Source organism: Brevundimonas sp. (assembly GCF_046295595.1).
Classification (GTDB): Bacteria; Pseudomonadota; Alphaproteobacteria; order Caulobacterales; family Caulobacteraceae; genus Brevundimonas.
In genome coordinates, this window is record NZ_JBKBMX010000010.1 from 1 (window position 1) to 54,483 (window position 54,483).

General features: G+C 68.6%; 59 protein-coding genes, 1 tRNA gene and 2 pseudogenes. 37 read left to right on the plus strand and 25 right to left on the minus strand.

From position 1 onward, the window contains the following. The 18 genes and pseudogenes from tuf to ACK4JY_RS08420 form a co-directional block, all read left to right on the plus strand. Positions 1-128, plus strand: a pseudogene (tuf, locus tag ACK4JY_RS08335) (elongation factor Tu); the annotation flags it as partial. 298 nt (positions 129-426) lie between these two features. Further along, positions 427-555: a hypothetical protein gene (locus ACK4JY_RS08340; protein ID WP_409604610.1), complete on the plus strand. Its 129-nt coding sequence runs from the start codon at positions 427-429 to the stop codon at positions 553-555. A gap of 94 nt (positions 556-649) precedes the next feature. Beyond that, the gene (locus ACK4JY_RS08345; RefSeq protein ID WP_409604612.1) at positions 650-1,984 is read left to right on the plus strand and encodes a hemolysin family protein; all 1,335 of its coding nucleotides are present in this window, start codon (positions 650-652) and stop codon (positions 1,982-1,984) included. 90 nt (positions 1,985-2,074) lie between these two features. Next, a tRNA-Trp gene (locus ACK4JY_RS08350) sits at positions 2,075-2,150 on the plus strand. Between the two features lie 70 nt (positions 2,151-2,220). Further along, positions 2,221-2,505: a preprotein translocase subunit SecE gene (gene secE, locus ACK4JY_RS08355; RefSeq protein ID WP_409604614.1), complete on the plus strand. Its 285-nt coding sequence runs from the start codon at positions 2,221-2,223 to the stop codon at positions 2,503-2,505. Positions 2,506-2,515: 10 nt separating this feature from the next. Further along, positions 2,516-3,094, plus strand: coding sequence for a transcription termination/antitermination protein NusG (nusG, locus tag ACK4JY_RS08360; protein ID WP_409604616.1), 579 nt, complete (start codon positions 2,516-2,518; stop codon positions 3,092-3,094). A gap of 266 nt (positions 3,095-3,360) precedes the next feature. Beyond that, positions 3,361-3,792, plus strand: a complete 432-nt coding sequence (gene rplK, locus ACK4JY_RS08365; protein WP_409604618.1) for a 50S ribosomal protein L11 — start codon at positions 3,361-3,363, stop codon at positions 3,790-3,792. A gap of 4 nt (positions 3,793-3,796) precedes the next feature. After that, positions 3,797-4,486 (plus strand): 50S ribosomal protein L1, encoded by a 690-nt coding sequence (gene rplA, locus ACK4JY_RS08370; protein WP_409604619.1) that lies wholly within the window; start codon positions 3,797-3,799, stop codon positions 4,484-4,486. A 140-nt stretch (positions 4,487-4,626) separates the two neighbouring features. Then, the gene (locus ACK4JY_RS08375; protein ID WP_409604621.1) at positions 4,627-5,199 is read left to right on the plus strand and encodes a DUF2059 domain-containing protein; all 573 of its coding nucleotides are present in this window, start codon (positions 4,627-4,629) and stop codon (positions 5,197-5,199) included. 142 nt (positions 5,200-5,341) lie between these two features. Then, positions 5,342-5,776, plus strand: coding sequence for an NUDIX hydrolase (locus ACK4JY_RS08380; protein WP_409604623.1), 435 nt, complete (start codon positions 5,342-5,344; stop codon positions 5,774-5,776). Between the two features lie 73 nt (positions 5,777-5,849). Further along, positions 5,850-7,652 (plus strand): M3 family oligoendopeptidase, encoded by a 1,803-nt coding sequence (locus tag ACK4JY_RS08385; protein WP_409604625.1) that lies wholly within the window; start codon positions 5,850-5,852, stop codon positions 7,650-7,652. Between the two features lie 58 nt (positions 7,653-7,710). Continuing rightward, positions 7,711-7,983: an aa3-type cytochrome c oxidase subunit IV gene (locus tag ACK4JY_RS08390; RefSeq protein WP_409604627.1), complete on the plus strand. Its 273-nt coding sequence runs from the start codon at positions 7,711-7,713 to the stop codon at positions 7,981-7,983. A 102-nt stretch (positions 7,984-8,085) separates the two neighbouring features. Then, on the plus strand, positions 8,086-9,219 hold the full coding sequence (locus tag ACK4JY_RS08395; RefSeq protein ID WP_409604629.1) for a Re/Si-specific NAD(P)(+) transhydrogenase subunit alpha: 1,134 nt from the start codon (positions 8,086-8,088) through the stop codon (positions 9,217-9,219). Beyond that, positions 9,219-9,527 carry a proton-translocating transhydrogenase family protein gene (locus ACK4JY_RS08400; RefSeq protein WP_409604631.1) on the plus strand — a complete coding sequence of 103 codons (309 nt, stop codon included), beginning with the start codon at positions 9,219-9,221 and terminating at the stop codon, positions 9,525-9,527. Before ACK4JY_RS08395 ends, ACK4JY_RS08400 begins: the two co-directional genes overlap by 1 nt. Further along, a complete protein-coding gene (locus ACK4JY_RS08405) occupies positions 9,524-9,826 on the plus strand; it encodes a hypothetical protein (protein ID WP_409604633.1) in 303 nt (100 codons plus the stop codon). The genes ACK4JY_RS08400 and ACK4JY_RS08405 overlap by 4 nt, the downstream gene beginning before the upstream one ends. Beyond that, positions 9,823-10,113: a hypothetical protein gene (locus ACK4JY_RS08410; protein WP_409604635.1), complete on the plus strand. Its 291-nt coding sequence runs from the start codon at positions 9,823-9,825 to the stop codon at positions 10,111-10,113. Before ACK4JY_RS08405 ends, ACK4JY_RS08410 begins: the two co-directional genes overlap by 4 nt. A 25-nt stretch (positions 10,114-10,138) precedes the next feature. Continuing rightward, entirely contained in the window at positions 10,139-11,554 is a 1,416-nt protein-coding gene (locus ACK4JY_RS08415; RefSeq protein ID WP_409604637.1) for an NAD(P)(+) transhydrogenase (Re/Si-specific) subunit beta, read from the plus strand. 27 nt (positions 11,555-11,581) lie between these two features. After that, positions 11,582-12,004, plus strand: a complete 423-nt coding sequence (locus tag ACK4JY_RS08420; RefSeq protein WP_409604639.1) for a DUF1801 domain-containing protein — start codon at positions 11,582-11,584, stop codon at positions 12,002-12,004. Here the strand turns inward: ACK4JY_RS08420 and ACK4JY_RS08425 are convergent. Continuing rightward, positions 12,001-12,231, minus strand: coding sequence for a hypothetical protein (locus tag ACK4JY_RS08425; protein ID WP_409604640.1), 231 nt, complete (start codon positions 12,229-12,231; stop codon positions 12,001-12,003). The genes ACK4JY_RS08420 and ACK4JY_RS08425 overlap by 4 nt on opposite strands. Before the next feature lie 88 nt (positions 12,232-12,319). Between ACK4JY_RS08425 and ACK4JY_RS08430 the strand changes: the two genes are divergently transcribed. The 3 genes from ACK4JY_RS08430 (at position 12,320) to ACK4JY_RS08440 (ending at position 15,280) form a co-directional block, all read left to right on the plus strand. Beyond that, on the plus strand, positions 12,320-13,309 hold the full coding sequence (locus ACK4JY_RS08430; protein ID WP_409604642.1) for a helix-turn-helix transcriptional regulator: 990 nt from the start codon (positions 12,320-12,322) through the stop codon (positions 13,307-13,309). 276 nt (positions 13,310-13,585) lie between these two features. Further along, complete coding sequence (locus tag ACK4JY_RS08435; protein ID WP_409604644.1) at positions 13,586-14,809, plus strand: hypothetical protein; 1,224 nt, start codon at positions 13,586-13,588, stop codon at positions 14,807-14,809. A 132-nt stretch (positions 14,810-14,941) separates the two neighbouring features. Next, the gene (locus tag ACK4JY_RS08440; protein WP_409604645.1) at positions 14,942-15,280 is read left to right on the plus strand and encodes a hypothetical protein; all 339 of its coding nucleotides are present in this window, start codon (positions 14,942-14,944) and stop codon (positions 15,278-15,280) included. 58 nt (positions 15,281-15,338) lie between these two features. Here ACK4JY_RS08440 and ACK4JY_RS08445 read toward each other — a convergent pair whose 3' ends face one another. Continuing rightward, positions 15,339-16,766 (minus strand): short-chain fatty acyl-CoA regulator family protein, encoded by a 1,428-nt coding sequence (locus tag ACK4JY_RS08445; RefSeq protein WP_409604647.1) that lies wholly within the window; start codon positions 16,764-16,766, stop codon positions 15,339-15,341. 154 nt (positions 16,767-16,920) lie between these two features. Between ACK4JY_RS08445 and aceA the strand changes: the two genes are divergently transcribed. Next, entirely contained in the window at positions 16,921-18,213 is a 1,293-nt protein-coding gene (gene aceA, locus ACK4JY_RS08450) for an isocitrate lyase (RefSeq protein WP_409604649.1), read from the plus strand. Between the two features lie 11 nt (positions 18,214-18,224). Beyond that, a complete protein-coding gene (locus ACK4JY_RS08455; protein WP_409604651.1) occupies positions 18,225-18,434 on the plus strand; it encodes a hypothetical protein in 210 nt (69 codons plus the stop codon). Positions 18,435-18,441: 7 nt separating this feature from the next. On the opposite strand, the gene ACK4JY_RS08460 is transcribed toward ACK4JY_RS08455, so the two are convergent. From ACK4JY_RS08460 to ACK4JY_RS08485, 6 genes and pseudogenes are all read right to left on the minus strand, one after another. Next, a complete protein-coding gene (locus ACK4JY_RS08460; protein ID WP_409604652.1) occupies positions 18,442-20,742 on the minus strand; it encodes a response regulator in 2,301 nt (766 codons plus the stop codon). 107 nt (positions 20,743-20,849) lie between these two features. Then, the gene (locus tag ACK4JY_RS08465; protein WP_409604654.1) at positions 20,850-21,509 is read right to left on the minus strand and encodes a M23 family metallopeptidase; all 660 of its coding nucleotides are present in this window, start codon (positions 21,507-21,509) and stop codon (positions 20,850-20,852) included. A 257-nt stretch (positions 21,510-21,766) separates the two neighbouring features. Further along, positions 21,767-23,608, minus strand: a complete 1,842-nt coding sequence (locus ACK4JY_RS08470) for an autotransporter domain-containing protein (RefSeq protein WP_409604656.1) — start codon at positions 23,606-23,608, stop codon at positions 21,767-21,769. A 90-nt stretch (positions 23,609-23,698) separates the two neighbouring features. Further along, complete coding sequence (serA, locus tag ACK4JY_RS08475; protein WP_409604791.1) at positions 23,699-24,928, minus strand: phosphoglycerate dehydrogenase; 1,230 nt, start codon at positions 24,926-24,928, stop codon at positions 23,699-23,701. A 135-nt stretch (positions 24,929-25,063) separates the two neighbouring features. After that, a pseudogene (locus tag ACK4JY_RS08480) lies at positions 25,064-25,588 on the minus strand (HAD family hydrolase); the annotation flags it as partial. Positions 25,589-25,768: 180 nt separating this feature from the next. Continuing rightward, positions 25,769-27,175, minus strand: coding sequence for an SDR family oxidoreductase (locus ACK4JY_RS08485; RefSeq protein WP_409604658.1), 1,407 nt, complete (start codon positions 27,173-27,175; stop codon positions 25,769-25,771). Between the two features lie 147 nt (positions 27,176-27,322). Between ACK4JY_RS08485 and ACK4JY_RS08490 the strand changes: the two genes are divergently transcribed. After that, complete coding sequence (locus tag ACK4JY_RS08490; RefSeq protein ID WP_409604660.1) at positions 27,323-28,240, plus strand: Hsp33 family molecular chaperone; 918 nt, start codon at positions 27,323-27,325, stop codon at positions 28,238-28,240. A gap of 71 nt (positions 28,241-28,311) precedes the next feature. On the opposite strand, the gene ACK4JY_RS08495 is transcribed toward ACK4JY_RS08490, so the two are convergent. Further along, a complete protein-coding gene (locus ACK4JY_RS08495) occupies positions 28,312-29,040 on the minus strand; it encodes a hypothetical protein (RefSeq protein WP_409604662.1) in 729 nt (242 codons plus the stop codon). Between the two features lie 619 nt (positions 29,041-29,659). Between ACK4JY_RS08495 and ACK4JY_RS08500 the strand changes: the two genes are divergently transcribed. Further along, positions 29,660-30,439, plus strand: coding sequence for a hypothetical protein (locus ACK4JY_RS08500; protein WP_409604664.1), 780 nt, complete (start codon positions 29,660-29,662; stop codon positions 30,437-30,439). A 76-nt stretch (positions 30,440-30,515) separates the two neighbouring features. Here the strand turns inward: ACK4JY_RS08500 and phoB are convergent, their stop codons facing one another. The 6 genes from phoB to ACK4JY_RS08530 all read right to left on the minus strand — a co-directional run bounded on the left by phoB (position 30,516) and on the right by ACK4JY_RS08530 (position 36,923). Next, the gene (phoB, locus tag ACK4JY_RS08505) at positions 30,516-31,205 is read right to left on the minus strand and encodes a phosphate regulon transcriptional regulator PhoB (protein WP_409604666.1); all 690 of its coding nucleotides are present in this window, start codon (positions 31,203-31,205) and stop codon (positions 30,516-30,518) included. Between the two features lie 17 nt (positions 31,206-31,222). After that, positions 31,223-31,945 (minus strand): phosphate signaling complex protein PhoU, encoded by a 723-nt coding sequence (phoU, locus tag ACK4JY_RS08510; RefSeq protein WP_409604667.1) that lies wholly within the window; start codon positions 31,943-31,945, stop codon positions 31,223-31,225. Between the two features lie 10 nt (positions 31,946-31,955). Then, positions 31,956-32,753 carry a phosphate ABC transporter ATP-binding protein PstB gene (gene pstB / locus ACK4JY_RS08515; protein WP_409604793.1) on the minus strand — a complete coding sequence of 266 codons (798 nt, stop codon included), beginning with the start codon at positions 32,751-32,753 and terminating at the stop codon, positions 31,956-31,958. A 70-nt stretch (positions 32,754-32,823) separates the two neighbouring features. Beyond that, a complete protein-coding gene (gene pstA / locus ACK4JY_RS08520) occupies positions 32,824-34,134 on the minus strand; it encodes a phosphate ABC transporter permease PstA (RefSeq protein ID WP_409604669.1) in 1,311 nt (436 codons plus the stop codon). Then, entirely contained in the window at positions 34,127-35,371 is a 1,245-nt protein-coding gene (pstC, locus tag ACK4JY_RS08525) for a phosphate ABC transporter permease subunit PstC (RefSeq protein WP_409604671.1), read from the minus strand. Before pstC ends, pstA begins: the two co-directional genes overlap by 8 nt. 106 nt (positions 35,372-35,477) lie before the next feature. Beyond that, positions 35,478-36,923 (minus strand): ATP-binding protein, encoded by a 1,446-nt coding sequence (locus ACK4JY_RS08530; RefSeq protein ID WP_409604673.1) that lies wholly within the window; start codon positions 36,921-36,923, stop codon positions 35,478-35,480. Between the two features lie 145 nt (positions 36,924-37,068). Between ACK4JY_RS08530 and ACK4JY_RS08535 the strand changes: the two genes are divergently transcribed. Together ACK4JY_RS08535 and ACK4JY_RS08540 are read left to right on the plus strand one after the other, a co-directional pair. After that, a complete protein-coding gene (locus tag ACK4JY_RS08535) occupies positions 37,069-38,025 on the plus strand; it encodes an ABC transporter ATP-binding protein (protein ID WP_409604675.1) in 957 nt (318 codons plus the stop codon). After that, complete coding sequence (locus ACK4JY_RS08540) at positions 38,022-39,410, plus strand: ABC transporter permease (RefSeq protein ID WP_409604677.1); 1,389 nt, start codon at positions 38,022-38,024, stop codon at positions 39,408-39,410. The genes ACK4JY_RS08535 and ACK4JY_RS08540 overlap by 4 nt, the downstream gene beginning before the upstream one ends. A 245-nt stretch (positions 39,411-39,655) precedes the next feature. Here ACK4JY_RS08540 and rpsU read toward each other — a convergent pair whose 3' ends face one another. Beyond that, positions 39,656-39,910 (minus strand): 30S ribosomal protein S21, encoded by a 255-nt coding sequence (rpsU, locus tag ACK4JY_RS08545; RefSeq protein WP_168049186.1) that lies wholly within the window; start codon positions 39,908-39,910, stop codon positions 39,656-39,658. A gap of 188 nt (positions 39,911-40,098) precedes the next feature. On the opposite strand from rpsU, the gene ACK4JY_RS08550 reads away from it, so the two are divergent. Further along, positions 40,099-40,794 (plus strand): COQ9 family protein, encoded by a 696-nt coding sequence (locus ACK4JY_RS08550; protein ID WP_409604679.1) that lies wholly within the window; start codon positions 40,099-40,101, stop codon positions 40,792-40,794. A gap of 505 nt (positions 40,795-41,299) precedes the next feature. Here ACK4JY_RS08550 and ACK4JY_RS08555 read toward each other — a convergent pair. Beyond that, positions 41,300-42,382, minus strand: a complete 1,083-nt coding sequence (locus tag ACK4JY_RS08555; protein WP_409604681.1) for a 5-(carboxyamino)imidazole ribonucleotide synthase — start codon at positions 42,380-42,382, stop codon at positions 41,300-41,302. After that, on the minus strand, positions 42,383-42,874 hold the full coding sequence (gene purE, locus ACK4JY_RS08560) for a 5-(carboxyamino)imidazole ribonucleotide mutase (protein ID WP_409604683.1): 492 nt from the start codon (positions 42,872-42,874) through the stop codon (positions 42,383-42,385). 124 nt (positions 42,875-42,998) lie between these two features. On the opposite strand from purE, the gene ACK4JY_RS08565 reads away from it, so the two are divergent. Beyond that, the gene (locus ACK4JY_RS08565) at positions 42,999-43,562 is read left to right on the plus strand and encodes a GGDEF domain-containing protein (RefSeq protein WP_409604685.1); all 564 of its coding nucleotides are present in this window, start codon (positions 42,999-43,001) and stop codon (positions 43,560-43,562) included. Positions 43,563-43,565: 3 nt separating this feature from the next. Here ACK4JY_RS08565 and ACK4JY_RS08570 read toward each other — a convergent pair whose 3' ends face one another. Genes ACK4JY_RS08570 through ACK4JY_RS08580 form a run of 3 tightly spaced genes read right to left on the minus strand, consistent with a single transcriptional unit; the run spans position 43,566 to position 44,875 of the window. Further along, positions 43,566-43,790 (minus strand): YdcH family protein, encoded by a 225-nt coding sequence (locus ACK4JY_RS08570; RefSeq protein ID WP_409604687.1) that lies wholly within the window; start codon positions 43,788-43,790, stop codon positions 43,566-43,568. A gap of 39 nt (positions 43,791-43,829) precedes the next feature. After that, on the minus strand, positions 43,830-44,297 hold the full coding sequence (locus tag ACK4JY_RS08575; RefSeq protein ID WP_409604688.1) for a TIGR02444 family protein: 468 nt from the start codon (positions 44,295-44,297) through the stop codon (positions 43,830-43,832). Next, a complete protein-coding gene (locus ACK4JY_RS08580) occupies positions 44,294-44,875 on the minus strand; it encodes a UbiX family flavin prenyltransferase (protein WP_409604690.1) in 582 nt (193 codons plus the stop codon). The genes ACK4JY_RS08575 and ACK4JY_RS08580 overlap by 4 nt, the downstream gene beginning before the upstream one ends. A 161-nt stretch (positions 44,876-45,036) precedes the next feature. Here ACK4JY_RS08580 and ACK4JY_RS08585 point away from each other — a divergent pair, with 161 nt between their 5' ends. Then, positions 45,037-45,210 (plus strand): YdcH family protein, encoded by a 174-nt coding sequence (locus ACK4JY_RS08585; RefSeq protein ID WP_409604692.1) that lies wholly within the window; start codon positions 45,037-45,039, stop codon positions 45,208-45,210. A 58-nt stretch (positions 45,211-45,268) separates the two neighbouring features. Here ACK4JY_RS08585 and ACK4JY_RS08590 read toward each other — a convergent pair whose 3' ends face one another. Further along, positions 45,269-45,937: a DUF1013 domain-containing protein gene (locus tag ACK4JY_RS08590; RefSeq protein WP_409604694.1), complete on the minus strand. Its 669-nt coding sequence runs from the start codon at positions 45,935-45,937 to the stop codon at positions 45,269-45,271. A gap of 121 nt (positions 45,938-46,058) precedes the next feature. Beyond that, positions 46,059-47,030: an NAD(P)H-quinone oxidoreductase gene (locus ACK4JY_RS08595; protein WP_409604696.1), complete on the minus strand. Its 972-nt coding sequence runs from the start codon at positions 47,028-47,030 to the stop codon at positions 46,059-46,061. A gap of 81 nt (positions 47,031-47,111) precedes the next feature. On the opposite strand from ACK4JY_RS08595, the gene ACK4JY_RS08600 reads away from it, so the two are divergent. Beyond that, positions 47,112-47,315, plus strand: coding sequence for a DUF1192 domain-containing protein (locus ACK4JY_RS08600; protein ID WP_409604698.1), 204 nt, complete (start codon positions 47,112-47,114; stop codon positions 47,313-47,315). A 94-nt stretch (positions 47,316-47,409) separates the two neighbouring features. Next, on the plus strand, positions 47,410-47,943 hold the full coding sequence (locus tag ACK4JY_RS08605; protein WP_409604700.1) for a DUF1465 family protein: 534 nt from the start codon (positions 47,410-47,412) through the stop codon (positions 47,941-47,943). 2 nt (positions 47,944-47,945) lie between these two features. Here ACK4JY_RS08605 and ACK4JY_RS08610 read toward each other — a convergent pair whose 3' ends face one another. Both ACK4JY_RS08610 and rpmE read right to left on the minus strand, forming a co-directional pair. Next, positions 47,946-49,508, minus strand: coding sequence for a murein L,D-transpeptidase (locus ACK4JY_RS08610; RefSeq protein WP_409604702.1), 1,563 nt, complete (start codon positions 49,506-49,508; stop codon positions 47,946-47,948). A 163-nt stretch (positions 49,509-49,671) separates the two neighbouring features. Then, the gene (gene rpmE / locus ACK4JY_RS08615; protein WP_409604704.1) at positions 49,672-49,896 is read right to left on the minus strand and encodes a 50S ribosomal protein L31; all 225 of its coding nucleotides are present in this window, start codon (positions 49,894-49,896) and stop codon (positions 49,672-49,674) included. Positions 49,897-50,029: 133 nt separating this feature from the next. Here rpmE and ACK4JY_RS08620 point away from each other — a divergent pair, with 133 nt between their 5' ends. From ACK4JY_RS08620 to ACK4JY_RS08640, 5 genes are all read left to right on the plus strand, one after another. Beyond that, positions 50,030-51,880 carry an ABC transporter transmembrane domain-containing protein gene (locus ACK4JY_RS08620; RefSeq protein ID WP_409604705.1) on the plus strand — a complete coding sequence of 617 codons (1,851 nt, stop codon included), beginning with the start codon at positions 50,030-50,032 and terminating at the stop codon, positions 51,878-51,880. A gap of 448 nt (positions 51,881-52,328) precedes the next feature. Then, a complete protein-coding gene (locus ACK4JY_RS08625; protein ID WP_409604707.1) occupies positions 52,329-52,805 on the plus strand; it encodes a hypothetical protein in 477 nt (158 codons plus the stop codon). 342 nt (positions 52,806-53,147) lie between these two features. Next, positions 53,148-53,381 (plus strand): hypothetical protein, encoded by a 234-nt coding sequence (locus ACK4JY_RS08630; RefSeq protein ID WP_409604709.1) that lies wholly within the window; start codon positions 53,148-53,150, stop codon positions 53,379-53,381. A gap of 136 nt (positions 53,382-53,517) precedes the next feature. Beyond that, the gene (locus tag ACK4JY_RS08635) at positions 53,518-53,913 is read left to right on the plus strand and encodes a hypothetical protein (RefSeq protein WP_409604711.1); all 396 of its coding nucleotides are present in this window, start codon (positions 53,518-53,520) and stop codon (positions 53,911-53,913) included. Positions 53,914-53,967: 54 nt separating this feature from the next. After that, positions 53,968-54,186, plus strand: coding sequence for a hypothetical protein (locus ACK4JY_RS08640; protein ID WP_409604713.1), 219 nt, complete (start codon positions 53,968-53,970; stop codon positions 54,184-54,186). The last annotated feature ends 297 nt before the right edge of the window (positions 54,187-54,483 follow it).

Sequence of the window (54,483 nt, forward strand, 5' to 3'; positions counted from 1 at the left end):
CCGGCGACAACGCCGAGCTGAACGTCGAGCTGATCACCCCGATCGCCATGGACCAGGGCCTGCGCTTCGCCATCCGCGAAGGCGGCCGCACCGTCGGCGCCGGCGTGGTCTCCAAGATCACGGAATAGCTAGCACGCTAACGCTCGCCCCCGGGTCCGATCTTCGATCGGCCCGAGGACAGGCTCTGCGGTCGCTCGCTCCTTGAGCGCGATCGCTGCAGGCAAACAACAGAACGGCCCCCGGAGCGATCCGGGGGCCGTTTTGCTATGGCGCGCCGAGGCCGCGGGCCGGGGAAGGGCGGCGAGGGCCGCATTCGCCTGACCGGAGTCGAGCGCGGTTAATCCGCAACCGGCGGGAGCGGGGTCTTGCGCGGAACCCGGAACGGGTCCCTACGTTCGCAGATCGAATGTTAGGGATTTGTTAATCATGCGGCGCGCGCTTCGGACCGGGCTGTTCATTGGCGTCCTGATCGGGATGTCCGCCTGCGCCACGGCGCCGGAGAACGGGGCCTCGCAGGGGGCCTATGGCTCGGTCGATATCGGCCGTACGCGCTGATCGCGAAGGAATTCGTGGCGGCGGGGGCAAATCCCCCCTATCATTGGCCCTGCGGACGCCGACTGTCGCGCCGCGTCGGTCCCGCTCCTGCTAGATGTTAGCCATCGCCATCGCCGTCGTACTGCTGCTCGTGGTGCTGAACGGCCTGTTCGCCATGACCGAGCTCGCGGTCGTGTCCTCCCGCAAATCCAAGCTGCAAAGCCGGGCCGAACGCGGTGACCGGGGGGCCCGCAAGGCGCTGAGGCTGGCCGAGGACCCGACCCATTTCCTGTCGGCGGTCCAGGTCGGCATCACCCTGATTGGCATCGCCGCCGGCGCCTATGGCCAGGCGGCCATCGCCGGCGAGCTGAACCTGATTCTCGAGGCGGCCTTCCCCGGCCTCGCCGCCTATACCGAGGTGTTCTCGACCGTCCTGGTCATCGTCTTCATCACCTATGTGTCGGTGATCGTCGGCGAACTCGTGCCCAAGCGGCTGGCGCTGATCTTCCCTGAATCGATCGCCTCCAAGATGGCGGCGCCGATCTCGACCGTGGCCATCGTGCTGAAGCCGTTCGTGGTGGTGCTGACCGCCTCGACCTCGGCCATCCTCAAGGTCATGGGCGTCAAGGATCGCGACGGTTCGGACGTGACCCAGGAAGAGGTCGAGACGATGATCGCCGAGGGCACGGCCTCCGGTCTGATCGAGCCCGAAGAGCAGGAGATGATCGAGGAAATCCTGCGCCTCGGCGACCGGCCCATCCGCGTGGCCATGACGCCGCGCCACGAGGTGTTCTGGATCGCCTTGGACGACACCGAGGAACAGCTGCGTCAGGAGGTTCGCACCTGCCCCTATTCGCGCATCGTCGTGGCGCGCGAGAACGATGTCGATAATCCGCTGGGGGTGGTTCACAAGAAGGACCTGCTGGACAGCCTGCTGGACAATGGCGAGTTCAATGTCGAGCGGCTGGTGCAGACGCCGGCCTTCATTCCGCAGTCGACCTCGGTGCTGAAGGCGCTGGGGATCATGAAGGCCTCGCGGGTGCATATGGCCTTCCTCGTGGACGAATACGGCGCCTTCGAAGGCGTGGTGACGGCGACCGACCTGCTGGAAATGATCGCCGGCAATTTCGACGAGAGCCACGACGAGGACGAGGCCTATATCCGTCAGCGTGAGGACGGCAGCTGGCTGGTCGACGGCCAGGCCGACATCGAGGAACTGGCCGACGCCCTGGGCGAGGATTTCGGCGAGGCCGAGGGCTTCCACACCGTCGCCGGCCTGGTCCTGCACCAGCTGTCGCGGGTGCCGGACGAGGGCGAGATCCTGCAGGTCGGGCGGTTCGAGGTCGAGGTCATCGATATGGACGACCGTCGCATCGACAAGCTGTTGTTCAAACAGGTGGTCAAGCGCGAGGACGAGGCCAGCGCCGTGGCGGCGCACCACGACGATTGACCCTTCCGCCCTTGAAAACCCGCACGGCGTCGGGCATACGCCCCGGTCTGGCGATCATATGCGTCCTTCGGGGCGCGCCGTGATCACTCCAGGAGTTTAGCTCAGCTGGTAGAGCACCGGTCTCCAAAACCGGGGGTCGTGGGTTCGAGTCCCCCAACTCCTGCCATTTCCCCTGTCGCCGCCGGATAGGGCTTCCTATCTGGGGGCGGCAGGATCAATTCTTTGACGGAATAACGATGGCCAAGGCCAAGACCCCGGGGCGCCGCCCCCAGACCGCCCAGCCCGCCATCGCGGGCGCCGCCGTGGCGGCCGACGCGCCGAAGAAGCCGCGGGTCACGATTCCGCAGTTCATCAGCCAGGTCCGCGCCGAAGGGCGCAAGATCGTCTGGCCGAGCCGCAAGGAGACCTGGATCACCTCGGTGATGGTCTTCATCATGGTCACGATCGCCGCCATCTTCTTCTTCCTGGTGGACACCGGCCTGGCCTTCGCCTCGCGCAACATCCTGGCTATCGGCCAGTAAGAGACCGCCCATGACCGACGCCGCCCCCGCCGCCAAGCCCGCCAATCCGCGCCACAAGTGGTACATCGTCCACGCCTACTCGAACTTCGAGAAGAAGGTGGCGCAGCACCTGACGGACCAGGCGCGCCAGCAGGGGCTGGAAGACTGCTTCTCGGAAATCCTCGTGCCGACCGAGGACGTCGTCGAGATCCGCCGCGGCCGCAAGGTCAACTCCGAGCGCAAATTCTTCCCCGGCTATGTGCTGGTGAAGATGGAGATGACCGACGAGGCCTACCACCTGGTCAAGAACACCCCGAAGGTGACGGGCTTCCTCGGCGCCGCCGGCGGCACCAAGCCGCTGCCGGTCTCCGAGCGTGAGGTGCAGAACATCATCGGCGCGGTGGAAGAGGGCGTCGAGCGTCCGAAGCCCACCATCCGCTTCGACATCGGCGAGACCGTCAAGGTCATCGACGGGCCCTTCGCCAGCTTCGACGGCCAGGTCGAGAGCGTCGACGAAGACGCGGCGCGCCTGCGGGTCGCGGTGTCCATCTTCGGCCGCCCGACCCCGGTCGATCTGGAGTACAGCCAGGTCGAGAAGGTCGCCTCCTAGAGCGAATCCCGGCCGGGACAATTCGCGCGGGACATCCGCGACACCGTCGTCCGGGACAGGGGCCACATACCGGACATCGGAGACATCCCTGAAACGGCGGCCCTGGCGGGCCGCCGTTTGCTTTTCGGCCCCGCATCCGCTACACGCGCGCCTCGCTCCGCAGGGGGCGGTGCGGGTTCGCCCGCATAAATCCGTGGGAGGCAGCCATGCCACGACCACGGCTCACCGGTCCTGATTGAGTTCAGGGCCACAGTCAGGAGAGACCAATGGCCAAGAAGATTCTCGGCTACATCAAGCTGCAGGTGCCGGCCGGCAACGCCACGCCGTCGCCCCCGATCGGCCCCGCCCTCGGTCAGCGCGGCGTCAACATCATGGGCTTCGTCAAGGAGTTCAACGCGCGCACCGAGAAGGAAGTGAAGGGCACGCCCCTGCCGACGGTGATCACCGTCTATCAGGACAAGAGCTTCACCTTCGTCACCAAGACCCCGCCCGCGACCCACTACATCAAGCAGGCCGCCGGGATCACCTCGGGTTCGAAGATGACCGGCCGCGAAGTGGCCGGCAAGATTTCGCGCAGCCAGCTGCGTGAGATCGCCGAAAAGAAGATGAAGGATCTGAACGCGAACGACCTGGACGCCGCGACCAAGATCATCGAAGGCTCGGCTCGCGCCATGGGCCTCAACGTCGTGGAGGGCTAAGCACATGGCCAAGCAAACCAAGCGCGTCAAAGCCCGCACCGGCGACACCGTCGCCCCGATGGGCTTCGCCGAGGCGATCGCCGCCGTCAAATCCAACGCCACCGCCAAGTTCGACGAGTCGATCGAGATCGCCGTCAACCTGGGCGTCGACCCGCGTCACGCCGACCAGCAGGTCCGCGGCGTGGTGAACCTGCCGTCGGGCACCGGCCGTGACGTCCGCGTCGCCGTCTTCGCCAAGGACGCCAAGGCGGCTGAAGCGACCGCCGCCGGCGCCGACATCGTGGGCGCCGAGGATCTGTACGAGAAGATCAACGGCGGCTTCATGGACTTCGACCGCGTCATCGCGTCGCCGGACATGATGGCCCTGGTCGGTCGTCTGGGTAAGGTGCTGGGCCCGCGCGGCCTGATGCCGAACCCGAAGGTCGGCACCGTGACTCCGAACGTCGCGCAAGCGGTCAAGGACGCCAAGGGCGGCGCCGTCGAGTTCCGCGTCGAGAAGGCCGGCATCGCCCACGGCGGCATCGGCAAGGCCTCCTTCACCCAGGAAGCCCTCGAAGCCAACGTGAAGGCCTATGTGGACGCGCTGAGCCGCGCCCGCCCGGCCGGCGCCAAGGGCACCTACATCAAGCGCATCACCCTGTCCTCGACGATGGGACCGGGCTTCAAGGTCGATCCGGCCTCGCTGGGCGCCTGATCGGTCCAGACGGACGTGATGAATGAGGGCGGCGGCCGCAGGGTCGCCGCCCTTTTCATTGCGCGGTTGTGGCTTTCCCGACCTTGCGCGTGCGGCCGCGAGCCGAAACTGTGTTCCCCGGAGACAAACGGAGGGGTGCGATGCGTATCTGGACTGTCACGGCCGCGGCCCTGGTGTTGTTCGCCGCGGGAACGGGTGAAGCCCATGCGGCCCAGGCCAAGCCGCAGTCGCCGGCCGCCGTGGGCCAGCCGTCGGCGCGTCAGCTGTCGCTGAGCCGGCGCTATATCGAACTGATGCAGAGCGACCAGCTGTCGGTGATGATCCGGTCGGCCATCGAGATGACGGCCGGTTCGGAATTCGACGCCGCCGAGCTTCCGACCGAGGATCGCGAGTTCATGCTCGACCTCGTGACGGAGCTGACCACCGACATGATGCCGCAAATGTTCGATCGCATGGTGCCGGTGTATGCGCGCACCTTTTCCGAAGAGGAACTTCTGGCCTTGATCGCCTTCTATGACAGCGATCTGGGCCGTTCGATCCTGCAGAAGACCTATGCGAGCATGCCGGAGGCGAACGCGGCCATGATGGAGGTGATGCCGCAGATGTTCGAGAAGATGGCGGCGCGGATGTGCGTTCGCTACGGCTGCGACACGGCCGAGGTGCTGGGGGAGATGGGCGTCGGTGGCGATACGACGGCGCCGCGACGCAAGTAGCCGCTCCTGAAGAACCGTCCGCATGCTGACGGGTTGATTTTGTCTCCCGGACGCGGGAAGACGTCGTGCGCCGCCCGGCGTCGACGATGCCGGGCGCATTGGTCGGCGACCGCCGCATCGCTGGCGGAGCCGTTCTGAGCCGATGACCCGAAATCCCGCCACCAGAACGCCCGCCGAGCGGTTGCAGGTCGCGGCCCTGCCGTGGCGGCGCGGCCGCGCCGGGGTCGAGATCCTGCTGGTCACCTCGCGCGAGACGCGGCGGTGGGTCACGCCCAAGGGCGGCCGTATGACCGGCAAGACCGACGCCGAGGCCGCCGCGCTGGAGGCGCTGGAAGAGGCGGGGGTCGAGGGGGTGGTCAGCGCCGAGCCCCTTGGAAGCTTCCGCTATCTGAAGGTCCTGAAGCGCCGGGCGCCGCGCTGGTGCGTGGTCGCCCTGTATAGCCTGGAGGTCACGGTCGAACATGCCGAATGGCATGAGCAGGCGCAACGCGACCGGGTCTGGCTGCCGCTGGAGACCGCCGCCGACTGGGTCGACGAGCCCGACCTCAAGGTCCTGATCGCGGCCTTTGAGCCCTGATCAGGGGCGTTCTGCGACCGTCCGCGGTCGTCTGACGTTGCGTCGGGCGGTCCGCGTCCCCACAACTCCAGCCATGAACGCACCCTTCCAGACCCCCGCCGACCCGCTCGAGGCCCCGCTGTGGGACCTGTCCGACCTGTATAAGTCGCAGGAGGACCCGCGTATCGCGGCCGACCTCGATCGCGCCCGGGCCCTGGTGGATGAGTTGAACGCCCTGCAGGGCAGGCTGGTCGAGGCGCGGTCGGAGGCGGACCTGCTGGGCCAACGCCTCGACCGGGCGGTGACCCTGTACGAACAGGCGGCGGATGTCCTCGGCGGACTGGGGGCCTATGCCTTCCTCGCCGCCTCGACCGATCGCAATGACGCCGCCGCCCAGGGCTTCGAGGCCACGGCGCGCGAGAAGATCACCGCCATCGCCACGCCGACGGTCTGGGTGACGCTGGAGATCAACCAGCTGGAGGAGGCCGAAATCGAGGCGGCGCTCGTCGCCCATCCGGCCGCCGCGCGCTGGCGGCCCTGGCTGCGGCGTTTGCGGGCGATGAAGCCGCATGAGCTTAGCCAGGAGCTGGAGACCTTCCTCGCCGAGCGCGGCCCGATCAGCGCCCAATGGCCGCGCCTGTTCGACGAGACCCTGGCGGCGATGAAGGTCGAGGCCGGCAAGGAGGAGCTGACCCTGGCCGAGGCGCTGAACCGGCTGTCGGATCCCAAGAGTGAGCGCCGCAAGGCGGCGGCGACGGGGCTGAACGCGGCCCTCGCCGCGCGCGTGCAGACCATGGCGCTGGCGCTCAACACCGTCGCCGCCGACAAGGCGCTGGAAGACAAATGGCGCGGGTTCAAACGCCCCGCCGACGGCCGGCACCTGGCCAATGAGGTGGACGGCGAGTCGGTCGATGCGATGGCGCAGGCGGTCGCGGCCGCCTATCCGCGCCTGTCGCACCGCTATTATGCGCTCAAGGCCAGGGCCATGGGCAGGGCGACGCTGGACCAGTGGGACCGCAACGCCCCGATCGAGACGACGGCGCCGCGCGGCTATGACTGGTCCGCCGGCAAGCAGCTGGTGCTGGAGAGCTTCGCCGACCTCGGCCCCGAGTTCGCCGACCGGGCGGGCGGCTTCTTCGACAAGCCGTGGATCGACGGCCGGGCGCGGCCCGGCAAGCAGTCGGGGGCCTATGCCCATCCGGTGACCTCGGACCGCCACCCCTATGTGTTCCTGAACTGGATGGGCGAGCGGCGCGACGTGCTGACGCTGGCGCATGAACTGGGGCACGGGGTGCACCAGACGCTGGCGGCGGGGCAGGGCAGCCTGCTGGCCGACACGCCGTTGACCCTGGCCGAGACGGCCTCGATCTTCGCCGAGGGGCTGACGTTCGACCGGCTGCTGGCCACGGCGCCGAAGGCGGAGCAGCGGGGCCTGCTGGCCGGCCGGATCGAGGACGGGCTCAACACCGTGGTCCGCCAGATCGCCTTCCACCGCTTCGAGACCCGCTTCCACGACGAGCGGGCGGCGGGCGAGGTGTCGGTCGAGCGGCTGGGCGAGCTGTGGCTGGAGGAGATGGGGGCCTCGCTGGGGCCCGCGATCACGCTCAATCCCGGCTATGAGCACTGGTGGAGCTACGTCAGCCATTTCGTCCACTCGCCCTTCTATGTCTACGCCTACGCCTTCGGCGACCTGCTGGTGGCGGCGCTGATGGAGACGCGGGCGAAGGACCCGGCCGGATTCACGCCGCTGTACCGCGAGCTGCTCGCGGGCGGCGGGTCGAAGGGTTATGTCGAGGCGCTGGCGCCGTTCGGGCTGAACCCGCGCGACCCGGCCTTCTGGACCATCGGCACGAAACGGCTGGAAGGTCTGATCGACCGGTTCGAGGCGGTGGCTTGAGCCTGAGCGCGGCCCCGCTATAAGGGCGCCAACCGCTGTCAGATTCCCGGACCCGATCATGGCCGACCCGCACCACGCCCCCGACTCCCCCGACGCCTATGGCCACGACGCCTATGTTCGCGGGACGCAGCATATCGAAGAGCAGGCGACGACCTTCGCCATGTTCATGGGCATGGCCAAATGGGGTTCGCTGCTGATCGCGGCGCTGCTGACCTTCCTCGTCATGTGGTTCCAGCCGGCCGGCAGCTTCTTCGGCGGCGTGATCGCGGCGGCGGTGCTGCTGGTCGCGGGCTGGTGGTTCCTGAAGTCGGACAAGAAGGCGCAGCACTAGGGCGCTACCGCTCGCGACGCGGTCGCTCGCTGCTTGAGCGCTTTGACGCGCCGTCCCCGATCAGCCTAACGTTCCGACGTTCGAGAAGACGGAGGGATTCGCTTGGCTGTCGCCATCGCCGTGACCCGCGAACGCCGTGATGGCGAAACGCGCTGCGCCGTCACTCCGGAAACGGTGAAGAAGCTGATCGCCCTCGGCGCGACCGTGACGGTCGAGGCCGGAACGGGCATGGGCTCCTCCATTCCGGACGCGGACTATGTCGCCGCCGGGGCGGCGGTGAAGCCGGACATCGGGACCGTGCTGTCGGGCGCCGACATCCTGCTGAAGGTGCGCGGACCGACGGCGCAGGAGACCAGCGCGCTCAAGCCCGGCGCGGTCGTGGTCGCCCTGCTGGACGCGTATCGCGACAGGGAGACGGTGACGGCGCTGGCGGGGGCCAATGTCACCGCCTTCGCCATGGAGTTCGTACCGCGGATTTCGCGCGCCCAGGTGATGGACGCCCTGTCGTCCCAGGCCAATCTGGCCGGCTATCGCGCCGTGATCGAGGCGGCCTACGCCTTCGGCAAGGGCTTTCCGATGATGATGACGGCGGCGGGCACGGTCGCCCCGGCCAAGGTCTTCGTCATGGGCGCGGGCGTGGCCGGGCTGCAGGCCGTGGCCACGGCGCGGCGGCTGGGGGCGGTGGTGACCGCCACCGACGTGCGTCCGGCCTCGAAGGAGCAGGTCGAGAGCCTCGGGGCCAAATTCATCGCCGTCGAGGACGAGGAGTTCAAGGCCGCCGAGACCGCCGCCGGCTACGCCAGGCCGATGTCGGCCGAGTATCAGGCCAAACAGGCGGAGCTGACCGCCAGCCACATCGTCAAACAGGACATCGTCATCACCACCGCCCTGATCCCGGGCCGCGCGGCGCCGGTGCTGGTCACGGCGGCGCATGTGGCCTCGATGAAGCCGGGGTCGGTGCTGGTCGATCTGGCCATCGACAACGGCGGCAATGTCGAGGGGGCGAGGGCGGGCGAGGTGGTGACCACGGCGAACGGCGCGCAGATCGTCGGCTGGACCAATATGGCCGGCCGCATCCCGGCCGACGCCTCGGCCCTCTATGCCCGCAACCTCGCCGCCTTCCTCGCGCTGATGGTGGCGGACGGAACGCTGACGGTCGATCTGGAGGACGAGATCCTCAAGGCGGCGGCGGTGACCCACGGCGGGGCCGTGGTGCATGAAGGAGTGAAAGCCTGATGGAACACGTCGACCCCACCATCTTCCGTCTCGCCATCTTCGTGCTGGCGATCTTCGTCGGCTACTATGTCGTCTGGTCGGTGACGCCGGCGCTGCACACGCCGCTGATGGCGGTGACCAACGCCATTTCGTCGGTCATCGTGGTCGGCGGGCTGATCGCGGCGGCGGCCGCTGGCGGCGATGACGGCTGGATCGCCAAGGGGGCCGGCGTCGCGGCCGTGACCCTGGCCAGCGTCAACATCTTCGGCGGCTTCATGGTCACCCGGCGCATGCTGGCGATGTACCGCAAGAAGGAACGACCCCGGTGATCCCCGCCCCCGACCTGTATTTCCTGCTCGCCTTTCCGGTCGTCCTGATTCTTGTGATCGGCTTCCTGATCTTCGGCGGCCGCCTCGAAGGCGAGCGGCGCCAGGCGGTGGAGCGCGTGCTGGCGGCGATCATCTATCCGGTGATCTGCATCTTCTGGCTGTGGAAGGCCTATGACTACGGCGTCAGGGAGGAGTGGATGCTGGCCATCGCCATGCTGGGCGTCGGGCTGATCTTCGTCATGAACGGCATCCGCTCGGTGCATCAGGGCCGCCTCGCGCCGAGAAAGCGCCCCCGGTGAGCGTCGACGTCCAGACCTTCGCGGTCGGCGCGTCCTGGATCGCCACGGCGATCGGGGCCGGGCTGTGGCTGTGGAGCTGGCTCGGCGAAAAGGACGCCATCCGCAAGCTGCGTTTTCTCGACTGCGGGGTGGTGCTGCTGTTCTCGTCGATCCTGCTGCGCATCGTCGCCCAAGAACGGCAGATGAGCCTGTGGGACTGGGCCGTGGTCTTCGTCGGCCCGCTGTTCATCGCCGCCGCCCTGTGGCGGCTGGCGCGGACGGCCTGCCCGCCGCCGGCGGAGAAATGAACGACGATGAGGGGGAATTGACCGCATGAACGCATCGATCGCGGCCTTGGCCTATCTGGTCTCCGGCGTCCTGTTCATCCTCAGCTTGCGCGGCCTGTCCAGCCCGGAGACGAGCCGGCGCGGCAATACGCTGGGCATGGTCGGCATGGCCCTGGCCGTGGCGGTGACGCTGGCGACCCTTTGGGCCGGCGATGTCCTCGACCCGCTGACCCTGGCGCTGATCGCCGGCGGGGTCGTCGTCGGCGGGGGGGCGGGGGCGCTGATCGCGGCCCGGGTGCAGATGACGCAGATGCCGCAGCTGGTGGCGGCCTTCCACTCACTGGTCGGCATGGCCGCCTGTCTGGTCGCCATCGGCGCGGTCTATGCGCCCGAGAGCTTCGGCATCGCCACGGCCGATGGCGGGATCAAGACCCTGTCGCTGATCGAACTGAGCCTCGGCGTGGCCATCGGGGCGATCACCTTCACCGGCTCGGTCATCGCCTTCGCCAAGTTGGACGGGCGGATGTCGGGAACGCCGATCCTGCTGCCGGCGCGGCACCTGATCAACATCGGCCTGGCCCTCGGGCTGGTCTTTCTGATCGGCATATTGATCGGCACCGGCGGGACGGCGACCTGGGCTTTCTGGGGGGTGTTCGTGATCGCCCTGATCCTCGGCGCGACCCTGATCATCCCCATCGGCGGGGCCGACATGCCGGTCGTGGTGTCGATGCTCAACTCCTACTCCGGCTGGGCCGCGGCGGCGCTGGGCTTCACGCTGGAGAACATCGCCCTGATCATCACCGGGGCGCTGGTCGGCAGCTCGGGCGCGATCCTCAGCTACATCATGTGCAAGGGCATGAACCGCAGCTTCATCAGCGTCATCCTCGGCGGCTTCGGCGGCGACAGCGCCGCGGCCGGCGCCGGCGCGGTCGAGACCCGGCCGGTCAAACAGGGCTCGGCCGAGGACGCGGCCTTCATCATGAAGAACGCCTCGAAGGTCATCATCGTCCCCGGCTACGGCATGGCCGTGGCCCAGGCCCAGCACGCGCTGCGCGAGATGGCCGACAAGCTGAAGGCGGAGGGCGTCGAGGTGAAATACGCCATCCACCCCGTCGCCGGCCGCATGCCCGGCCACATGAACGTCCTGCTGGCCGAGGCCAATGTCCCCTATGACGAGGTGTTCGAGCTGGAGGACATCAACAGCGAGTTCAGCTCCTGCGACGTGGCCTTCGTCATCGGCGCCAACGACGTCACCAACCCCGCCGCCAAGACCGATCCGCAGAGCCCGATCTACGGCATGCCGGTGCTGGATGTGGAAAAGGCCGGCACGGTGCTGTTCATCAAGCGCGGCATGGGCAGCGGCTATGCCGGGGTCGAGAACGAGCTGTTCTTCCGCGACAACACGATGATGCTGTTCGCCGACGCCAAGAAGATGGTCGAGGGGATCGTGAAGTCGCTCTAGGGCGGCGGTCAACAGGCAGGACAACCGATGGCCTCCGAACAGAAGACCAAACCCACCGCCGTCTCCGTCGCCGACTTCATCGCCTCCGTCGAGGACCCGAAACGCCGCGCCGACGCCGAGGCCGCCTGCGCCCTGCTGGCCGAGGCCTCCGGCGAGCCGCCGCGGATGTGGGGTCCGTCGATCGTCGGCTTCGGGGCGTATCACTACCGCTACGCCAGCGGCCACGAAGGCGATGCGCCGCTGGTCGGCTTCTCGCCGCGCAAGGCCAATCTGGTCTTCTACCTGTCCGGCTGCGACGGAGGCCGCGAGGACCAGCTGGCGCGGCTGGGCAAGCACAAGGCCGGCAAGGGCTGCGTCTACGTCAACCGCCTGTCGGACGTGGACGCCGACGTGCTGCGCGAGATGGCGGTCGCCACCACGACGTCTCTGCGCGAGCGCTATCCCGCCTAGGCCGCCATGCGGAAGTCTTCGGCCGGGGCGAAGGCCGGGCGGGCCTCGTCCCACAGGGCGTCCTCGTCGGCGTAACGGGCCGACAGGCGGGCGTCGATGACGTCGATCACCTGTTCCTCCAGCCGGTCCCAGATGACGGCGAGGTCGCCGCAGCCGTCGGCCTCGCAGGGCACGATCAGATAGCGGGAGGCGGAAATGGCGGCGTGGGGGGCGAAAGTGCGGGCCATGGAAGGAACTCCTGAAGCGGTGTTTCTGTCGATGGTTCGACTATGAAGCAGCGTTGCGTCAAAATCGGACGTATGCTCTTTTGAAATCATGAGACACGACAAGGCGGCCCTCGTTCTCGACCTCGCCCGGCGCATGGCCGCCAGCGCCGAGGGCGTGACCCTGGGCGAGATCGAGCGCGATCTGGATGTCGGGCGGCGCACCGCCGAACGGCTGCGCGACGCCGTTATCGGCCTGTTCCCGCAGACCGAGGAGGTGTCGGACCCGCCGAACAAGCGCTGGCGCATCCGCGGCGGCCTGTCGGCCTTCGAGCAGGCCCCGACCACCGAGGAACTGATCGAGCTGACCCGGGCGGCGCAGGCCCTGCGGGCCAGCGGCGAGCCGGGGCGGGCGGCGGCGCTGGAGGGGCTGGAGCGCAAGCTGAAGTCGGCCATGCGCTCGACCACCCTGAACCGGCTGGCGCCCGATCTGGAGGCGCTGGTGCGGGCCGAAACCATCGCCGTCCAGGCCGGGCCCCGCCCCTCGGCCGACGAGGCGGTGCTGGCCGAGATCCGTCAGGCCATTCTCGCCGGCCGGCCGCTGGCCTTCATCTACAGCCGGCCCGGGGCCGAGGCGCGAAGTCGCAGCGTGGCTCCGTGCGGGGTGATGTTCGGCCGCGCCAACTATCTGGTCGCCGCCGACCGCGAGAGCGGCCGCATCCAGACCTTCCGCCTCGACCGGATGAGCGGCGTGCGCGGCGAGGAGGGCGTCGCCTCGCCGCCGTCGGACTTCGACCTGCAGAGCTTCGCCAGCCAGTCGTTCGGCATCTATCAGGACGAGATCGAGGATGTGGTGCTGCGGGTCTCGCCCGAGGGGGCGGCCGAGGCGCGGGCGTGGCGCTGGCACCCGACCCAGAGCCTTGAGGACCAGCCGGACGGCGGCGTCGTTGTCCGCTTCCGCGCCTCGGGCATGCGCGAACTGGCCTGGCATCTGTTCACTTGGGGCGAGCAGGTCGAGATCGTCGCTCCGGCGCGGCTGACGGCGGTGATGGCCGGCGAACTGGCGGCCTCCCGCCGCGCCCTCGATCGGGCGCGAGTCTGACCAAAGCTTAAGCTGACGCCGAACGCCGGTCCGCGATAGGGGCGATGGCTTCAAAGGGAGGGCTCGCATGCTCCGGATCGCACCCGCCGCGCTCGCGGCCTTGGCGCTGACTCTTGGGGCCTGCGCCACGGCCCCGGGGCGCGTCGCCCCCACATCGGCGGTCGAAGCCGCATCGGTCCCGGCCGTGACCGTGACCCGCGACGGCGACGCCTGGACCGCCACTATGCGCTGGATCGCGACGCCCCGGTTTGGGCCTTCTACCGTTCGTCGCTGATCATGGAGGCGCGGCGGCCGTGGCGGCTGGAGCAGTGGCGGGTGTTGACCCCCGGCGTAGCGCTGGAGCGGATCGGCGACCGCGACGTGCTGCGCGCCGTCGACGGCGGTCCTGTGCCGCGGCGGGTCCGCATCGGCTTGACGCCGAAGTCGGAGAACCTCGAGGCGGACTATGGCGTGCTGGTCTTCACCGACGGGTCGGTGGCACTGCCGAGCGGCCAGTTCGACGTCTTCCCCGTCGCCTCGCCCGCCGCTGTGGCCGCACTGCCGCGCGACCTGAACGGCCATGCGATGGAGGGCGGACCCGCCACCGTCACCTGGCGCGACCGCGCCGGCCCGATCCTGTTCCGCGGGCGGCGCGTGGCCGAGGCGACCGAGGCGGAGGCCGACACCTATGTGCTGTTCGGCGAGGCCGATCTGGTCGAGGGCGAGCGGCTGGTCACCGTCGCCGACCCCGCGCTGCCGGCCTGGATCGGCGGGGCCATCGAGACTTTCGCTCCGCGCGTGGCGGACCTGTACGCCGACCGGCTCGGCCCGGGTCAGAGCGCCCGGCCGACGATCATGATGAGCTGGAACGGGCCGACCCTGGGCATGACCTCGATGGGCGGCAGCGTCCTGCCGGGCCTGATCGTCATGGCCTTCGAGGGCGAGGGGGTGGTGGAGCCAACCGCCCGCGTGCTCGCCATGTCGCGCTGGTTCATCGGCCATGAGAGCGCCCATTTTTGGCTCGGCCAGACGGTGCGCTACGAGGTCGCCCGCGACGCCTGGATCACCGAGGGCGGGGCTGATCTGATGGCCATCCGGGCGATGCAGTCGATCGATCCCGACTGGGACGCCCGCGCCGAGCTGCAGAAGGAAGTCGACGACTGCGTCCTGCGCGCCGACGAGCCGGTCGCCGAGGCCGCCGGGCGCGGCGAGCACCGGGCCACCTACGCCTGCGGGGCGGTGTTCGCCATGGTCGCGGAAGCGGCGCAGCGGCGCGCCAACGGAGGCGACTGGTTCGACTTCCTCAAGCCGCTGATCGACGCCAACCGGGCGGACGGGGTGCTGACCCGGGACGAGTGGCTGGACGCGCTGGACGCGGCGGCGGGGGATGCGTCACTGCGGCGGGATATCGAGACGCTGCTCGACGATGGGTCGTCCCGGGCCGACGAGGTGACCGCGCGCCTGCTGGAACAAGCCGGAGTGGCGATCCGGCTCGAAGCGGGACGGGTGGTGCTGAAGTAGCCGCCGCGGGTCGGTTCGGCCCATTGCAGACGCCGATGATCCACGTACTGTTGGCGTCCGTGTTGGCGGCTCCGCCAACCTCCGGAGGTTTTAATGCCAGTCGTTATTACGACGGACGAAGCTCTCCACAGAGTGTTCGCTGACGTCCCTGCCGGCGTCCGCTGGACAGCCTTCGAGGCGGCGGTTCTCGGGGCGATAGCCGATACGCCTGCTCTCACCGACTGGAACTGGATCATCGACGACCAGGGCCCGATGGATGACGTCGACGTCGCCGGGATGAGTCGCATAGGGGACGCGTTCCGGCGGCTGGCCCGCGACCCTGACCGGCGCACCTATACGGTGGTGGTCACGACCGACCGCTTCTTCGCGACATGGGCGCGTGTGATCGACCTGAACTACGGCAACCGCAAACACCACTCGGCCCCGACACTGGCGAGGGCGATCGCCCTTCTGGACCGCCTGGAATCATAACGGGAACGCCCCTTGCTCCCGATAATCCGGCTTCGGCCCGACGACCGCCGCGGTCGCCTTATCCCCCCGCGAAAGGGTATGGACTGACTGACTTGGCCCAGTCGTCGACCACAAGCGCCCGGTCCACGGGCGGCGCGGCGCGTTCGGCGCAGGGGTGGCGGTGGCACAGGCGGCAGGCGGGGCCGATCGGGGTGACCTCGGGCGCCGTCAGGTCGAGGCCGCGGGCATAAACCAGCCGGTGGGCGTGCTTGAGCTCGCAGCCGAGGCCGATGGCGAGGTCGTGGCCCTCGGTGAAGGCGTCATGCCCCTGACGGTCGACGGTGCGGGCGAGGGTGAACCAGCGCTGGCCGTCGGGCGTCTCGATCACCTGGGTGACGACCCGGCCGGGCGTGCGGAAGGCGCTGTGCAGTCGCCAGCGCGGACAGGCGCCGCCGAAGCGCGAAAAGGGGAAGGACCCCGAGGCGAAGCGTTTGGAGATGTTGCCGGCCTGATCGACCCGCATGAGGAAGAAGGGCACGCCGCGCGCCGTGGGGCGTGACAGGGTGGTCAGGCGGTGCGCCGCCTGTTCGAACGAGACGCCGAACCGGACCTGCAGCCGGGCGAGGTCGTAGCCGGTCTGTTCCGCGGCGCCCTGGAAGGCCCCGTAGGGCATAAGCAGGGCGGCGGCGAGGGTGTTGGTCAGCGACACCTTGAGCAGTCGCCGGGTCGGTTCGTCGGGGGCCGAGGCGGCCTCGGCCAGGGCGGACAGTTCGGCGTCGTGCTCGGTCAGGGCCAGCTGGAAGGCCACGGCGAAGGCGCGGGAGGAGGGGCCCAGGGTCTCCGACAGCAGCAGCCGCTTGCGGTGCGGGTCGTAGCGGCGGGTCCATTCGACCATGACCTCGGCCGGCAGGGTGCGCACCGGCAGGCCGTGGCGGGACAGCAGCCTGCCTCGGGCGCGGGTCTCGAATGCCTCCCCTGGCGTCTCCGCCTCGAGGGCGGCGGCGAGGGTCTCGCCGAGGGCGTCCAGTTCGGGGAAGTGGTTGCGACGGCCCTGGACGTATTCCCGGACCCAGTCGGCGGGGCTGGCGTCGCCGGCGCCGCCGGTCACATCGGCCTCGGCGCGATCGCGGGCGCGGCGGTCGGAGAAGGTGCGGTAGAGGCGGAGCAGGGCGTCGGCGACGGCCGGCTGGTCTTCGGCGAGCTGGACGATCTCGTGGCGCGGCACCGGCAGACCCTGGAACAGGGGGTCGGCGAAGGCCTCTGCCAGTTCCGCCTCGGTCGCGGGGCCGCCGGACTGACCGAAGGTGCGCAGATCGACGTCATAGGTGTCGGCGAGACGTAGCAACAGCTGCGCCGACACCGGCCGCTGGTTCCGCTCTATGTGGTTGAGATAGCTGGGGGATACGCCCAAGTCGGCGGCCATGGCCGTCTGCGTCAGGCCGAGGTCGCGCCGCAGCCGCTTGAGGCGCCCCCCGAGAAACAGCTTGCGGTCGGCGGTCGCGTCCATTGGCGCAGGATGTCACAAAATGACTTAACGGCAAGTGTCATATCATGACCAAACTACACGCAATCTTGACCAATGCTGTGTCATTCGTGACTTTCGCGTGTTTCCCTCTGCATCACCCCGCCGCCAATCGGCCGCGATCCAGCAGAGACCGACCATGACCACCTTCGCTGACCTCGTCCCTTCGCCTGCCGGCCGTTTCGACGGCATCGAACGCCCCTATACGCCGGAGGACGTCCTGCGCCTGCGCGGCTCGGTGCCGATCACCCACACCCTGGCCGAGCGCAGCGCCAACCGCCTGTGGCAGCTGTTGCACGAAGAGCCCTTCATCAACGCCCTCGGCGCCGTCACCGGCAATCAGGCCATGCAGATGGTCCGGGCCGGGCTGAAGGCCATCTATCTGTCGGGCTGGCAGGTCGCCGCCGACGCCAACACCGCCGGGGCCATGTATCCCGACCAGTCGCTGTACCCGGCCAACGCAGCCCCGGAACTGTGCCGCCGCATCAACCGCACCCTGCAGCGCGCCGACCAGATCGAGCACGCCGAGGCCAAGCCAGGGGAGGGCGCCAAACGCGACTGGTTCGCCCCCATCGTCGCCGACGCCGAGGCCGGTTTCGGCGGGCCGCTGAACAGCTTCGAGATCATGAAGGCCTTCATCGAGGCGGGCGCCGCCGGCGTCCATTTCGAGGACCAGCTGGCGTCCGAGAAGAAGTGCGGCCACCTGGGCGGCAAGGTGCTGATCCCGACCCAGGCGCATGAGCGCAACCTTATCGCCGCCCGTCTGGCCGCTGACGTCATGGGCACGCCGACCCTGACCGTGGCGCGTACCGACGCCGAGAGCGCCCAGCTGATCACCTCGGACGTCGACGAGCGCGACCGGCCCTTCATCGACCGCGACAACCGCACGCCCGAAGGCTTCTTCCGGCTGAAGGAGGGCACGGGCCTGGACCACTGCATCGCGCGGGGCCTGTCGTATGCGAAATACGCCGACGTCCTGTGGTGGGAGACCTCGCACCCCGATCTGGACGACGCCCGCCGCTTCGCCGAGGCCGTGCACAGGGAGCATCCCGGCAAGCTGATGGCCTACAACTGCTCGCCGTCGTTCAACTGGAAGGCCAAGCTGGACGACGCCACGATCGCCAAATTCCAGCGCGAGCTGGGGGCCATGGGCTACAAATTCCAGTTCGTCACCCTGGCCGGCTTCCACGCGCTGAACAACTCGATGTTCGAACTGGCCGACGGCTACCGCGACCGCGGCATGGCGGCCTATTCCGAGCTGCAGCAGCGCGAGTTCGCCAATGAGGCGGCCGGCTACACCGCCACACGGCACCAGCGCGAGGTCGGCACCGGCTATTTCGACCAGGTCGCCACGGTCATCTCGAACGGCCAGTCGTCGACCACGGCGATGAAGGAATCCACCGAGACCGCCCAGTTCGTGGCGGCTGAGTAAGGAGAGAGACCATGCAACCGATCGACAATCCCACGGCCATCATCGACTTCTGCCTCGCCCCGCTGAACCTCGACACCGGGTCCGAGGCCGAGCGCGAGGTGCGCCGCCGGCTCGAGCATGTGATCAAGACCTTCCGCGCCAAGGCGCCCCAGCCGGTCGCGATCGATTTCTCGTCAATGCCGTCGCAAGTCATCAACGAGGCCGCGCACGGCTACGAATAGGCCCCGATCAGGCGGCGATGCATTTGGCCATCGCCGCCGGCAGGGTCGCCACCAGATTCAGCAGTTCGGCCGCGTCGAACGGCTTGGCCAGATGCAGGTCCGCTCCAGCAGCTTCGGCCGCCGCGATATGCTCCGCCAGGGCGTTGGCGGTCAGCATGACGATCGGCGTCCGCCCCAGTCCCATCGCCGCCTCATGCAGCCGGATCTGCCGCGTCGCGGTCAGCCCGTCCATGACCGGCATTTGCATATCCATCAGGACAAGGTCGTAGTCGGCGTCCCGCAACGCCTGAACCGCCTGCGCTCCGTCCTCCACGGAGGTGATGGACACACCGGCCTGGCCGAGGATCATCTCGACCACGCGGCGGTTCACCGGGTGGTCGTCCGCCAGCAACACCCTGACCCCGGCGCGATCGCCGGCCTCGTCCTCGTCCGGCGCGCCGCTGGATTTCGTCGGAGCGACGGCGGCCTTGAACGGCACGGTCAGGAGGAAGGCCGAACCGCCGCCGGGTTCGCTCTCGCAATCCAGGTCGCCGCCCATCATTTCCGCCAGCTGACGTGAAATGGCGAGGCCGAGGCCCGAGCCGCCGAATTTGCGGGTGATCGCCCCGTCGGCCTGTTCGAACCGGCTGAACAGGCGTTCGCGCGTGTGACAGTCGAAGCCGATGCCGGTGTCCTCGACCGAGAACCGCAGCGTCGGCGCCCCGTCGCGATCCGGGCCCGGGGCCGCCGTCAGGCTGACGAAACCCTCGCTGGTGAATTTGACGGCATTGGAGACGAGGTTGGTCAGGATCTGCTTCAGCCTGACGACGTCGCCGGCGATCCAGCAGTCCGCCCCGGCGGAAATCTCGACGAAGAACTGCAGCCCTTTTTCCTGCGCCGAGGTCTCGTAAAGCTGGGCCGCTTCGCGGACCGCACGGCCGAGATCGAACGCCTCCTCCGACAGTTCCAGCCGCCCGGACTCGACCCGCGCGAGGTCGAGAATGTCGCTGAGGAGCACCTGGAGCGTCCGGCCCGAAGACTGGATCAGATCCAGCATCTCCGCCTGCTGCATCGACAGCTCTGTGTTGGCGAGGGCCTGGGCCACGCCGATCACGCCGTTCAGCGGCGTGCGGATCTCGTGGCTCATATTGGCGAGGAACTGGCTCTTGGCCGCGTTGGCGGCCTGGGCCGCGTCACGCGCCTCGGCCAGCGCCCGGGCGTCGTTCTTGAGGTCGGTGATGTCGGTGCAGACCGTGACAATGCCGCCGGCTGCCGTGCGGCGGTCGGCGACCCGCAGCCAGCGGTCGCCGGATATCCTCTGTTCCATAGTGGCGGAAAGCGCCCGGCGCGCCGCCATCCGCTCGGCGAGCCAACTCTCCTCGCGCCCCCTGGCCTCGGCGTAGAGACCCTCGTTCAATCCGATCTGGACGATTTCGCGGAAGGTCATCCCGGCCTGCAGGTTGGACGACAGCTCGGGGTTCACCTCGTCGTAGCGGGTGTTCCACAGCACCAGCCGGTCTTCGGCGTCGAAGAAGGCCAGGCCGTCCGGCATGGCGTCGATGGCCTCGCGGATCTGGTTCAGGGCGCCGTTGCGCGCGACATAGCTGAACCAGGCGACCGATCCCGCCACAGCGACAACCCCTGTCGCCAGGACCGCCAGCACCACCATCATGGTCGAGGCCGAAAGGCTGGCCTCCAGGCCGTCAGCCGCCGCCAGCATTGAGGCGCCAGGTGTTACCGTCACCGCGCTCATGAGCGTGAACTGAAGGACCAGGACCGACAGGGTACCGGTCAGGGTGGTGGCGATGAAGCGCCACATTCCCCTGCCGTAGACGAAGCCCCCCGCCAGCAGCGCCAGCAGCAGGCTGGCTGCGACCGCGACGACCGCGAGGCCGGGATCCCACCCGATCGACCGGCCGGGCGTCTCAAATGCGGAAATGCCGAGAAAATACATGGCGGCGATCGCGGACAGGCCGATCATTCCGCCCAGTCCGCGGTAAAGGCCGCGCTCCTCGACCATAACGACCATGGCGCCGAGCGTCATGCCGCCCACGCCGACAACCAGCGACGCCGCGGTGAGGGGCAGGCTGTATCGCGCCGCGCCACCGGCGTCATAGCCCTGCATGGCCACGAAATGGGTCAGGAAAGCCGCCACACCGCCGACGATCGCCGCCAGCACAGCGACCTCGCGCCGGCGCGGATTCTCCAGCCTCGAAGCCTCGACCAGCAGGCGAAACGCTGTGGCCAGACCGAAAACACACAGGACGACGGCCGCCAGCGTCCAGCGCCAGTCGTGCTCCGTCGTCAGGCTGTACACGATCCGGTCCACGGTCCCCCCTCTTGGCCGAACAGTATGCGGCGAATGGGTGAAGAAACCGTGGCGTGTGCCGCTCCTGGATGAATGCAACCGACCTGTGAGCCGATTGCATCGAGAAATCAGACGATCGCGTCGGGCTCCGCTTGTTCAGCCGTGAGCGCGACCATGTCGACCTTGACCTCGAACGCCTGTCCCAGCACCGACATCGGATTGACCTGCCGGTCGTTGCGCCTCACCTCGAAATGCAGGTGGGGACCCGTCGAGCGCCCGGTCGAGCCGACCAGGCCGATCCGCTCGCCTTCGCCGAGGCGATCGCCCCGGGCCACATCGACCCGGCTGAGGTGGGCGTAGAGGGTGCTCATGCCGTTGGGATGCCGCACCTCGATGAAGCGGCCGTAGCCACCGCCGTCATAGCCGGTCTGCACCACCTCGCCCTCGCTGGCGACAAAGACGCTGGTGCCCTGAGGCGCGGCGATATCGACACCCTTGTGGTGCCGCGCGGCGGCTTCGCCGGCAAGGCGGCGCAGCCCATAGGCGGAGTTGACGGCGTATCCCTTCAGCGGCGTCGCAAAGGCGATCAGCCGGGTCATCGGCCCGGCAGGCCGCGCGACGGCGGTCACCGGCGGCGCCTCCGGAACGGGCAGGGCGATCTCGATCGTATCGACCGACGGTTCGGAGCTTGGGGCGAAGGCCATGGCCAGCACGGCGACCGAGGCCAGGGCGGCGGCCTGGCCGGAATGGAAAAGGAACGACCGGGCGGTCGGCAACAGGCGTCGCATGGCGGCGTCGGCTCCGTCTTTCGGCTCAGATGAGCTGTGGAGGCGCCGACGGGCCGCGAGACGCGGCGCTCTCGGTCGGCGACCGGGAGGACCGTCTGTCTAGGGGGCGGGCGGGGCGACTTTGCGGCGAAAAGGTTCCATCGGGGCGACAGGAGGTCGCAGCGGAGCCGTAAAATTCGCTGTGAAATCAACAATCAGCAAAAAACAAAAAGGGCGCGCCACCCGAATGCGGCGCGCCCTTTCCATGGTCGGGCGATCTACTGGAGCGGCAGGCTGAAGGTCACGGCCCCGACATGGCTGTCGGCGGCGTCGCCGAAACGCCCGCGATAGCCGATCGAGATCGTACCCGGCCCGACGCCGGCCTCGAGCCCGGCGGAGGCGATGAGGGAGCCGCCGAACGGATCCTCGATATCCCGCTCCAGCACCTGGGCCGGATTGCCGACGATGCCGACCCGCACGCCGTCGCTGCTGTCGCCGAAGCTGTCGCGATAGCCGCCTTCGATCCAGAAGTTCAGCCCCTCGCCACCGCCCTCGGCGCGCAGCGAGACCTCGCCGCTGGCCGCCTGCACGGTCCGATCCTCGTACCGGTACTGGGCCGCCACACCCTGTTCGAGGTAGCCGTTCACATCGGTGGAGACGAAGGTCACCGCCGCGCGGGGCGACAGGGCGATGCCGCCCATGTCGAACCACGTCCCCGCCTGCAGGCGGGCGCCGAGGCTGCCGCCGTCGGTCTGGCCGGTGTGGACGATCGGCGCCAGGCTCGTGGTCCGGGTGATATCGTCATACTGATCGATCGAGCCGCCGACCGTGGCGTTGACGAACATCTCGCCCCTGCGCCAGCCGGCGTAGATGTCGAAGGCATAGGTCTCGACGTCGAACGCCATCGGCCCCGCCTCGACCTCGGCGGTCCGGAAGGTCCCGGCCACGCCAAACCGCATGCTGTCTGACATGACGTGATCGAGGCCGACCCGTCCGCCCCAGCCGGTGGCCTCGGCCTCGGCGATGACTCCGCGGGCATCGGTCTCGACGCTGTCATAAAGGGCGCCGAAGGTCATGCGGCTGCCAGCTTCCCACGGCGCGCGGCCGGACAGACCCTCGCTGGCCATATCGAGCAGGTCCTCACGCTGGCGGAAGCCGGTCTCGGCCTGCACCGTCGACTGGGCCCCGAGGTCGCCGTAGTGGAGGTAGTCGTTGGCCAGCAAGGCGATCAGGCGATGGCCGGCGGCGGTGGGGTGAACCCCGTCCCAATACAGATAGCCGTCCGGATTGGCGCAGACGGTCAAGGCGAACTCGTCAAAGCACCGGTCGGTCGCATTGGTCAGGCCGAAGCTGCCGGGATCGCCGGCAAGCGTATCGCTGATCTTGTACAGGTCCATGAGGATGATGTTTGAACCCGGGTTTGAACTGGCGACCCCGAACAGCCCCGATAGCAGCGCCGAGTTGAAGCTCGTGCCGGAGTAGTCTGCGAGCTGCGAGCCGGCGGGTCCAACGAGAGGATTGTTCGGCGAGAACTGCGGCGTGATCCCGAGACGCGGCAGGTTGGTCACGAGCACCGTGCCCGCGCCCGCAACCGCAACCGAGTTGACGATGAAGTTGATGTCCGCCGCGGCCGCGTTGGCGACAGCTTGCATTGTCGCCGCAGCCGTCGTGGGGCTCGCCGCCGCGCCCTGAAACGCCTGAAAGATGTTGTTGGCCCCGCCCAGGACGCTGACCAGATCATTGGTGCCGAAGGTCCCGCCGCCGCCGGAGTACGCCAGCAGCTGGTTGCGCATGCCCGGGGGGCTCGCGGCGTTGTCCGTGCGGGCGCCGCCAAAGGCGTAGTTGACGCTACCGCTGACGGGCGCGCCGGCCGTGAAGCGTCCCGCATCGAAGCCCAGCAATTCGGTGAACACCGGACCGTTCGAGAACCGGCCCTGGTAGTAGGGCGGCGAGGGAGGGTTGGTCCCGGCGGTGACGGCGTAGAGGTTGCCGTTGTCGCTCAGACTGTCGCCGAACACGACCAGACGGTCATAGGTCTGGGCGGTGGCGGCGGACGCGAAGACGCCGACGGCGGCGACGGCCAGCGCGGCGCAGGCTGCGTGGTGCAGGAAACGAGACATCGAATATCCTCCCTCGGTCGTCATGATGCGACCGTTAGATGACACTCTGCGCCCGTTTCCGACGGGCGCAAGATGCCGTCGGGGAAGCTTTCAGTGCAGCATCCGGAACCGCAGGGTTCCGGCCACACTCTTCAAGGCCGTCAGCGAGGCGGGATCGTAGTCGCGATCGACGTCGGTGATGACATAGCCGGTGTGCTCGTCGGTCTTCAGATGTTGGCCGAGGATGTTCAGCCCGGCGCTTGCGAGGGCGCGATTCAACTCGGCCAGGACGCCCGGCTGATTGCGGTGGATGTGCAGGATGCGGTGGGCGCCGGACACCTCGGCCAGTTGCACGTTCGGAAGGTTGACGCAGAAGGTGGTGTCGCCACGGTTCAGATAGCCCAGCAGCCGTTCGGCGGCGAACTCGGCAATGGCCTCCTGGGCCTCTTCGGTCGAGCCGCCGATGTGGGGGGTCAGGATGACATTGGGCAGGCCGCGCAGGGGGCTGTCGAACGGGTCGGCGTTGGTCGCCGGCTCGTCCGGAAAGACGTCCAGCGCGGCGCCGCCGATGCGGCCGGCGCCGAGCGCCTGGGCGAGGGCGCCGATGTCCACCACATGGCCGCGCGACAGGTTCAGCAGCAGGGCCCCGGCCTTCATCCGCGACAGCTGGGCGGCGCCGATCAGGGCGGTGTTGTCGGTGCGGCCGTCGACATGCAGGCTGACCACGTCGCTCTCGCCCAGCAGGGCGTCCAGCGACGGCATGCGGCGGGCGTTGCCCAGCGCCAGACGCTCGGTCAGGTCGTGGAAGATCACCCGCATCCCCAGCGCCTCGGCCAGCACCGACAGCTGCGAGCCGATGGCGCCGTAACCGACGATGCCGAGGGTCTTGCCGCGCAGCTCGCGCGACCCGGTGGCCGATTTGTTCCATTCGCCGCGGTGCATGGCGGCCGACTTGTCGGTGACGTCGCGCAGCAGGGCGACGGTCAGGCCGACCGCCAGTTCGACCACCGAACGGGTGTTGGAATAGGGGGCGTTGAACACCGCCACGCCACGGGCGGCGGCCGCGTCGAGGTCGATCTGGTTGGTCCCGATGCAGAAGGCGGCGACCGCCATCAGCTTGTCGGCGGCGTCGAGGACGCGGGCGCTGACCTGGGTCTTGGAGCGGACCCCGAGGACGTGCACCCCCTTGATGCGCTCGATCAGGGCGTCTTCGCCGAGGGCGCCCTTGACCGTCTCGACCTGGTAGCCGGCGTCCTGCAGCCGTTCGACGGCGGCGGGGTGTACGTTCTCCAACAACAGCATCCGCATGCGGCTGCGCGGATAGGACCAGCGGCCGGTCAGCCCCTCGAGGTGCAGCAGCTCATCCAGCGAGCGGACCTCGGCGTCGGCGGCGGCGACGACGGGGTCGCGCCGCACGATTTCGGTATAGGCGTAGAAGCGGTCGGCGGCGCCGGCCTGTTTGACCTCGGCGTCGGTCCAGCCGTCGCCGACCATGACAACCGGACCGGGCAGGTTCAGCGCCGCGAGGGCCTCGGCCTTGCCGCCGGCGCGGGACAGGGGATTGCGCTCGTCGACGCCGGTGACCCGCCCGTCGGCGTCATAGACCAGGTCGTTGCACAGCACCCGGTCGGGGGCGACGCCCAGCCGTTCGGCGACCGGGGCGATGATCTCGCGGAAGCCGCCCGAGACGATGACGATCCGGCCCGGCCGGTCGCGGAAGAAGGCGAGGTTCTTGCGCACCGAGGGCGTGCCCTCGTCAAGGATGCGGGCGGCGAGGGCGGCGACATGCTCGCGGGTCAGGGGCAGCAGGGCCAGGCGGCGGTTCAGCGCCTCGCCGAAGCCGATCTCGCCGGCCATGGCCTGGTCGGTCAGCCGCCCGATCTCGGCGCGCACCGCCGCCGCTTCGGGCGCGCCGGCGAGGGCGATGTCGGCCAGCGCCTCGAGCGTCTCGATGCGGACGAGGGTCGAATCGAAGTCGAAAATGAAGGTCGCGTCGGCCATGGCCGAACCTTGGCCCACCTTCGCAGTTGCAGCAACGGAGCCGGCGGCCCGGTTTCGAAAAAACAGGGTCCGCCGAAGCGTCCGCCGGGGTCTATTCCACCCGAACGCCGAACGCCGGCCGCCATTGGGAGCGACCGGCGTTCACACCATCAGACCCTCACGTCACGATCGGACGCAGGATCAGAAGCGGCCAAGGCTGCGTAGCTTGCTGTCGGGACGGCGGGCATCCATGGCGGCCGCGCCGATCGCCGCTGCGATGGTGACCAAGGCCAGCAGGGCGCCGCCCTCCTTGGCGTGGTCCCGGGCGTAGCCTCCGGCTTCGTGGGCGTAGTGGCGGGCCTTCTTGCCGTGCTTCTTCAGCGCCCGGCGCGAGGAATGGCGGGTGTCGTGCAGCAGGCGGCGCGAACGGTGGCGGGCTTCGTCGCCGAAATCGGAGGCGCGCTCGCCGGCCTCCATGAGGCCGTGACGCACCGTTTCCGTCAGATCCTCGAACCGGCCGCGCAGGCCGCTGGTGTCGACCCATTGGCGCGGCTGGAGCCGGCCGCGCAGGCCTTCCAGCCGCGTCGGGCCGGTGCGCTGGTTCAGCAGCAGGGTGGCCAGGCCGACGCCCGCGAGAATGGCCACCACGCCGGCGGTGACGCCGGGATGTTTGCGAACTTCGGCGAGGGCGGAGAACTGTCGAACCATGGGATAATAGACCTCTTCGTCGAGACCGTCGTCGGTCGGGTCATAGAGCCCGTCCGCGTCCGGCTGCCAGGCGGAACGCCTGTCCCGCATGAGGGAAGGAGCGAACCGGGCGAAAAGAGGTTCCGCCAGACCCGGCAGGGTGGAGTAGAAACTGGCGATCAGCCGGCCGCCGCCGCCGACGGTGATCTCGCGGATCGGGTGCGTGGCGCAGTACAGGATGGTGTCGGCCACAACATGGGTCGCATAGACCGGCTGCGGGTTCTGCATCGCCTGACCGGTCAGGTTGCGGGCGTGGCGGCTGTAGGGCGTGTCGATCGGGCCCGGCTTGACCAGGCTGACGGTGATCGGAGCCCGTTCACGCATCAGCTCCATGCGCAGGGCGTTGGTGAAGCCCTTCACTGCGTGCTTGGAGGCCGAATAGACGCCCTGGATCGGCATCGGCGCGTCGGACAGGGTCGAGCCGACATTGACGATGGCCCCGCCGCCGGGCCGGTCGCGCAGGTGCTGGGCGGCGACCAACGAGCCGTTGACCACGCCCCAGTAGTTGGTCTCGAACAGACGGCGCTGGTCCTCCAGCGTCGTCTCTCTAATGGCTCCGTAGATCGAGACGCCGGCGTTGTTGACCCAGGTGTCGAAGCCGCCGAACAGGCGCATGCATTTGTCGGCCGCCCCGGCCAGGGCGGCGTGATCGGCGACATCGGCCACGGCGAAGGCCGCCCGCGCGCCGGTCGCCTGCAGCTCTTCCGTCAGCGCCTTCAGGTCGTTCTCACCACGCGCGATCAGGAAGACGCAGGCCCCCGCCCGGGCCGCCCGCCGGGCCACCGACAGGCCGATGCCCGAGGTTGCGCCGGTGATGACGATGGACTGCTGGTTCAGGGGCTTTAGCGTCGCTTTGGTCATGAAATCGCCGGCTGGACAGGGTCTGTGAGGGCCTTGGGAAACGGGGCCGCGACCCCGCCGGTTCCTGCTCTAGCATGCGGCCCTTACCAATCGCGATACGGGCGCCTATCTTGCGGCGCTTCCATACAACGCCACTCGAGGACCGCCGTGACCGATCACGCGCCCGCCGCCACGCCCTCTGACAACCTCGCCGCCGCCTTCCAGATCGAGGGCTGGCCGGTGCGCGGCCGGCTGGTCCGGCTGGGCGAGGCCATCGACGCCATCCTGTCGGCGCACGACTATCCCGAACCCGTCGCCGCCCTGCTGGGCGAGGCGTGCGCCCTGGCCGCCCTGATCGGCTCGGCGCTGAAGTTCGAAGGCCGGCTGATCGTCCAGGCCCAGGGCGACGGGCCGGTCCGCTATGTCGTCGCCGACTATGACACCCGCGGCCATCTGCGCGGCTATTGCCGCTTCGACGAGGACGCCGTGGCCGCCGTCTCGCAAGGGTTCGCCCGCCCCGGCGCGCGCACCCTGCTGGGCGAGGGGGTGTTCGTCATGACCCTCGACCGAGGCGCCGATTTCGAGCGCACCCAGGGCATCACCCCGATCGAGGGCGAGAGCCTGTCGCTGGCGGCCGAACACTATTTCCAGCAGTCCGAGCAGATCCCGACCAAGGTGCGGCTGGCCGTCGGCTCGGTCGTGACGGACGAGGGGACGGCGTGGCGCGCCGGCGGGGCCCTGATCCAGCTGATCGCCGGCGACGCCGCTCGCGGCTCGACCGAGGAGGCGTGGGACCGCAGCCGGGCCCTGTTCCAGACCCTCGCCGACGACGAACTGATCGACCCGACCATCACCCCCGAGGTGCTGCTGTTCCGCCTGTTCCATGAGGACGGCGTGCGGCTGGAGGATGCGCGGGCGCTGGAGGCCGTGTGCCGCTGCTCGAAGGACCGCATCGGCGCGGTCCTGGCCTCGTTCGCCCCGGAAGAGCGGGCCGACATGGTCGAAGACGACGGCAAGATCCGCGTGACCTGCGAATACTGCGCGACGGTCTATGAGCTGGAGCCGGAAGAGATCGTCGCGGGGTAGGGCGGCCGGACCGTCAGAATGGCGGCTGTGGGGGGGAAGCGGACATGAGCGTTCTGAAAATGGCAGGTCGCCTAGTCGCAGGCCGATTGGGGGGCATTGCCGGGGGCGGTCCCGCAAATGTAACTCGCCATTTTGGCTTGGTCGATTTCATAGCCCTGGTTGCCCCGAACCAGGTGCTCTTTGGCCGGGAGTGAGCCTGTCTGGGCGACCGGCACGCTCAGCGTCTCAGGCCATTGCTCAGTGGTCCGTGACATCAGTCGTTCACGAAAGCGCCGCGCCAACGCTGGGTCTTCACCTTGGTTGAAGGATACCCATACATGGCCCGGGTGAAACCGGTCGGAGACGTGAGCCTCGGCTTGGCGGAGATCATCGCCGCGATAAACCGTGGCATGGATCGACGTGCCAAGTTTGGGGGACATCTCCGCCCAGCTTTCCATTTCCTCGGCCGTCTCGACATCTACGTTGAGACCCTCGGCTCTCGCCTCGGCGATGAGCATGGTCAGGAAGTCGGCCCGGTCGACCGCAGAGGTCAGCGGAACCTCGAAAGCAGCCACTGTCCTGAGGCCTTCGGGCTGGGGGACAGGCTGGCCGGCTCGTATGCATCCGGCAGGCAATGAGATGGCAAGCAGCACTGCAACAGTCGCGCGGATCGGAAAACGCGACGACCCTGCTCGTTTGGACCGCGGTCCCCATCGGCGCGCTCCGATCCAGACAAGCCAGACCACGAGCGTACCGCCGAGCGTTGCCACGGCGGCGAAGCCGAGCACCGCTGGAATGACAAAGATGATCTCACCGCCCATGATCGACTACCGCATGCACTAAGCGCTCCAGTCCAGTCGTCGTGTCTGACGCGGGCTGGAAATCGCGCACCGTGGCCGCCTCACACACTTACTCGATGACCAACGGGTCGGGATCAGTCCTCACCATCAGGCCGGAAAGCGGACCTTGCTGGATGGCTTGCTAGAGCTGTTTGCCCTTACGTCGGCTGATTACACCTAGACTACCGAACAAGATGCCGGGGATGATCCACACCACCCAACTATCACCCTGAACAAGCTTGAAGACGCCCAACGCGACGAATATCGCGCCAATGAGCGGGAAGCCCGTCTGCTGAAGTTGACCCATCGGTTCTCACCCTCGACCATTTCACTGACGGTATGATCCAGCTTTGACGCTGCCAGGATCAAATCAACCAGCGGTGCCGGTGAGAATGAACGAGGGAGGTGAGGTGGTCGACTGTCCGCTATGGGTCGGTTACGGTCACGAGGTCGGAGCCGCAAAGCGGACATGCCGCCATCGCCCACAAGCGCACGCGCCCATGATCGCCTCAAGGCGGAAACCGGGTTTGGTGTTACGCCGGATTGAGGCGCAGACTGAGTCGCGTGTGACATTCCACGCGAAAGCAACGAAGGGGTGCCCTTGTCCCACCGACCGCCCGTCCTCCTCGCCGCCATCCTCGCGCTGGCCGGAAACGCCGCATGCGCCCAGCACGGTGCTGACCGGGCAGCAGCCGAGGCCCGCCAGGCCGCTATTCGCGCCGGACTGAACACTTCAGTCGCCAGCTTCTGCTTCCAGGCTCCTGAGACCGACGAGACCGCGATGACGGTGCAGGTCGAGGATCTTCCGGCGTCCAGCCTCCTGCCCGGAGCCGGCGCGGCCACAGCGGCTCAGCCGGTCAACGTCGGTTCCTACCTGTACCGGGGCGACGGCGTGCGGATCACCTCTGACGATCCGCGTTTTGCCGGGTTGATCATTGATCCCGTCCTGTTCGTCCCACGCCTGCCGAATGGCGATCGACTGGTGACCTGGAATCTGGCTCACGCGACCGGGGGAGGAACCTGCAGGCTCGCGTTGACACCGCCCGCTCCGCCCCAACGCCAACGGTCCCTGCGGGCCGCGGAGGTCGGCGCCCGGGCGCATCTGGCCGGCTATCGAGCGGGGGCCAGCTGGCCGTTTGGGCGGGATCGCTTCATCGGCCTGATGCATCCGGAAGGCGAGGGAGATCGAACCCTGATCGTGACATTCGTGGCCGGACCGGATCACGAAACGCGCGTCGAAGCTGAGACGCCGCTCGCGTTTCAAGGCATCAGGGCCAACGCTCCGATACACGGAGGACCGTGGTCATTGCTCGTGATGGGCCGGCAGGCTGATGGCTCCATTGTGCAAGCCACTCTGGGAGCCGAACCGCCCATCTGGTAAGCGGCGCCACTCCAACCGACTTCATGCGGACGTCCGCTTTGGGCGTAAGCGGCCGCTCCCTACGCCTGCTGTTCGCTCAACCCCCGAGGTCCAGCGAATACCCCGCCGACCTGACCGTGCGGATCGGATTGACGGTGCCCTCGATGTTCAGCGCCTTGCGCAGGCGGCCGACGTGGACGTCGACGGTGCGGGCCTCGACATAGACGTCCGAGCCCCAGACCGCGTCCAGGAGCTGTTCGCGGCTGAACACCCGGCCCGGGTGCTGCATCAGATGGTCCAGCAGGCGGAACTCGGTCGGGCCGAGGTGGATCTCGGTGCCGGCGCGACGGACGCGGTGGGCGACGCGGTCGATGACGATGTCGCCGTGGGTCAGGCGATCGTCGGCCAGACCCGGACGGATGCGGCGCAGCACGGCGCGGATGCGGGCGTTCAGCTCGACCATCGAGAAGGGCTTGGTCATATAGTCGTCGGCGCCGGTATCGAGGCCGCGCACCCGGTCGGTCTCCTCGCCACGCGCGGTCAGCATGATGACCGGCAGGTTGCGGGTCTCGGGCTTGCCGCGGATGCGCCGGCACACCTCGATGCCCGACAGCTTGGGCAGCATCCAGTCCAGCAGAACCAGATCCGGCAGCCGCTCGTCGATCTGCAGCATCCCCTCCTCGCCGTCGGCGGCGATGACCACCCGGTAGCCTTCCTTTTCGAGGTTGTACTGAACGAGGGTCGCCAGGGCGTCCTCGTCTTCCATCACCAGAACATAGGGCTGCACAACGGTTCTCCAGGAACTCAGGCGGTAGTCGGCGGTTCGGGGGCGTCTTCGACGGAGTCGGGGTTCCAGCGCGGACGTTCGCCGGTGAACTCCTGGCCGGTGACCTCGTAATAGATGGTCTCGGCGATGTTGGTGGCGTGGTCGCCGATCCGTTCGAGGTTCTTGGCCATGAACAGCAGGTGGGTGCAGGCCCCGATCATGCGCGGATCGCCCATCATGTAGGTGAGCAGTTCGCGGAACAGGCTGTTGTAGTGTTCGTCGACCTCGTCGTCGGTATGCCAGACAGCGACGGCGCGATCGATCTCGCTGGCGGCATAGGCGTCCAGCACGTCGCGCAGTCGCATCGACACCAGCTTGCCCATCCGCTCGATCGAGCGGGTCAGGGGCTGCATCGGCTCGCCCTCGGCGAGGATCAGGCCGCGCTTGGCGATGTTCTTGCCCAGATCGCCCGTGCGCTCCAGATCGGTGGCCAGCTTCATCGCCGACAGCGTGCGGCGCAGGTCCGAGGCGACCGGCTGGCGCAGGGCGATCAGGCGGATGGCCTTCTTCTCGATCTCGCGGTGGAGGGCGTCCAGCCGGTGGTCGCGCTCGATCACAGAGCGGCCGAGGGCGACGTCGCGGCGGGCGACGGATTCGATGGCGTCGGCGACTTGGGCTTCGGCCAGGCCGCCCATCCGGGCGACCTCGGCGGTCAGCTGGTCCAGTTCGTCGCCATAGGCCTTGACGGTGTGCTGGGTCATGGGCGGATCCCTAGCCGAATCGGCCGGTGATGTAGTCGAGGGTGCGCCGCTCGCGCGGGTTGGTGAAGATGTCCTCGGTATCCCCCATCTCGACCAGCCGGCCCATGTGGAAGAAGGCGGTGCGCTGGCTGACCCGGGCGGCCTGGGCCATGGAGTGGGTGACGATGACGATGCAGTAGCGCTCGCGCAGCTCGTCGATCAGCTCCTCGATCTTGGCGGTGGCGATCGGGTCGAGGGCCGAGCAGGGTTCGTCCATCAGGATGACTTCGGGCTCGACGGCGATGGCGCGGGCGATGACGAGGCGCTGCTGCTGGCCGCCGGACAGGCCGGTGCCGGGCGAATGCAGGCGGTCGGCGACCTCTTCCCACAGGCCGGCGCGTTTCAGCGAGGCCTCGACGATCTCGTCCAGCTCGGCCTTGCCCTGGGCGAGGCCGTGGATGCGCGGACCATAGGCGACGTTTTCGTAGATGGTCTTGGGGAAGGGGTTGGGCTTCTGGAACACCATGCCGACGCGGGCGCGCAGCAGGACGGGGTCGACCGAGCGGGCGTTGACGTCGGAGCCATCGATATCGATCCGGCCGGTCACCCGGGCGCTGGCGATGGTGTCGTTCATGCGGTTCATCGTCCGCAGGAAGGTCGACTTGCCGCAGCCCGAAGGGCCGATCAGGGCGGTGACCGTCTTGTCGGCGATGTCCATCGAGACGTCGAACAGCGCCTGTTTGTCGCCGTAGAAGACAGACACGTCGCGCGCGGCGATCTTGATCGGCGCGTTCGGATCGGCGCTGTGCAGGACGGGGGGCGGGGTCATCGCCGGCTTGTCGCCGCCGGGACCGCCCGAGGCGCCTTCGGGCGCGCGAAACAGATTGAACTTCATACGACTACCACCGGCGTTCGAAGCGCCGCCGCAGGATGACAGCGGCGGCGTTCATGACGACCATGAAGGAGAGGAGGACGAGGATGGCCGCGGCGGTGCGCTCATGGAAGGCGCGCTCCGAGGCGTTTTCCCAGATATAGACCAGCGAGGGCAGGGCGCCGGTCGGTTCGGTCAGGGCGTGCGGGATGCCCGGCACGAAGCTGACCATGCCGATCAGCAGCAGCGGGGCGGTCTCGCCGAGGGCGTGGGCCATAGAGATGATGGCCCCGGTCATCACCCCGGGCATGGCCAGGGGCAGGGTGTGCTGGAACACCGTCTGGGTCCTGGACGCGCCCATGGCCAGGGCGGCCTCGCGGATCGACGGCGGCACCGCCTTCAGCGACGAGCGGGTGGCAATGATGATGGTCGGCAGGGCCATCAGGGCCAGCACCAGACCGCCGACCAGCGGACTTGCGCGCGGCAGGTGCATCCAGTTGATGAACAGGGCCAGGCCCAGCAGGCCGTAGATGATCGACGGCACGGCGGCGAGGTTGTTGATATTGACCTCGATCATGTCGGTGATCCGGCCCTTGGGCGCGAACTCCTCCAGATACAGGGCCGCGCCGACGCCCAGCGGGATGGCGATGAGGGCGGTGACCAGCAGCATCAGGGCCGAGCCGATCACGGCTCCCAGCACCCCGGCCAGCTCCGGCTCGGTGGAATCACCCTTGGTGAACAGGGCGCTGTTGAAATGGCTCTCGATCCGGCCGTTGGCCTGCATCTGGTCCAGCCAGGCGATCTGCTGGTCGGACAGGCGGCGCTGGGTGGCCGGCGTGTTCAGCGAGATCTCGCCCTTGAAATAGAGGTCGGCGTCGTCCGCCAGCGGTGCGTCGATCGAGACGGTCTGACCGATCAGCTCCGGCTGCGCCTGGATCAGCTCGGCGGCGACAAATTTGAGTTCCGACGAGAACAGGCCGCGCATCTCGGTCGCCTGCGTCCCCTCGGCGTCGTCGGTCACGCCCAGCCGCGCCAGCGCCTGCTCGGCCGCCAGCAGCTCGAAATTGGTGCCCTGCGGATAGGCCGGGTCGATCCGCGCCGGGTCCATATAGACCGGTACGGTCATGGTGTGGGCGTAAAAGGCGGTGTGGCCCTGTTCGATAAGCCGGCCGAGCAGCAGCAGCAGGAAGCCGACCGCCACGCCGATGGCCAGCAGGCCGTACAGTTTGAACCGCCGCTCGCGGGCGTAGCGCCGCTTCAGGCCGGCGCGCAGCCGGTCGATGCGGAGGGAGCTTGCCGCGCCGGCGGAAGGGTCCGGGGTGACGGTCGCGTCAGTCATACTGCTGCCGATAGGTCTGGACGATGCGCTGGGCGATGAAGTTGAGCACCAGGGTCACGGTGAACAGGGTCAGGCCGAGGCCGAAGGCGGCCAGGGTCTTGGTGCTGTTGAACTCCTGGTCGCCGGTCAGCAGGGTGACGATCTGCACGGTCACGGTGGTGACGGTGTCCAGCGGGTTCAGGGTCAGGCGGGCGGCGAGGCCGGCGGCCATGGTCACGATCATGGTCTCGCCGATGGCCCGCGACATGGCCAGCAACATGGCCCCGGCGACGCCGGGCAGGGCGGCCGGCAGCAGCACCCGCTTGACCGTCTCGGACCTGGTCGCGCCCATGGCGTAGGAGCCGTCGCGCAGCGACTGGGGCACGGCGTTGATGATATCGTCGGACAGGGAGCTGACGAAGGGGATCAGCATGATGCCCATGACCGCCCCGGCGACCAGGGCCATCTGGTTCTGCACCAGCATCAGATACTGGCCGAGGCCGTCCAGCGGGCCGCCGACCAGCAGGGCGCCGATGTTGTTGAAGAACTCGCGGAACGCCGGGCCGACGGTCAGGGCGGCGAAGAAGCCGTAGACCACGGTCGGCACGCCGGCGAGCACCTCCAGCACCGGCTTGACCACGGCGCGGAACACCGGCCCCGCGTACTCCGACAGATAGATGGCGGCGAACAGGCCGATCGGCGCGGCCACGGTCATGGCGATGAGCATGATCAGGAAGGTGCCGGCGAACAGCGGCAGTGCCCCGAAGGCGCCGGTCGAACCGACCTGGTCGGCGCGGATCGCCGTCTGCGGGCTCCACTGGGTGCCGAACAGGAACTCGCCGATCGGCACCGAGGCGAAGAAGCGCAGGGAGTCGAACACCAGGGCGGCGATGATGCCGACGGTGACCAGCACGGCGACGACCGAGCTGGCGAACAGCAGGCCGACGATCCACGCCTCGACCCGGTTACGCGCCCGCAGTTCAGGCTGGATGCGGCTGAAGGCGAACAGGCCGCCCAGCACGGCCGCCACGGCGGCGCCCGCCGCCGTCGCCACGATCCCGAGCGCCGGGGCGAGGAAACCCGCGGCGATGATCACGACCAGCGCCGGGACCACGGCCCAGATCAGCGCATAGGCGCCGTGCTGGCCCGGACGGGAATGGGCGCGGACGCCCTGCTGCCGTCGACGCGCAATGGCGCGGCCGCCGACGAAGGCGACGACGGCGGCGACGATCAGCAACGGCAGGAAAAGCCAGGTCATGCGGGTCCGGAACCGGGAAAATGAATCGCGCCGGTCCCCCGGTTCGTTCGGGGCGGAACCTGCCCGCGAATGGTCAGCGGATTACGACGCCGACGTGACAGTTCTGTTACGCCGTACGGCCAGGCGTCACCGGGGCGTCGGCGACGGCCCCCGCGCGCGTCGCGGACGGGAAATAGGCGGTAAAGGCGGCCCCGTCGCCGGGGGCGCTCTCGACCGTCAACCCGCCGCGGTGGCGATTGACGATGTGTTTGACGATGGCCAGTCCCAGCCCCGTCCCGGCGCGTTCGCCGCTCTTCTGACCCTCGACGCGGTAGAACCGTTCGGTCAGCCGCGGCAGGTGTTCGCGGGCCAGCCCCGGGCCATGGTCGCGCACGGTGACGGCGGCGTAACGCGCCCCCGGCACCCGGTCGGGCGTCAGCAGCGGCAGGCGCGTCGCCCCTTCGCCGCGGCTGCCCCCGGACCACGGCGCGGCGGCCTGGTCCAGGGTCGTGTCCGGATGGATGACGATCTCGACCGTGTCTCCGGCGGCCGAATATTTGATGGCGTTGTCGACAAGATTCTGGACCACCTGGACGATCTCGTCGCGATCGCCGTGCACCGGGGCGCTGACGGCGCGATCGGGGACGATGATCCGCACCCCGCGCTCGGCGGACAGCACGCTGACGGCGTCGACCACGTCCGACACCGACCGCGCCAGATCGACCCGTCCCTCGGGCGGAATGTGCTCGTTCAGCTCGATCCGACTCAGCGACAGCAGGTCGGCGACCAGCCGCCCCATCCGGTCGGCCTGGGCCGCCATGATGTCGAGGAACCGGTCGCGCGCCTTGGGATCGTCGCGGGCATGGCCCTTCAGCGTCTCGATGAAACCGGAGAGCGAGGCCAGCGGCGTGCGCAGCTCATGGCTGGCGTTGGCGAGGAAGTCGACGCGCATCAGTTCCATGCGCCGCACGTCGGTCTCGTCGCGCAGCACGACGAGGGCGAGGTTGCGCCCGTCGTCGGAGGCCAGCGGCCGGGTCAGCGCCCGCCAGTGCCGCGCCTGGGCGCCGACGCCGCCATAGTCGGTGCTCCGCGCCAGGCCGCCGAACAGGGCCTCGTCCACGGCCTCCAGCACCGCCGGATCGCGCAGGGCCGAGACCAGCAGGGCCCCCTCGCGCGGGATCCGCAGCAGGTCCCGTGCGGCGGTGTTCGCCAGCACCACCCGCCGGTCGCCGATGTCGTCCGCCTCGCCGCCGGCGACCACCAGCACCGGATCGGCCAGCGCCTCGAACAGGCTGTCCAGCAAGGTCCGGTCCGCGGCCAGCGAGGCCGACTCGGCCGCGGGGGCGGCCCTGGCGGCCCTGGGGGCCCCGGTGGTGCGCTCGGTCCGACGGGCGACGGCCCAGCTCGACAGGCCCACCAACGCCGCCCCCGCCAGCATGTATTGCGCGCTCTGCGGCTGCAGCACGGCCAGTCCCACCATGACGACGATGGCCACGCCCGCGCTGGCGCCGACCGTCCACAGGCGGGATCCGGCCGGGGGGGCGACAGGCGAGGTCGGGTATTCGTAGGACATTCGGGCTTCCGGTCGGCGCGCCGACTCTATCGTGTGAACATGACACGGATTTCATGACAAACGCACGGCGGGACCAAAGCCGGCGGTTGTCAAACGTCCTTGACACCATTACCAAGGTCGGACGGCTCGAAACGGGGGAGGGCATATGACTGCGGCATTGACGCTTGAAGGGGTCAGCAAGCGCTACGGCGACTTCCAGGCCGTGCGCGACCTGAGTTTCGAGGTCGGGAAAGGCTCGATCTGCGGCTTCCTCGGCCCCAATGGCGCGGGCAAGACCTCGACCCTGCGCATGATCCTGGGCCTGCAGGCGGCGAGCGAAGGCCGGATCACCATCCTCGGCGCCGACGACGGCCGCAAGGTGCGTGACCGCGTCGGCTTCCTCCCCGAAGAGCGCGGCCTCTACAAGAAGATGACGCCGGTCGACGCCATCGCCTTCTTCGGCGCCCTCAAGGGCCTGCCGACCGGCGAGGGCCGTCGCCGCGCCCGCGAGATGCTGGACGCCCAGGGTCTGGGCGCCGCCAAACGCAAGAAGATGAAAGAGCTGTCCAAGGGCATGTCGCAGAAGGTGCAGCTGATCGCCTCGGTCGTGCACCGGCCCGAGTTCGTGATCCTCGACGAGCCCTTCTCCGGCCTCGACCCGGTCAATCAGCAGGGGCTGGAGGCGATGATCCGCGGCCTCGCCGCCGACGGCGCCACGGTGCTGTTCTCGACCCATGTGATGCAGCACGCCGAGCGGCTGTGCGACAAGGTCGTGCTGCTGGCGCGCGGCCGCAAGGCGTTCGAGGGAACCGTCGCCGAAGCCCGCGCCACCACGGCGCGCTTCCTCGAGCTGGAGGGCGCCATCGCCCCGGAACAGGCCGCCGCCCTGCCGGGCGTCAGCGGCGTCGAGGTGATGTCCGAGATGGACGGGGTGCGCGTGCTCAAGGCCGGCCTTGTCGCCGGCGGACGGGGGCAGGACGCGCTGAAGGCCGCCTTCCTCGGCGGGCTGGACGTGCGCCGCTTCGAACTGCGCGAGCCCAGCCTGCACGACGCCTTCATCGGCCTGACCGGCGACAATCCGGATCAGGACCAGTCCGTCAAGCCTGCGGAGGCCGCCCGATGAAACGCACCCTGCTGATCGCCCGGCGCGAGTTCGCCGCCTACGCCAAAACCGTCGGCTTCTGGCTGTCGCTGCTGGCCTTCCCGATCTTCGGCCTGCTCGGCGGCTCCGTCGGGTTCCTGATGGAGTCGAGCGAACCGGTGCGCCAGGTGGTTCTGGTCGAGGAGGGGCCCCAGGCCGCCGGCCTCGCCGCCGCGGTCCAGAACACATTGCGCGAGGACGAGGCCCGCCGCGCCCAGCGCCGCCAGGCGGCCGAGGCGCAGATCCAGAAGGCCGCCGGCGGCACGGCGGGCGGCGAGGCGGCCATGGGCGCGCTCGACGGCCTCGACGGTCCGAAACTGACCTTCGTCGCGCCGCCCTCCGATCTGGCCGCCGCCGCGCCGGGCGAGGCCCGCGAACAGCTCACCCGCCGCTACCTTGGCGACGAGGCGGCCGAGGGCGAACGGCTGGACGCCGTCGTCCTGCTGGACCGCGCCGACGGCCGCCCGACGGCCCGCGTCTGGAGCCGACGCGCCACCGACACTTCGGTGGAGCGCTTTGTCAGCACCGCCCTGAAGGACCAATGGCGCCGCGAGGTCTTCCGTGACGCCGGCATCGACGCCGCGGTGGTTTCGACCACCCAGGCCTTCGAGCCCGATGTGACCACCCTGTCGCCCAGTTCGGCCAGCGGCGGCGAGGTCTCGTTCCGTGACCAGCTGCCCGGCATCATCGGCCTCGCCTCGGGCTTCATCCTCTGGTCGCTGATCATCACCGGCGCCTCGATCCTGCTGAACAGCGTGATGGAGGAGAAGTCGAACAAGATCCTGGAGGTGCTGCTGTCCTCGGCCTCCGCCACCGAAATCCTCACCGGCAAGGTGCTGGGCGTGGCCCTGCTGACCGCCACGGTCCTGCTGGTCTGGGGCGGCATCGGCGCGGCCGGCCTGATCGCCGGCCTGCCCGAATACGCGCCCATGGTCGGCGAGGTGCTGCTGGAGGGCGGACTGATCGGCTATTTCATCGCCTACGCGGTCGGCGGCTATCTGATGTATGCGGTGCTGTTCGCCGCCATCGGGGCCTTCTGCGAGACGCCGCGCGACGCCCAGACGCTGATGGGGCCGATCATGATGATCCTGATCGTGCCGCTGCTGGTCATGCAGATGGCGTTGCGCACCCCGGACGCGCCGGTGGTGCAGATCATGTCGTGGATCCCGTTCTTCACCCCCTTCCTGATGAGCGCCCGGGCGCCGTCCGAGCCGCCGATGATCGAGATCATCGGCACCATGGCCGGCATGTTCGCCTTCGCCGCCCTGATGGTCTGGGTGGCGGGCCGGGCCTTCCGCGCCGGCGCGCTGTCGGACGTGAAGCTGAGCTGGAAGGCCTTCGCGGGCGCGATCGGCCGGGGGCGGTAGGCTGGGCGTTCACCTCCCCATCGGCGAAGGCCGATGGGGAGGACAGATCGCGAAGCGATCAGGAGGGGGCTCCGTCAGAGGTGATTTCGTGCTCAACACCGACGGCCGGAGCCGCCCCCTCCTGGTCGTCGCTCGCGCGCCGACCTGTCCTCCCCATTCGCCTTCGCGAATGGGGAGGTGGGACAAGAAAAAGGCCGCTCCGGTTTCCCGGGGCGGCCTTTTGATCTTCGGATTGTAACGTCGATTTAGCCGCGGGCCGGACCGGCGCCCGGGACGCGGGGCTTCGGCGGCGGCAGCAGGCCTTCGCGCTGGGCGCGCTTGCGGGCCAGCTTGCGGGCGCGGCGCACGGCCTCGGCCTTCTGGCGAGCGCGCTTCTCCGAGGGCTTCTCGTAGTGCACGTGGCGCTTCATTTCCCGGAAGCTGCCTTCGCGTTGCATCTTCTTCTTGAGGGCCTTCAGCGCTTGATCGACGTTATTATCGCGAACGAAAATCTGTACCAGGTTGAACTCTCCTTTGGCCGCCCGCCGCGCCCCTCGAAAGGGAGACGGGCAGACAAATAAAATCGTCTTCCGCGCACAGGGTCCGCGGATGAAGGCGGGCTGATACACGTTCGCCCCCGTCCTGTCCAGATCGTCGCGGCAAGATGTGAAGGGTCGAAACGCCCGTCTGACGGGGATATGCTGGCGCCATGACCGACGCGCCACACCTGCCGAACGACCCGCCCGCGGGCGACAGTGCTCCCGGAGATTGGGCCGACCGCATGGAGCAGTCCGTGCTGGACGCGGCGATCGCCCGCGCGCCGTCGCTGGGCTGGAACAGCCGCATGGTGCGGGCGGCCTGTGAGGCGAACGGCCTGTCGCTCGGCGACGAGGAGTTGCTCCTGCCGAACGGGGCGCGGGATCTGGCGGCCCTGCTGTCGCGCCGACATGACGACCGGGCGCTGGCCTCGCTGGGCGAGGTCGATCCGAAATCGCTGAAGATGCGCGAGCGAATCGCGCGCGCCGTCTCGGCCCGGATGGAGGCCGGCGCCGCCGACCTTGAGGCGACGCGCCGCTGCGCCGCCTTCCTCGCCCTGCCGACCAACGCCGATCTGGGGCTCAAGCTGGCGTGGGAGACGGCCGACGGGCTGTGGACCTGGGCCGGCGACACCGCCACCGACTGGAACCACTATTCCAAGCGGGCCATCCTGTCGGGCATCCTGATCCCGGCCCTGACCATGCGCTGGTTCGACGGCCGCGACGCCGCCGAGGCCTTCGTCGCCCGCCGCATCGAAAACGTCATGGCCTTCGAGAAATGGAAGGCCGGCAAGGATTTCGACGCCCCGCTGCGCAGGGTCGCCGATGCGCTGAGCCGGATGCGGTACGGGGCGAAGACTCCCCAATAGCTTTCGTCATTCCGGGCGAAGGTGCGCGTAGCGCGCCGTAGACCCGGAACCCGGCGGCGCCGCGACGGCGGCGAAACACCCCTGGCCGCGGACTTCACACGGCCGGCGCAGGCGCTCCCGACAGGTTCGCGCTCGCGCGCGCCGCCCGGTTCCGGGTCTCCGAGGCTGCGCCTCTCCGCCCGGAATGACGAAAGCAAGGGTAGGGGCGTCAGAACCCTGTCATCCCGTACCCTGTCATCCCGACACTTCGGGGGTCATTCCGACACTCCCGGTCACCTCAAATCCGCACCGAAAGGGGCCGCCGTTCCCCCTGCGTCCGCTTTTGACGCAGGCCCGTGCATACTGGTGAAATGCCCGCCGGGCCTGATCTTTGACACCCTGAAACAGCCCGCCGACGCCGCCAAGGCGCGGCGACACCGCGATCGGGCCCGGCGTCCATTTGTTCATGAAGCGACAGCCCACATTTTTTCAGTGAGAACTCTGTCATCCCGTACCCTCGGCAGGGTCAGTCCAGCGGCTTCACCCGGTTCACATGGCCCATCTTGCGGCCCGGGCGGGCGTCGGCCTTGCCGTAGAGGTGCAGGCGGGCGTCGGGCTTGCCGGCCAGCTTCGACCACTGGTCGATCTCGTCGCCCAGCAGATTGGTCATTTCGACCCCGGCGTGGGCCGTCGTCGGGCCCAGCGGCCAGCCGGCGATGGCGCGGATATGCTGGTCGAACTGGTCGCAGACGCAGCCGTCCTGGGTCCAGTGGCCGGTGTTGTGCACGCGCGGCGCGATCTCGTTGACCAGCAGCGTGCCGTCTCCGAGATCGAACAGCTCGACCCCCAGCACGCCGATATAGTCGAGGCCCTCGAGGATGGCCGTGGCGATGGCCCTGGCCCGCTTCTCCGTCTTCGCGTCGACGGCGGCGGGGGCGATGGTGGTCTTGAGGACGCCGCCCTTGTGGATGTTCTCGCCCAGCGGATAGACGGCGATCTTGCCGTCGCGGCCGCGCGCGGCGATCACCGACAGCTCGCGGGTGAAGTCGGCCCGGGCCTCCAGAATGGCGGGGCGTTCGCCGATCGCGTGCCAGGCGTCGGCGGCCATCTTCGCCGAGCGGACCCAGACTTGGCCCTTGCCGTCATAGCCGTCGCGGCGGGTCTTCAGCAGGGCCGGGGCGCCCAGCCGCTCCAGCCCGGCCAGCAGGTCGTCGAGGCTGTCGACGGCGGCGAAGTCGACGGTCGCGGCGCCGACGCCGTTGAGAAAGGTCTTCTCCTCGACCCGGTCCTGGGCCACGGCCAGGGCTTGCGGGCCCGGCGAGACCACGGCCCCGCCCTCGACCAGCCGCGCCACCGAGGCGGCGGGCACATTCTCGAACTCGAAGGTCACGGCGGCGCAGGTCTGGCCCAGCACGCCCAGCGCCGTCGGATTGTCATAGGCGGCGACGATCTGGCCCTGGGACACGCGGCCGGCCGGGCTGTTCTCTTCCGGATCAAGGATGACGACGTTGAAGCCCAGCCGCGACGCGGCCTGGCTGAGCATGCGTCCCAGCTGGCCGCCGCCGAGGATGCCAAGAGTCGATCCGGGGGGCAGCGGGAACGCGGTCACTCAGTCCTCGACCGTCTCGTGGACGCTTTCCGTCTGGGCCTCGCGGAAGGCCGTCAGCCGTCCGGCCAGCACCTCATCCGACAGCGCCAGGATCTGGGCGGCGAGGATGCCGGCGTTCTTGGCCCCCGGCTCGCCGATGGCGAGGGTGGCGACGGGCACGCCGCCCGGCATCTGGGCGATCGACAGCAGGCTGTCCATGCCCTTGAGCGCCCTGGATTCGACTGGCACGCCCAGCACCGGCAGTTCGGTCATCGACGCGGCCATGCCCGGCAGGTGGGCGGCGCCGCCGGCCCCGGCGATGATGACCTTGTAGCCCGCGGCTTTGGCGCCGGTGGCGAAGTCGAACAGGCGTTTGGGGGTGCGGTGGGCGCTGACCACCTTCGCCTCCCAGGCCACGCCCAGCCGGTCCAGCGCGTCGGCGGCGTGCTTCATCGTCGGCCAGTCCGAGCGGCTGCCCATGATGATCGCCACAGCAGGCGTTCCGGTCGTCATGAGTCGCGGCCCTTTTCGACGAAAGCGGCGCGATACAGGACTCGCGTTGCGCCCGCAACCGACGGCGTTAGGCTCGGGGCCAGCCGGTGCGTGGTGAGTCGCTGGCCGGGGAGCCCATTCGCCTGTGACCGACGCGGCCGTCATCGACCCCATCGCCGAGATCGAGCGCCTGCGCGCCGAGGTCGAGGCCCTGCGCCGTCGCGCCGAGGCGGCCGAGGCGGCGGCCGACCACGACGTCCTGACCCCGGCCCTGAACCGGCGCGGCTTCGTCGCGGCGATGAAGAGCGCCATGGCCTTCTGCCAGCGCCACGAGGTGCCGGCCGTCCTGCTCTACCTCGACCTCGACGGCTTCAAGGGCGTCAACGACGCCCTCGGCCACGCCGCGGGCGACGCGGCCCTGGTCCATGTCGCGGAGATGATGCGGGCCAATCTGCGCGAGTCCGACGCCGTCGGCCGGCTGGGCGGCGACGAGTTCGGCCTGCTGATGCTCAACGCCGGTCTGGAAGAGGGACGCGACAAGGCCCGCCGGCTGGCCGCCGCCCTCGAGGAAACGCCGTTCGAATGGGAGGGCCGCTCGGCCGGTCTGGGCGGCTCGTTCGGCGTCCGCGCCTTCGCCGCCCACACTGACCCGGAAGTCTGGCTGGCCGAGGCCGACGCCGCCATGTGGGTGCGCAAGAAGGGGCGCTAGCCCCTAGGCGATGATGTCCGGCAGGACGATCGCCTCGATCTTCACGATCTCGTCGCGCAGGGTCAGCTTCTTGCGCTTCAGCCGGGCGATCATCAGCTGGTCCGGCACCGGCATGTGCGTCAGCGCCTCGATCGAGGCGTCGAGGTCGGCGTGCTCCTGGCGCAATTCCTTGAGCCGGGCGTGCAGCGCTTGGTCTTCCTCGCTCAGAAACGGATCGTCGTCATTCATGGTCGGGGCCCCGGAGGCGGGCTTATAGCGTGCGTCGGCTCAGGCCGGAAGTCGTTCAGCGAGCGCGGTCAGGCCGGGCCGCGGCGTCATCGGCGACCACTGCCGCGAGACCGCGATCAGGGCTTCCAGCACGGGCCTGGACGGCCCAGCGGGCGGGGGCGACAGGCCCTCCAGCGCCGCCAGCAGGCGGCGCTCGGCCTCCAGCTCGACGGCGTTGACCTGGCTTCGCACCGCCTCGCGGTCGGCGTCGTCGAGATCGGGATTGCGGCCCTTCATCTGGCGCCGCACCGCCCGTAGAGGCGCGATCGCCGCCTCCTGCCAGGCCCGGGCCACGTCGCAGGCGGCTTCCAGCGTGTCGGCGTCCGGCGCGCGCCCGGTCCGCGCCGCCCATGCCGCCCACAGCAGCAGCGGCACATTCTGGCCAGCGGCGTCCTGCAGGTGCAGACAGGCCTCGCCCACGCCGTCGGCGGCATAGGCCTTCACGGCCCAGTCCCACAGTTCGCTCATTCGTCTGTCGGGCCCTTGAGACCGTCCCAGCGGCGGACGCCCGACCAGTCGAGGCCGAACAGGTCCAGCGCCCGGCCGACGGACTGGTCGACCATCTCCGCGATCGAGGCGGGTTTGGCGTAGAAGGCGGGCAGGGGCGGGGCGATGATCGCCCCCATCTCGGTCAGGGCCGCCATGGTGCGCAGATGGCCCAGATGCAGCGGCGTTTCGCGCACCATCAGCACCAGTGGCCGGCGCTCCTTCAGCACCACATCGGCCGCGCGGGTCAGCAGGGTCGAGGTCACCCCGGTGGCGATCTCGCTCATCGTCCGCACCGAACAGGGGGCGACGAGCATGCCCATGGTGCGGAACGAGCCCGAGGCGATCGAGGCGCCGACGTCGTTGAGCCTGTGCGTCACGTCGGCGCGACAGGTCAGGTCATCGGCCGAAAGATCGGTCTCTTGCGACAGGGTCAGCAGGGCGGCACGGGTGACGACGAGATGGCTCTCGATGCCCAGTTCGCGCAGGGCGTCCAGCGCCCGGACGCCGTAAGCCACGCCCGAGGCTCCGGAAATTCCGACAATCAGACGGGCGGGCATTGAGCCGGAAAGGTTCCGTACGGCTCCGTTCACATCTTCGGCCAATTCGGGCTCCAGGGTGGTCCGTATCAGGACGGTCGGCAGTTCACTTGAATGTGATTCTACAGCCGGTCAGACCCGGCGCTGACTGTACTGGTCCCTTAGACATGGAGGCGCAAGCCATGACCATCGAAGCTCGTATCCGCGAACTGGGAAACCGTCACCGCAACCTGGATGAGACCATCCGGCGCGAGGCGACCCACCCGGCGGCGGACCCGCTTCACGTCAGGGAGCTCAAGCAGCAGAAGCTCCGGCTCAAGGAACAGATCACCAGTCTGGAGGCCCGGGCGCACTAGCGACGGCCTCCCGCACAAGGAAGGACGGCCCCGGAGCGATCCGGGGCCGTTTTCATTGTCAGTCCTTCTTGCCGAAGACCGACTCGGCGGTCGGCTCGGCCCCGCGGCGCTCGCGGGCCTCGGGCACGAATTCCGGCTCGGCCGGCTCGGCGGCGTCGGCGGGCTGCAGGGTGGCGCCGCCCTTCTTGGCGTCGTCCTTCGCCTTCTTGTCGGCGGCCTTCTTGACCAGTTCGTCCAGCGCCAGCTGGCCGACGAGGCCGAGGGTCACCGGATCGACCGGCTTGATGTTCGGGCTGTTCCAGTGGGTGCGGTTGCGCACGCTCTCGATGGTCGATTTGGTGGTGCCCAGCAGCTTGGCGATCTGGGCGTCGGTCACCTCGGGGTGGTTGCGCACGAACCATGCGATGGCGTCCGGGCGGTCCTGGCGACGTGAGACCGGCGTGTATTTCGGGGCCGGCTTGTGCGTCTTCAGCAGTTCGGCGTGGCGGCTGACCACGGCTTTCATGCGGTAGGTCTCGTCGTTCTGGGCCTTGTCCAGCTCTTCGCGGGTCAGCTGGCCGTTGACCACCGGGTCGGCGCCGCGGATGTCGCGGGCCACGTCGCCGTCGGCGATGCCGCGGACTTCCAGCGGATGCAGGCCGCAGAAGTCAGCGATCTGCTCGAAGGTCAGGGAGGTGTTGTCGACCAGCCAGACCGCGGTGGCCTTGGGCATGAGGATGTCGGTCATGAGCGTCTTTGCTTCTGTTCTTGGGCCGTTGAGACGGGTCCCGGATACGACGGCGCCCGACCTTTCGGCCGGGCGCGTATGACACCGATATAGGCTCATTCGCGGTAAAAGAAAACGAAAGTCAGACGGTCAGCACGATCTTGCCGACGTGGCCGCCCGCTTCGAGCCTGTGATGGGCGGCGGCGGCCTGTTCCAGCGGGAAGGTCGCCTCGACCGGGGGGCGCAGCTGTCCCGCCATGACCCAGGGCCAGGCGGTCGCCTCGACGGCCGCGATCAGCCGGGCCTTTTCGTCGGCGGGGCGGGCGCGCAGGGTCGAGCCGGTCAGGACGATCCGCTTCATCATCACCCGGGCCAGATCGATCTCGGCCCGGGCGCCGGAGAGGGTGGCGATAACCACCCACCGGCCGAACGGCTTGATGACGGCGAGATTCAGTGCCGCATAGTCCGCGCCAACCATGTCCAGCACGACATCGACGCCGCCGAAGGCCGTGATGGCGGCCTCGAGATCGTCGCTCTCCGCGTCGAGACTGAGGTCCGCGCCCAGCGCGCGGGCGGCCCCGGCTTTGGCCGCGCCTCGCGAAGTGGCGACGACCCGCGCGCCGGCGGCCCTGGCCATCTGGATGGCGGTGACGCCGATGCCGCTGGTCGCGCCGTGAATCAGCAGGGTCTCGCCGGCCTTCAGGCCCCCGGCCTCCCAGACATTGGCGAAGACGGTGCAGACCGTCTCGGGCAGGGCCGCAGCTTGGACCCAGTCGAGATCGCCGGGAACGGGCAGGGCGTGGCGGGCGTCGACGACGGCGTACTGCGCATAGCCGCCGCCGCCCAGCAGGGCGCAGACGCGGTCTCCGACGGCCCATCGGGCGACGCCGTCGCCGATCTGGTCGATCTCGCCCGCGACCTCGAGGCCGAGGATGTCCGGGGCGCCTGGCGGCGCGGGGTAGCGACCCTGCCGCTGCAGCAGATCGGGACGGTTGACCCCGGCGGCGCGCACACGGATGCGGATCTGGCCCGGCCCGGCGACCGGATCAGGCCGGTCGACGAGGACCAAGGCGTCCGCGGAACCCGACCCGCCCTTGATTTCTATCGCCTGCATCCGCGTCCCGTTCTTGCAATCGTCCGTGTCCGGGCGTTCAGATAGGCGCCTGTCCGTGCAATGGCCAGGAAGGAGGCGGTGATGTTCGAGGACCTGGAGCCCCGTCCGGCGCGGGGCGCGCCGCTGATCGCCCTGACGCGCGAAGATCTGGACAACTATTCGGTCGAGGACCTGCAACAGCGTATCGCCGGGCTGGAAGCCGAGATCGCGCGATCGAAGGCCGCCATCGAGGGCAAGTCCTCGCAGCGCAGCGCGGCCGACGCCATGTTCAACTTCCGCTCCTGAAACGGCTCCTGAATCAGTCCTTTGGCATGGCCGTTGCAGGCGGTTCATGCACCGCGCGAAACCGTGCCGGTCGTGATACGGATGCGCCTTGCCGATGAGTTTGACCGAGTTGATGCCCAGCGACGATCTTATTCCCTCGCCCGCCGGCCGCAGCCGGGCCGCCGTGGTCGACGACTTCGCCCGGTCGGAGCTGTTCGACCGCACCTTCCGTGAAGGCATGGAGCTGGTCGAGGACACCGCCGCCTATCTGGACGGGGACGGCCGGCGCGAGTCCAAGCTGCTGTCGCGGGCCACGGCCCTGGCCTATGCCGGCGAGAGCATGAAGCTGACCACCCGGTTGATGCAGATCGCCTCGTGGCTGCTCGTGCAGCGGGCGGTGCGCGAGGGCGACATGACGGCGCTGGCGGCGTGCGAGACGCGCTACCGGCTGGCCGATCGCAAGATCGAGACCGAGCCGACGCATCCCGAACTGCCGATCGCCCTGATCGAATATCTGGTCCGGGCCGAGAAGCTGTACGACCGGGTGCTGCACCTCGACCGCCGCATGTACCTCGACACGCCCGAAGAAGAGGCGGTCAATCCGGTGCAGAGCCAGCTGGACCGGCTGACCGCGGCCTTCCGGCAGTAGGCCTACGGCCCGACGTCGTTGGCGTCGCGGCCGCCGCCGTCATCCACGACCTTGGGCAGGCTGACGGCGATGCCGAGGGCCTCGGCCAGCTTGTCGTCGCGGCCATAGACGTCCTCGCGGAAGGCGACGCGGCCCTGACCGTCGACGAAGGCGGTCCAGTACAGCAGGCGCACGGTGATTTCCCGCCCGGTCTGAATGCGCTTGGTCTCGCGGGTGTCCTGGGCCTCGTCGAACTGGCCCAGCAGGGTCGGGTCCGGCGACAGCAGCAGGCGGGCGAACTCGACGGCCCCCTGCACCCGGACGCAGCCGTGGCTGCGCTGGCGCATCGACAGATTGAACGCCGACTTCGACGGGGTGTCGTGCAGGAAGATGGCGTAGCTGTCGCGCAGCTCGAACTTGACATAGCCGAGGGCCGCGGTCGGGCCAGCGCGCTGGATCACCGTGCCGTTCGACATGTACATGTTGTTGGCCGCCAGATAGCCGGGACCCTTGGGCAGGATCTCGTTGCGGGCGATCGTGGCGGGCACGTACCACGGCGGATTGGCGACGACCGAGGCGAACTGCTTCTCGAGGCTGGGAGTCTGGTTGTCCGGCGAGCCGACGACGACGCGGTTCGAGTGAACCGGCTTGCCGTCCTTCCAGTAGACCATGATGGCGGCGGCGGTGTTGACCTCGATGCGCTCGGGGGCGACGTCGCGGGCCAGCCAGCGGCGGCGTTCCAGATTGAGCGCGATCTGGCGGGCGCGGTCCTCGGCCGAGGCCGACAGCGAGCGCTGGGTGCCCGTGCCAATGCGGCCGTCGGCGCCGAGGCCGTGGCGCACCTGGAAGCCCTTGACCGCCTCCACGAGCTCGGGCCCGTAGGCGTTCCCCATGGCGGCGAGACGGGCGCCGTCGGCGGCGGACAGATCGCCCTCGGCGACCAGGCGCTCGATCAGCACCGGAATGCGGGCGTCGCTCGTCCCCGGCTCGATGGTCGGGCCGGCGCGGAAGACCGGCCAGCTGCGGCCGTCGCGGATCATCCGGCGATAGCGCACATAGCCGGCCGACAGGTTGGAATAGCCGATGTCGGTGGGGGCGAGGCCCTCGAACCAGTCGATCAGCCGGTTCTGGGCGAGGGCGTCGTTGAGGCCGAGCGGCAGGTCGACGCGGTTCTTCTGCATCTCCCACAGGTCTTCGACGGTCTCGGGCCGGACCCGGCCCTCGGCGAGGACGCGGGCATAGCCCAGCGCCGCCGCCGTGGTGCGCATCTCGGCCGCGGCGCGCAGGGCGGCGAGGGCGTCGAAATCGAAGAAGTCGCCCTGTGACAGGCCGTGCCGTTCGGCGCGACCGGCGGCGCCCTGAAGGGCGCGCAGGCGTTCGGCGGTCCACACCGGGCGCCAGCCGTTCATCTCGTAGAAGGCGCGCACGTCGGGCTGGATGGCGGCGGGCAGGCGGGCCAGCTGGTCGTTGAAGCTGTCGTAGAAGGCGACCGACGCGGGATCGCGGCTCTGCGCCATGGCGGCGAGGCCGTTCGCGGACGCGAGGGCGGTCACCGCCACGCCCAGACCCAGTTGTCGTCGATTCATCACTGCTGCTCTTCGCCCGATTCCACGCAGGGTTCTGCGTCTACGCCCGGTGGTCCAACGCCGGCATGGTATCGGCGTTCCGGCCAAACACAAAGGCGCCGGTCCGGGGACCGACGCCTTGCTGCACGTCCTGGCGGGAAGTGTGGCCGTAAAGCCAGACCGCCTACTTCTTGATGAAGCCGCCGAACTTGTTGTTGAAGCGCGAAACGCGGCCGCCGCGGTCCATCAGGTGCTGGTTGCCGCCGGTCCAGGCCGGGTGCGTCAGCGGATCGATGTCGAGGTTCAGCACGGCGCCTTCCTTCTGATAGGTGGAGCGCGTCTGATAGGTCGTACCATCGGTCATCGTCACGGTGATGAAGTGGTAGTCGGGGTGCGTATCGGCCTTCATGGTCGGTATCCGGTCTCTGCGCGATGACGATGCCGACCGTCGGTGCGCGAAAATGAGAAAACCCGCCGGATGGCGGCGGGAATGAGCGGCGGCGTTTACACCGGGGCCCGTTCCGGGGCAAGAGGCGCGCGCCATGACAGACACGACCGCTCCCGCCGCCGATCCCGCCGATCTTCACGGGCGACCCGGCGCCGGCGCGCTGCTGATGGAGCAGATGGGCGAGGCCGGCGAGCGGCGGGCCAAACGGCGGGATATTCGCCCGCTGGGCCGGTTGTTGCCCTATGCCCTGCGCCACAAGGGCCATATGGCGATGGCGGCGGCGGCGCTGATCCTGTCCACGGCCGCGTCGCTGGGGTTGACGGTGGCGGCGCGCGGCGCGATCGACAACGGCTTCGAGAACAATGGCGAGCGGCTGAACCTGTGGTTCCTCGTCCTCGGCCTGAACGCCCTGTTCCTCGGCCTGGTGACGGCGGTGCGCTTCTTTTTCGTCACCAAGACCGGCGAGCGGGTCGTCGCCGACGTGCGCAAGGGGCTGTTCGGCCGGATCCTGACGCTGGACCCGTCCTTCTACGCGACCATGCGGACCGGCGAGGTGCTGTCGCGGCTGACGACCGACATCGCCCTGGTCGAGACCCTGCTGACCACCTCGGTGTCCTTCGCCCTGCGCAATCTGCTGACCCTGATCGGCGGGACCGTCCTGCTGTTCATCGTCAGCCCCAAGCTGACCGGGCTGGTGCTGCTGGTGGTGCCGCTGCTGCTGGGGCCGCTGTTCCTGTTCGGGCGCACAGTGCGGCGCCTGACGGTGGCCTCGCAGGACCGGTTCGCCCAGGCCGTGGGCTTCGCCGGCGAGAGCGTCGACGCCATCGAGACGGTGCAGGCCTTCGGCCGCGAGAAGAGCGCCATCGCCCGGTTCGGCGACGCCGTCGAGGCGGCCTTCGGCGTCTCGCTGGTGCGGATGAAGGCGCGGGCCCTGATGACCGCCATGATCATCGTGGTGATGTTCGGCGGCGTCACCCTGGTGCTGTGGCTGGGGGCCCAAGACGTGATCGCCGGGCGGATGACGCCGGGGGCCCTGCTGCAGTTCGTGCTGCTGTCGGTGTTCGCGGCCGGCGCCGTGGGCGCGCTGGGCGAGAGCTGGGGCGATGTGCAAAAGGCGGCCGGGGCGATGGAGCGGATCGACGAGCTGATGCGCAGCGCGCCGTCGATCGCCCCGCCGGCCACCCCGAGGGCCCTGCCCGAGCCGCCGCTGGGCGAGGTGTCGATGTCGGCGGTGCAATTCAGCTATCCCGGCCGGCCCGACCTGCCGGCGCTGAAGGGCTTTTCCCTGACCGTCCGACCCGGCGAGACCGTGGCCCTGGTCGGGCCCTCGGGGGCCGGCAAGAGCACGGTGTTCCGGCTGCTGCTGCGCTTCTACGATCCCCAGTCGGGCGTGGTCTCGGTCGACGGGATCGATGTGCGCGAGGCCGATCCGGTGGCCGTGCGCGGGCGCTTCGCCTGGGTCTCGCAGGAGGCGCCGCTGTTCTCGGGCTCGGCCAGCGAGAACATCCGCTTCGGCCGCGAAGCCGCCAGCGAGGCCGAGGTCCGCACCGCCGCGGAGGAGGCCCAGGCCCTGGGCTTCATCACCGCCCTGCCGGAGGGGTTCGACACGCCGCTGGGCGAGCGCGGCAAGAGCCTGTCGGGCGGCCAGCGACAGCGCATGGCCATCGCCCGGGCGCTGGTGCGCGACGCGCCGATCCTGCTGCTGGACGAGGCGACCTCGGCGCTGGACGCCGAGAGCGAGCGGCTGGTGCAGGCGGCGCTGGACCAGGCGATGGAGCACCGCACCACGATCGTCATCGCCCACCGCCTCGCCACCGTGCTACGCGCCGACCGCATCGTGGTGATGGAGGACGGCCGGGTGGTGGAGGAGGGGACCCACGCCGCCCTGATCGCCCAGGGCGGGCTGTATGCGCGGCTGGCGCAGCTGCAGTTCCGCGCGGGGTGACCCTGTCGCCCAAAAATCGCGAAACCCTGTCATCCCGACACTTTCGGTCAGCCGATCCTGGGCGGGGCGGCTCTGTCGCGACGATGTCAAAGACCGTTCGCGCGCAGTGTAGGGCGGCGGTGCGTCAGGATCGGTCGTAGGGGGCGGGGTCCGGCGGGGCGGGGGATTCCGGGGCGCGGGGGCCCGTCCGGCGGGGCCCGGGCGGTGCATAAGCCGTCGCCCGACGCCTGATCCGGTCGTCGTTCCGCAGAGGCCTCGCCTCGGGAGGGCGGGGCGCCCGGGATGACAGGGTTTGACGCGGTTTGGCCGGGTTGGCAGGTATCGGGAATCCACCCCGAGGGCGGAGGGTGAGCGGGGATGGGCTGGACCAGAGGGCTTCACCGGGTCCGCCGTCGAGTCAGCAGTCGACCCCTTGCAGACATTGCCTTCCGCTGATCAAACTTCTGACATGACGACACACTTGCTCTACTGGCCCTCCCTGCTCGTAGCGGCGTTTGGCGGGGTTATCTTCGCCGTGGGCGCGGTCAGCGAACCGGCTCGCTCACTTTTGGCGCCTCCCACGACCTTGGTCGCGGCTGGCGCGGCGACAGTGCTGTTTGCCCGGCTGCTCTTTGATCCAAGATGCCATCGAGGTATCGACGCGGCTAATCGGGAGGTGATGGGTGGCATTGGGTTTCCCCGTTGGATGCCGATTTTCGACCCTCAATGGGGCTTGTTCGGAAGCCGGGGAGGCTCGCCCCTTCTCCTCACGATCCGGGCGGTCCTCATCGTTGAAGTCGTTGCCGCGATGGTGTTGACGGGCCGTGGAGTTCCAGACCTTCACTATCTCGCGCTTGCATCCTCGTTCGTCGCAATGCTGCTCTCAATCCTCCATGTCGGGTTAGCCAGAAATGCAGCAGATGAGAGGTCCGCTTCCCGGAACTGAGTGAATAGCCGCTCCCGACCCATTGCGGACGGGCGGTGGTGCCAGCATCATCGGCAAATGACCGAGACAGACACTCGCTTGCTGCGTTCGCTCGCCTTGATGTGCGATCAGTATCTCCAATCGCCCGAAGGCGACCTTGACCACCTGTGTATGAGCGCAGGCGAAGAAGCTGTCGACCTGCTGGTCGGATATGGGCTGGTGACGCCTTCGGCAAGGGGCGGAGAGTGGAGCGAGGCGGGGTTAGCTCTCCTTCGATCCTGATGTCCGCCGACGACGCGTTGGGGACGTTTGCGAACGATAGAAAACATTGTTGAGCAGAGGCAGCGCGCCGTCAGGTGACCCATGAAGGCTTACATCAACACAGCATATACGATCGTCAGATGGGTGTTCATAATCTGGGCAATCATCTTCCTGATCGGCGGTGCAGTATTCGCGTCTGATATTCTGACAGTGCCGGATACGCCGGTTGGATGGAGCGACGTCGCAATGTCAGGCGCGATGAGCTTCGCGTCATTCGTCGGGTCATTTTTCGTCTTGGCCGTCCGACGAGCGCACAACGCTGTCATGGATCGATAGCTGTTCACTGCCGTGAAGCTGGGGCGTTCATTCGACAAAGAGCGGAGACGCGATGTCTGCTTCCCCCTTGTGGCACTTTCCGCTCCCGACCCATTGCGGACGTTGCAGCAGGCGATGTTCGGGCTAGTCTGACTGCATGACTGCGTTCACGAACCTCGAAACGGCGGTGCTCGCTCTCATTTGCGAGACCGATGGCCGACAGCTTGCGCCAGATCAACGCCAACTCCTCAAGTCGCACTTGGCTACCGCCCATGTGGTCGAAAGGGACAACACTGGGCATGGGTTCTACACGACCTTCGAGGTTGATCGGAGCGCGACCCCCAAGCTTGAAACCATCAGCATGATCGACGCGCCAAACATGATTATGGAAGGGCTCGGCGAGGAAAATGCTTTAGGCTTCATCCTCTGGGCGGAAGACGGATATCCCACGACGCTTGAGGGCTTTCAGTATGGCGACCGGGCGGGGCAGACCGTCGACCTGCACGACTACGACCAAACGAAGCTTCGCTTTAGGGAAACCAGTTGGAGCTAATTCCCGCATTTGGCCTCCAAGGCAGCGTCCGCATCGACCCATTCCGGACATCGCATGACCGGCTACCGTGCGGATATGAGCCAACGGCCAAACTACTCTGCAATGACAATCAACGAGCGTCTCGCCGAAGCTGGCCTACTTGACGCGTTCGATAAAGCAGCGACGACCAGAGACCGAGCAGCCATGCTTCGCCTGCTGGTGGAGGTAGATGTTCCCGATCCAGCTTCGACCGCCGACCCAATCCTCAATGACCCGAAACGATACGGCTACTGACGCCCGCTTTCGACCCGTTGCGGACGTGTTAGTGCTTCCGCCACCGCCTCTCAGTTCACGATCCGACCGAAAGCACTTCGTTGAAACACGAGCAGATTATAGTTCGGTATGATCGGGGACGGCTCGTTGCCGAAGTTGGGCTCTCTTTGCTTCTGATAGCGGCCGTTTGGGTTTGGCCGGTATTTGAGGGCGTTACCCGGTCGCAGGAGGCAGCGGAACGATCTCTGACCGGCTATGGCCGCTTGCCGCTTTAGCCACCCCACTCGCACTGTATTTTGTAGGTGACATGTTGTTGCG

Excerpts from the sequence above, each read along its gene's own strand:
- ACK4JY_RS08340 (WP_409604610.1), top strand. The coding sequence starts at position 427 with ATGCGGCGCGCGCTTCGGACCGGGCTGTTCATTGGCGTCCTGATCGGG.
- ACK4JY_RS08345 (WP_409604612.1), top strand. The coding sequence starts at position 650 with ATGTTAGCCATCGCCATCGCCGTCGTACTGCTGCTCGTGGTGCTGAAC.
- secE (WP_409604614.1), top strand. The coding sequence starts at position 2,221 with ATGGCCAAGGCCAAGACCCCGGGGCGCCGCCCCCAGACCGCCCAGCCC.
- nusG (WP_409604616.1), top strand. The coding sequence starts at position 2,516 with ATGACCGACGCCGCCCCCGCCGCCAAGCCCGCCAATCCGCGCCACAAG.
- rplK (WP_409604618.1), top strand. The coding sequence starts at position 3,361 with ATGGCCAAGAAGATTCTCGGCTACATCAAGCTGCAGGTGCCGGCCGGC.
- rplA (WP_409604619.1), top strand. The coding sequence starts at position 3,797 with ATGGCCAAGCAAACCAAGCGCGTCAAAGCCCGCACCGGCGACACCGTC.
- ACK4JY_RS08375 (WP_409604621.1), top strand. The coding sequence starts at position 4,627 with ATGCGTATCTGGACTGTCACGGCCGCGGCCCTGGTGTTGTTCGCCGCG.
- ACK4JY_RS08380 (WP_409604623.1), top strand. The coding sequence starts at position 5,342 with ATGACCCGAAATCCCGCCACCAGAACGCCCGCCGAGCGGTTGCAGGTC.
- ACK4JY_RS08385 (WP_409604625.1), top strand. The coding sequence starts at position 5,850 with ATGAACGCACCCTTCCAGACCCCCGCCGACCCGCTCGAGGCCCCGCTG.
- ACK4JY_RS08390 (WP_409604627.1), top strand. The coding sequence starts at position 7,711 with ATGGCCGACCCGCACCACGCCCCCGACTCCCCCGACGCCTATGGCCAC.
- ACK4JY_RS08400 (WP_409604631.1), top strand. The coding sequence starts at position 9,219 with ATGGAACACGTCGACCCCACCATCTTCCGTCTCGCCATCTTCGTGCTG.
- ACK4JY_RS08415 (WP_409604637.1), top strand. The coding sequence starts at position 10,139 with ATGAACGCATCGATCGCGGCCTTGGCCTATCTGGTCTCCGGCGTCCTG.
- ACK4JY_RS08420 (WP_409604639.1), top strand. The coding sequence starts at position 11,582 with ATGGCCTCCGAACAGAAGACCAAACCCACCGCCGTCTCCGTCGCCGAC.
- ACK4JY_RS08425 (WP_409604640.1), bottom strand. The coding sequence starts at position 12,231 with ATGGCCCGCACTTTCGCCCCCCACGCCGCCATTTCCGCCTCCCGCTAT.
- ACK4JY_RS08430 (WP_409604642.1), top strand. The coding sequence starts at position 12,320 with ATGAGACACGACAAGGCGGCCCTCGTTCTCGACCTCGCCCGGCGCATG.
- ACK4JY_RS08435 (WP_409604644.1), top strand. The coding sequence starts at position 13,586 with ATGGAGGCGCGGCGGCCGTGGCGGCTGGAGCAGTGGCGGGTGTTGACC.
- ACK4JY_RS08445 (WP_409604647.1), bottom strand. The coding sequence starts at position 16,766 with ATGGACGCGACCGCCGACCGCAAGCTGTTTCTCGGGGGGCGCCTCAAG.
- aceA (WP_409604649.1), top strand. The coding sequence starts at position 16,921 with ATGACCACCTTCGCTGACCTCGTCCCTTCGCCTGCCGGCCGTTTCGAC.
- ACK4JY_RS08455 (WP_409604651.1), top strand. The coding sequence starts at position 18,225 with ATGCAACCGATCGACAATCCCACGGCCATCATCGACTTCTGCCTCGCC.
- ACK4JY_RS08465 (WP_409604654.1), bottom strand. The coding sequence starts at position 21,509 with ATGCGACGCCTGTTGCCGACCGCCCGGTCGTTCCTTTTCCATTCCGGC.
- ACK4JY_RS08470 (WP_409604656.1), bottom strand. The coding sequence starts at position 23,608 with ATGTCTCGTTTCCTGCACCACGCAGCCTGCGCCGCGCTGGCCGTCGCC.
- ACK4JY_RS08485 (WP_409604658.1), bottom strand. The coding sequence starts at position 27,175 with ATGACCAAAGCGACGCTAAAGCCCCTGAACCAGCAGTCCATCGTCATC.
- ACK4JY_RS08495 (WP_409604662.1), bottom strand. The coding sequence starts at position 29,040 with ATGGGCGGTGAGATCATCTTTGTCATTCCAGCGGTGCTCGGCTTCGCC.
- phoU (WP_409604667.1), bottom strand. The coding sequence starts at position 31,945 with ATGACCCAGCACACCGTCAAGGCCTATGGCGACGAACTGGACCAGCTG.
- pstB (WP_409604793.1), bottom strand. The coding sequence starts at position 32,753 with ATGACCCCGCCCCCCGTCCTGCACAGCGCCGATCCGAACGCGCCGATC.
- pstA (WP_409604669.1), bottom strand. The coding sequence starts at position 34,134 with ATGACTGACGCGACCGTCACCCCGGACCCTTCCGCCGGCGCGGCAAGC.
- pstC (WP_409604671.1), bottom strand. The coding sequence starts at position 35,371 with ATGACCTGGCTTTTCCTGCCGTTGCTGATCGTCGCCGCCGTCGTCGCC.
- ACK4JY_RS08530 (WP_409604673.1), bottom strand. The coding sequence starts at position 36,923 with ATGTCCTACGAATACCCGACCTCGCCTGTCGCCCCCCCGGCCGGATCC.
- ACK4JY_RS08535 (WP_409604675.1), top strand. The coding sequence starts at position 37,069 with ATGACTGCGGCATTGACGCTTGAAGGGGTCAGCAAGCGCTACGGCGAC.
- ACK4JY_RS08540 (WP_409604677.1), top strand. The coding sequence starts at position 38,022 with ATGAAACGCACCCTGCTGATCGCCCGGCGCGAGTTCGCCGCCTACGCC.
- ACK4JY_RS08550 (WP_409604679.1), top strand. The coding sequence starts at position 40,099 with ATGACCGACGCGCCACACCTGCCGAACGACCCGCCCGCGGGCGACAGT.
- purE (WP_409604683.1), bottom strand. The coding sequence starts at position 42,874 with ATGACGACCGGAACGCCTGCTGTGGCGATCATCATGGGCAGCCGCTCG.
- ACK4JY_RS08570 (WP_409604687.1), bottom strand. The coding sequence starts at position 43,790 with ATGAATGACGACGATCCGTTTCTGAGCGAGGAAGACCAAGCGCTGCAC.
- ACK4JY_RS08575 (WP_409604688.1), bottom strand. The coding sequence starts at position 44,297 with ATGAGCGAACTGTGGGACTGGGCCGTGAAGGCCTATGCCGCCGACGGC.
- ACK4JY_RS08580 (WP_409604690.1), bottom strand. The coding sequence starts at position 44,875 with ATGCCCGCCCGTCTGATTGTCGGAATTTCCGGAGCCTCGGGCGTGGCT.
- ACK4JY_RS08585 (WP_409604692.1), top strand. The coding sequence starts at position 45,037 with ATGACCATCGAAGCTCGTATCCGCGAACTGGGAAACCGTCACCGCAAC.
- ACK4JY_RS08590 (WP_409604694.1), bottom strand. The coding sequence starts at position 45,937 with ATGACCGACATCCTCATGCCCAAGGCCACCGCGGTCTGGCTGGTCGAC.
- ACK4JY_RS08595 (WP_409604696.1), bottom strand. The coding sequence starts at position 47,030 with ATGCAGGCGATAGAAATCAAGGGCGGGTCGGGTTCCGCGGACGCCTTG.
- ACK4JY_RS08600 (WP_409604698.1), top strand. The coding sequence starts at position 47,112 with ATGTTCGAGGACCTGGAGCCCCGTCCGGCGCGGGGCGCGCCGCTGATC.
- ACK4JY_RS08605 (WP_409604700.1), top strand. The coding sequence starts at position 47,410 with ATGAGTTTGACCGAGTTGATGCCCAGCGACGATCTTATTCCCTCGCCC.
- ACK4JY_RS08610 (WP_409604702.1), bottom strand. The coding sequence starts at position 49,508 with ATGAATCGACGACAACTGGGTCTGGGCGTGGCGGTGACCGCCCTCGCG.
- rpmE (WP_409604704.1), bottom strand. The coding sequence starts at position 49,896 with ATGAAGGCCGATACGCACCCCGACTACCACTTCATCACCGTGACGATG.
- ACK4JY_RS08620 (WP_409604705.1), top strand. The coding sequence starts at position 50,030 with ATGACAGACACGACCGCTCCCGCCGCCGATCCCGCCGATCTTCACGGG.
- ACK4JY_RS08625 (WP_409604707.1), top strand. The coding sequence starts at position 52,329 with ATGACGACACACTTGCTCTACTGGCCCTCCCTGCTCGTAGCGGCGTTT.
- ACK4JY_RS08630 (WP_409604709.1), top strand. The coding sequence starts at position 53,148 with ATGAAGGCTTACATCAACACAGCATATACGATCGTCAGATGGGTGTTC.
- ACK4JY_RS08635 (WP_409604711.1), top strand. The coding sequence starts at position 53,518 with ATGACTGCGTTCACGAACCTCGAAACGGCGGTGCTCGCTCTCATTTGC.
- ACK4JY_RS08640 (WP_409604713.1), top strand. The coding sequence starts at position 53,968 with ATGACCGGCTACCGTGCGGATATGAGCCAACGGCCAAACTACTCTGCA.